This window comes from Microcoleus sp. B7-D4, from assembly GCF_036705125.1.
In the GTDB taxonomy this organism is placed as follows: domain Bacteria; phylum Cyanobacteriota; class Cyanobacteriia; order Cyanobacteriales; family Microcoleaceae; genus Microcoleus.
This window is the reverse complement of record NZ_JAUBTT010000009.1, coordinates 7477-57871: the sequence shown is the minus strand read 5'-3', so window position 1 is coordinate 57871 and position 50395 is coordinate 7477. Positions and strand designations below refer to the sequence as shown.

The following is a 50395-nucleotide window of genomic DNA, read 5'->3' as shown; positions in this document are numbered from 1 at the left end:
TCGATGCCCCCGTGCCTGCCCTCCAATTCGATGCCCCCGTGCCTGCCCTCCAATTCGATGCCCCCGTGCCTGCCCTCCAATTCGATGCCCCCGTGCCTGCCCTCGAGTTCGATCGTGAAGCAACTTCCTACACCCACCTCGCTGGTGAGCAACACCTGCCCGCCGTGGAGTTCGACAATGCGTTTCACCAGGGCAAGCCCCAAGCCTGTCCCCTGATATTGACGATTCAGGGCGCCATCGATTTGGATAAAGGGCTGAAACAGTTTGTTGATATGTTCTGGGGCAATACCAATACCTGTATCGATGACGGCAATTCGCAGAGTCTCTTTGACCAAAAAATGGGGTGGGGAATCGGCAGAATCTGGGTCGGCCCGGCGCTGTTGACGGCTGACTTCTAGGGTGATGCGTCCTCCGCTAGGAGTGAATTTTACCGCGTTGTTGAGCAGGTTGATCAAGACTTGGCGCATCCGCCGTTCATCCATCAATAAGTCGGGCAGATTGAGTGGCACTTTAATCTCTAGTTGGATGCGTTTTTGCAGGGCTTGTTGTTTAATAAATGGCAGACTGGATTGACAGAGATGATTGATTGAAACTGGGGTGCAATCGAGCTCCATTTGACCGGATTCAATTTTGGCGACATCCAAAATGTCGTTGATTAACTCTAGCAAGTGAGAGCTACTGCGCTCAATGGTTTGTAAAGCTTTGATTTGTTGTTGGTTGACGATGCCAAATACTTGCTCTTGTAGCCCCTCGCTCATGCCCAGAATGGCGTTAAGGGGCGTGCGGAGTTCGTGGCTCATGTTGGCAAGAAATTCGTCTTTGAGACGGGTAGCACGGGCCAGTTCTTCGTTAGAGGCTCCCAGTTGTTGGTTGCGCTCGGTGAGTTGCTGCTGGGCTTGTTGCCGTTCGGTGAGTTGTTGCTGCAACTGCTCAAATAGGCTAGCTTGTTGAACCGCGATCGCCAACTGGTTAGCAATTTGTTGCAGGAGTTGTGCTTCCGACTCTTGCCAGACTCGCTTTTCTCGGCAAGCATGGACAACTAAAACCCCCCAGAGCTTGTTGGTTTGCCCGGGGGCAACCCCTCTATGGCTTTCGCTGCTTCGGACTTCTTGCAGGATAGGTGCAACCATTTTGGACTTGACTTGACCAACGCTTGCGTATTCCACCAAGCAATTAGTCCCCATATCGGTGATTATATCGGGGACGATACGGGGATTGCCCTGGCAATAGTGGTTGAGGATTTCTTGAGACCACAGTTGGTCGTCCCAGTAAAGGTTTTTGAGCGCGGGAAACTCGGTCAACACAGATTCTTCAACTATTTGACTTCTGCCATTGTCAAATAGCCGGATTACGATGATTCGATCGCCTTGCAAGATTTCTTTGACTTGCTGTGTCACAGTCGCCAAAATTTCGTTAATATCCAACGATTCGCGAATTTGCTGGGCGATCGCTCCCAAAGTTCGCTGCCGTTGCAGTTGTAAAGCGATCGCCTTTTCTGTTTCCTTGCGGATAGCCAGCTCTGATTGTACCTGTTCGTAGAGGTAAGATTGCTGAATGGCGATCGCTAATTGATTAGCAATTTGTTTAAGTAAATTGATTTCCCACTCTTGCCATTGGCGCGGACGATCGCATTGATGAACAATCAGCAATCCCCAGAGGATTTGATTCTGAATAATTGGAACTACGAGTTTGGCTCTGACCTGGATTTCTGCGAGGAATTCAACCAAGCAGGGTAAGATTGACTCGTTTTCATCTTCCCTATCGTTGAGGGCATAAACTTTTCCTTGGATATAGCGATCGTAGTTCTCTTCGGGGAAAACCTCTTCAGGGAAGAGGATATCCAAGAGCTTAGACGTATTTGGCGAAACAGATTCAGCAATGGCAGCCCCCGTCCCTTCAGGATAAACCCGATAAACCAGGGTTCGGTCTGATTGCAATACCTGATGGATTTCCTCAACAGTGCTATTGAGAATCTCCTCCAGATGCAGAGACGATCGCATCCGTTTAGTAATCGCTCCCAGCAAACGCTCCTGTTTTGCTTGTTGTTGCAATCTCAGTTCGGATTCTTTGCGATGGGTGATATCCTGAAACGTGCCTACCAGACCAATAATATTACCTGAGCAGTCTCGCAGGGGAGCCTTGTGGGTTTCGAGAAATATTGGTTTACCATTGGGTAGGGTTAGCGTTTCTTCGATCCCTAATATAGCTTCACCCGTTTCGATTAACCGCCGATCCATCGCACAATAACCGTTCGCCTCGACTTCTGCGTGGCAAATATCTAAATCTGTTTTACCTATACTTTCAGTCGTAGATGGCAAGCCTAGAGTTTTGGCAAACTGCTGATTGCATCCTAAAAAAACAGACTCTCGATTCTTCCAAAACACCGAAAGCGGGATGGTATCGAGTACCGTTTGCAGAAACTGCTGAGATTCCTGCAAAGCCTTCTGGGCCTGTTTGCGATCGGTGATGTCTACTAATACACAAATAGTTTGATCGTCTGAGTCTGGGAGGAGTGCGGCTCCCATCAGGACAGAAATCCGGCTGCCATCCTTACGGTAGTATTCCTTTTCCCAGGGCTCGCTCGTGCCATCCTGCATCACGCGCTCCATCGCTACAACATCAGCGTGGACATATTCGGGGGGGGTCATGGCATCCCAATGAATTAGCCCCGCATTTAGTTCCTCCCTCGTGTAGCCAACCATCTGTAAGAAGCGATCGTTGGCATCGATAATGTTCCCCTGAAAATCGGCAAATATCATGCCGCTCACACTGGACTCAAACACCCGGCGGAAGCGGATTTCACTGCTTTCCCTGGCGAGTTCAGCTTGTTTGCGATCGCTGATATCCGATAAAATTCCCTGGATGCTAATCAATTCCCCTTCAGCATTTATAACGGGTGTGGGACTGCTTCTCACCCAGACATAATTGCCATCTCGGTGGCGAACTCGGAACTCATAATCACTTGACTTTTTACCACATTTGAGATTCTCCCGATAATATGTAACCAGCAAAGAGCGATCGTCTGGATGCACCAGATGTAGAAACGACTCACCAATCCATGCACGCTCATCCCAGCCAAACATGGTCGTGAATTGCGGTGACACATAAGTGAGTATGCCATCGGGTTCACATGACCAGATCAAATCATTAGCCCCTTCTACCAGCCGCCGGAATTTAGCTTCACTCTCTGCTAATTCGGCTTCGATCTGTTTGCGATCGCTGATATCCCGGCATACACAAATCAATAATCCATCGTCTGTGAGGGTGAGGGATAGCCCTTCGGCAAAGGTAGAGCCATCTTTGCGGGTGGCGATCGCCTCTCCCTCCCAAGCACGATCGCGCATCAGCACCGGAAAGACTTCCCGATCAAACCGTTCTAACTCCTGTTGGGAATACAAAAGTTTCCAGGTTTTGCCCAGCAGTTCTTGGGGATGTTCGTAGCCAAACAGTGTTAGATGGGCTTGATTCACATAGAGGTAGGTCTCTCCTTGGATAATCGCAATGCCGTCGATCGCCGCCTCAATTGCCGCCAGTTGTCTTTTTAGGGTTTCTTGGGTTTGTTTGAGATCGCTAATATCTGCAAAATAGCCAATAATCTCGGTTGGCTTGCCTTGTTCATCTCGCACCAGGCGCAGCTCATCCCGTAGCCAAACGTAGTGACCATCGCGATGCAAAAATCGATATTCATGCTGATGAGTGTTGTGTTCAAAGAGAGCGGATATATGTGCAAAAACCCTAGGGGCATCTTCTGGGTGAATATGGTTAGCCCAGAAGCCAGATTCCGATAAAAATTCTTCTGGTTTGTAGCCCAAAATGGCTTCGATATTTTTGCTCATGAAGGTTGCTCCATAGTCCCCATAGGGCTTACAGCTATAGATCATGGCGGGACTGGAGGCTAGAAGAAATTCGAGGCGTTCTTTCAACAGGCGATTTTCTCGCTCTGTCTGTTGACGCTCAGTAATGTCTTGGATCAGGCCAAGCACATAGAGATGTTTATCATCCATCGATAGGATAGAGGTGGAAATGGAGATAGTACGGCACTGTCCATCTTGGCGCCGGATTTCCCTTTCCAGAGCGATTAAGTTGCCCCTTTGTCGCATCTTTTTCAGGTCGGCAATCGTCTGTTTTTGAGATTCTTGATTATCCAGGTACAAGCTGTGATACCACCCCAGACGGTTAATTTCTTCTAAGGTGTAACCCGTAATCGCTTGCATTTGCTGATTCCAGACTGTGAAGCACAGAAAGGGAAACTCCTCAACTTCATAGAAAACGCACAGCCCTTCTGTCATGTTTTCTACAATTTGTTGACGGAAAGTATTTTCCTGCCGAAGCGTTGCTTCGGCCAACTTGCGATCGGTAATGTCGAAGCGAATGGCTAGATACTGAAAAGGTCGCCCGCCTTCGTCCAAAAAGGGGACAATGGTGCTGGCAACCCAGTACAGGCTACCGTTTTTTGCCTGGTTGCAAATTTCACCGCGCCAAACATGACCGCTAGCAATGGTCTGCCACAGGTCTTGGAAAAACGCAGGGGGATGATAGCCAGAGTTGACTAGGCGATGGGTTTTGCCCATGAGTTCATCGCGGGAGTAGCCAGAGACTACACAGAAGCGATCGTTGACGTAGGATATCACCCCTTCGCGATCGGTGATGACCACGATGGCAGACTGATCCAAGGCCTGTTTAAAGGCTGATAATTCTTGAATTAACTGCTGTCGTTCGAGTTCAGCTTGTTTGCGATCGCTAATATCAAAGTTGAGCCCAATCATGCTCTGGGGATTGCCTTGGGCATCTCGCACGACGACAGCATAGGCTTTAATAAAGTGGAGGCTGCCATCGGGATGCAACACTCGAAACTCGGTATCAAATTCTGCCTCTCCTAAGACGGCTTGCTGGAGCAATGTTTCGGTGGCGGTGCGGTCTTCGGGATGTAGCCGGCTTGCCCAAATGTCGTAAACCACAAGGGAATCAGATTGTTTTGTGACACCGTACAGTTCGTACATCCGCTCATCCCACAAGACGGTGTTGTGTACAAGATCGAAGTCCCAACAGCCGAGCGCCCCTGATTTGAGGGCCAAAGCGAGGCGATCCGATACTTTCTGTAGTTCTGCTTCTGCACGTTTGCGATCGCTAATATCTTTGGCGATACCTAAAAAGCCGATAATTTGCTGATTGACATCCTTGAGGGCGCTGATGGATAGCGACACAGGAAATCGAGAGCCATCTTTGCGGATATAGCTCCACTCTTCTTCGCTGAGAACACCTTGGCGTGCTTTGGCAACAAAAACTTCAAAGCCGGGGGGAATATTTTGCCCTAGTTCGGCAGAGAGTGATGCTGCCCGGTCAATTACCTCATTTGCATCGTGGATGAGTTCGGGCGTACCTTTGCCGACCACTTCTGCTGCACTGTAACCGAGCATCCTTTCGGCTCCAGCATTAAAGGTCTGGATGATGCCTGTTGGGTTAGTGGAGATGATGGAGTAATCAGCACCATCGAGGATGGCGCGTTGCAGGCTGTTGACTTGCCAAAGCTCTTGGGTGCGTTCTTCGACTTTGGCTTCTAGCTGTTGGTTTAGTTGGTACAGTTGTCGCTCGGCCTGTTTGCGATCCGTAACGTCTCGAATCATAAACAAGGCTTCATCTTCGCCGCTCTTGACAATTCTGACCTCTTCATATTGCAGGCGCGGGCCAATGTGCACCTGCTGTTCATAAACTTGCAGTTCTCCTGTGCGTAAGGCTTGCTCTAGGTGGTGTAGATGTCGGGTCGCAATTTCTCCTGAAATAAGATCCACCATCGCCACACCAGGCCTATCGAAATCTGTACCCAGGAAGTCGAGCGGACGATGGGCTGTCACCCTCCCCCGATAAATACCATCGGCACCCATGCGAAACATGAAGTCTGGAACTGCTGCTAATATGGCTCGGCTCTGGGCTTCGCTCTGGATCAGGGCGGTTTCGGCAAGTTTGCGATCGCTAATGTCTGTAATAGCGCCTACATAGCCAACTACTTGCCCGTCTGCATCCAGTTCGGCAACGGACTGCCCATATACCCAAGCCACAGCACCGTCGGGACGTTGAAAGCGATATTCGAGCCCGAAAGGGCGATTTTCTTGGACAGATTTTTGCCATTCGACCGCGATCGAGTCGCGATCTTCGGGGTGCAGCCCTTGTCGCCATCCTTCCCCGATGGCGGCCTTTGGGCTGAGTCCGGTGATCAGACACCAGCGATCGTTAACATAGATGCAGTTGCCCCCAGGATCGGTGCGGAAAATCCCCACTGGTGCGACTTCCACGAGGGTGGCGTAGCGTTCTTCGCTCTCTTGCAGGAAGGCTTCTGTTCGTTTGCGATCGCTAATGTCGGTAATGGTGCCTATAGAGCCGCTCCGATGTCCATTGGCATCGAGTTCGGCGACGCACTGCCCATAAACCCACCTTACTTCACCGTCGGGACGTTGAAAGCGATATTCGAGTTCAAAAGAGTCGTTACCTTGGATGAATTGCTCCCATTGGGCAATGATCCAATCGCGATCGTCGGGGTGCACTCCTCGTTGCCATCCCTGTCCGATAGTGGCTCCTGGTGTGAGTCCGCTGATCTGAAAGTAGCGATCGTTGACATAGGTGCATAGCCCCTCCGCATCGGTGCGAAAAATCCCCACCGGAGCGGCTGCGGCAAGGGCGGCGTAGCGTTCTTCGCTCTCGATCAGGGTGGCTTCGATCCGCTGTCGCTTTACCAGTTCCTTCTGCAATTTTTGGTGGATCGTGGCTTGCCCAATGGCGATCGCCAGATGCACTGATAAGGCTTGTACCAGTTCGACTTCTTCCGGTTGCCAGGCGCGGGCGTGCTGGCTTTCGCTGGCATTGAGCAAGCCCCATAACTCATCGCCACACAGTAGCGGCACCAAAAGTTTGGCTTTTGTCTGGAGGCGGCTCAGCATCTGCCGATGACAGTCTGATATGTTGGCTGTGGAGATATCTGGTACGACGCGAACATATCCCTGACGATAAATCTCAGGATTGTCTTGCTTATAGCAGGTCTCATTGACCCGTTCGCCCAACAGAGACAGGGACGAGTCGGTGGATTCTGCCACGACAATGATTTCCCTATTGGCTTCAAACCGCCAAATATTGACGCGAGCGCAGCCCAGCACTTGCCGCACCTGCTGCACAGTCGTATCCAAAATCGTTTGCAGGCTTAGGGACGAGCGAATTTGGGAGGCCAAGTCTGCGAGTAATTTCTCTCGTTGTACCTTGGTGTTGAGAGCGGCTGTCCGAGTTTCCACCTGTTGCTCGAGCTCAAGGTTGCGATTTGCCAGCAGCGCCACCTTTTCCGCCTCTAGGCGCACCACCTTCTCTTCCCACTTCTGGACCAGCTTGTATAGCTCCAGCGGGTTGAGGGCTTGCAGCAAACTGGTCTGGGTGACAATACCCAGTAACTCCCCTTGTTCCCCTGTCACCGCCAACCGACGGATCGATCGCTGCTCCATGATCTGCTGCACAGTCAAGAGCGACTCTTCTGGCTTGACCTTAAAAATCGGTGTACTCATCACCGCCTCAGCCCGACAGGTTTCCATGTTCAAGCCCAAGGCCTGAAATTGCACAATATCCCGCTCGGTGAGAATCCCCACTGGCATTTGTAGCGGTTCAGTAGAGATTCCGCCTGGGTGTACAATCATCACGGAACTGACGCGATGCTCTGCCATAAGTTGGGCGATCGCCAGTAGGGAACAATCTGGCGCAGCACAAATCACTTCGCGGGTCATCACTTCTGCTACCATACGCAACCGCAGCAGGTCGAGCGGTCGAGATATTTGGCGCAGACTTTCGTGAGTCACTAGGCCCACTAGGCGATCGAACTCGTCCAGGATGGGCAAATGGCGAATGTGGTGCTGCTGGAGCAGATTAATCGCCAAAAATAAATCGGTGAAGGCGGACTCGCGGAGGGTGACGACGCGGTGTGCCATCACCTCCCGGAGCGCCAAATTCTCCAAGGAACGCTGCTGGGCACTCAGCCGCACCACGTCTCGCTCGGTCAGTACGCCGATTAATTGCTCGTTTTCCACTACCAACACGCAGCTCGATCGCGCCTCTAAGTGGAGGTCTTCGAGTTGACCATCCGCCGTTCTAGCGGTGTTGCAGAGCGATCGCACGCCGCTCATTTGGGCGATCGCATCCATCACCGTCGTATCGGGCGAAACCACCAAGGGCTCCCGGATGATGGCAGTCCTGAGTTCTATTGGAGTGAGAGCCGTAGTACGACTGAACATGGGTTTATAGGGTTTTATTGCTGATTATTTTGTTAAACTCTTCGCCTTAAACACGTGAGCTGATAGCGTAGCGTGGGGCGAGCCCTAGTACGGAGAAGAGTTACTTAGCTGCACGACATTCTCTAAATATTATATTTACTTACAGTTCGCTTTTGCCGGAAATGACTTAGGGAAATTCTGTAACTCTCAGGTAACGCTCTTTCATCATTTTCATGAGATGATAAAAACAGGAAGTGCCCTCAACCCTTTACTGGACTAAGTGAAAGCTCGGAGAACGCGCCGTAACGATAAAATTTGTTGACAATTGACGATTACTGTGAATTATACAGAGCATACAGAACACTCTTCCCCGAAGTGAGAATTTATGAGGCGTTTAATTACTTTCCTGTGGGGATTTTCTGATATTAAGCGTAAAAAACTACCAGCAATATCTCGTGTGGTGGGATTAAGCAATGAACAAAAACTCTTGCATTTTGTAAGCGAATTACTTGACAAGTATAAGGATTGAGAGATGCTAGGTTAAACCTTATTCTACAAGAACTACCCGAACGATATCTTTTTATAATTATTGTTGAAAAACTAGCTGATTAAAATAAATGGAATACAAGCGATGAGCTCAAACCCTGTCACAAATCAAATAGAGTTCAAGTAAGTCGGCGTGAAGAAAACGAACTCTGTTAAAAAAACAAGTGAATACAGACAATGTTTCTACTGAAGCAACTCAATAGATGGGCGCTATATTAACAGAAACCCGGTTTTTCAACACCAGTGCCTCCTGGAATCTCCGAAAGTAGAAACGAGAAACCGGGTTTCTTAGGCAAGGTAAGAGCGTCCTAATTTACAAAAATTATTACATTAAATATCAATGCGGTACTCTCAAATCAGCAGCGAGTTAAGTTAGACTGAATTGTCAGTGCGTGAATTATTCACAGGTTAGCATCTATGCAGCTCAAACCTCTAAATCAGCCTTCACAAGAACTCTCTACCTCTTGCGAGCATAAAATCAAAGAGACTCAACCACCAAAGCCCAATTATTTCGCTCACATAGCCCGTTCCTTCCGCAACCTCAGTATTCACGACAAAATCTGCCGTGGGTACGCACTGGCTCTTTGTGTTGCGATTGGGGGAACGGCTGTCGGGATGTTGGTGGGCACTCATTACTATCGAATAACTAATAATCAAGTACACATCGATCGAGAAAGTCAGCTTTTAAATAAGTTGCAGGTGGCTTTACTGCGAACGCAAAATAGCCAAGAATGGCTGATTTACGGGCTAGATAATCCCCAAACATTTGACCGTAAATACCAACAGTTACAAAACAATATTTCCACTTTAAAAGTGTTGTTTTCAGAATTTAAAAAGCCTAACAATCTAGAACAGATTGAAGGAATAGAAAAAATTAGAAAAACTGGGGATTCGCTACTAGCCAATTATATTTCTCCACTAGAAATAGTTAATAATAAAATTAGTAAGTTGCCAAACAACCCCGCTCAACAAAGTATTAAACGTAAGTTGCTGTTGAATTTCGAGCGAGATAAAATTGGGTTGCAACTAGATAGGGCGGTTAATGATATAGCAGCAATTATCGATCGCGCCCAAGTGCAAGAAGATGCAGGGCGGAAGGATGTGCTGCGAGCGCAGGCGCTGCGGGTGCAAATAATTTTGGGTAGCATGGCACTGTCGATCGTCGTTGCAGCAGTGCTGGCGGGCTTCACCAGTCGGGCGATCGCCAAACCCCTCGCCGCTGTAACTAAAATCGCTCAGCAAGTGACTGAAGAATCTAATTTTCAGTTGCAAGTACCAGTTACCAGCACCGATGAAGTAGGAGTATTGGCAGCTTCGCTGAATCAACTGATTCAGAAAGTAAATCAGTTGCTAGAAGAATTGAAATCTGAACAACAAAGCAAGATACTTCAAAATGAGAAAATGGCAACTTTGGGGCGGATGTTAGCCGGCGTTGCTCACGAAGTTAACAACCCAATCAATTTTATCTATGCCAATATCGATCCTGCCAGAAATTATGTTGAAGATATTTTAGATTTGCTCAAAACTTACGAAACCGAAATTTCCAACCCCCCTGCCGCTGTGCTGGCGAAAGGCGAAGAAATAGACATCGATTTTCTCAAAGAAGATTTGATCAAAATATTGGACTCAATGCAAGTAGGCGCTGAAAGAGCCAAAGCTATTATCTTAAGTTTGAAAGATTTTTCTCGCCTCGATGAGGCAGCCCCTCATCCCGTCGATTTGCACGCCTGCATAGACAGCAGTTTGCTGATTCTCAACAGCCGCATCAAACAGGGCATTGAAGTGGTGCGACATTACGGCAATATTCCGACTGTGGAAGGCTATATGGGTTTGCTTTACCAGGTATTTGTGAATCTTCTCAACAATGCACTAGATGCTGTGGAAGAGAAAGCAAAAATTGAGAAATCCAGCTCTGAGAAGGCGAAAAAACGATCGGCTTCGGAGTCACTCCAGGAAGCACCGAGTTTTTCGCCGAGGATTGTGATTGCTACAGAATACTTGGACGACGACTCAGTGATAGTGCGAATTTCTGATAACGGTACGGGAATAGCACCAGAGAGCCAAGAAAAAATGTTTGAAACATTCTTTACTACTAAACCGAGAGGTGTAGGTACGGGTTTGGGATTGGCAATTGGTCGCGAAATTATCGTTAAGAAACACGGGGGGACAATTAACTTTTGGTCGGAGGTGGGAAGGGGGACGGAATTTGCGATCGCCCTGCCGATTAAGCATGAGGATTTAATGCAAAATACGCTCTTACAATCTCCAGTTGCTCGTGAATATAATTCCCAAGGCAACGAGAAAGTGCCAACCCAGCCCAAAAAAAGAGGAACTGTAAAAACTTAAAAATTATATCATTTCCGGTTACACTCCTTATGATGTTGACTGTTGACGCCGTGAACAGTGAACAGTCAACCGTCAACAGTGAACAGTGAACTCGAATTTACTATTCCGATGCTAACGGATTTGATATTATTCGTTTTTATCCCTGTTTCAAAAAAGAATGCAACTGCAAGCAAGCTCCGCAATCGGATGTCAGAATTCATTCCCCATCTAAAATCTAAAATCTAAAATGGTATGAGATTGCTTACTGACCGAAAGCATCCAGGATACAATCCCCCGGATTCATCCGTGGAGAAATAAAAAACCTGTATCCGATGAAACTTGCCCCCCGAATTTATTCGTGGGGTCAATGCTTCAATTCTTTAATCTAAAATCTAAAATCTAAAATCTAAAATCTAAAATCGATTGACTGGCTGTCGCTACCCCACTAAATGAGTGATAATACCAAAATAAAAACTATTTTCCATAATCTTGAAAAACAGGATTTGCTATAATTTAAAGTTGAGCAATCACTGTACGGAGCGAAAATTATGGGACTATTTGACCAAATTTTGAGCGCGATCGACAATCCCAACCAACAAGCAAACCCCAATCAGTTGGGCAACATTCTCGGTGCGGTAGAACAGTTGAGCAGCAACCAGGGCGTCAATACGGGCACCACTCAGCTAGCAATGTCGGTTTTGGGCGGATACGTGCGATCGGCATTGCAAAACGTGCGATCGCAGTCGGGAGACGCACAAGCTCAACAAGTTGTCAACCAATTTAGCGGCACAAATCCCAATCCGCAAGCGGTACAGAGTTTGTTCGGCGCAGGCCAACTGACGCAGATAGTGAACGATATCGCCCACAGAACCGGTTTGAATAACGCCACAGTGCAGGCGATGATACCTGTTTTGGTGCCCCTGGTGCTGAATTTGCTAAAAACCGGCAGCAATGCCCAAAACCCAGCCCAAGGCAGCAATCCCGTTTTGAATACGTTTTTAGATTCAGATGGAGACGGCGACGTAGATATTACTGACGCCATGTCGATGGCAGGCCGCTTTTTGAATCAGCGCAGTTAATTGTTGATGGTTGACAAAACATAACACCCAAATCCCCGACTTCTTGAAGAAATCGGGGATTTAAAGGAATAAGGAAGAAGCAATCAAATCAATGGTTTCAGCAATTAAAAACATCCTAATTACCAAGAAGGTTGCTATATACCAATTTTATAAATTGATTAAATCCGTTCCTTCTCGTCACCTTATGGTATTGTTAGTGTGAGGATACAGTTTGCGGGGATTTTCCAAGGTTGACATACCAGTTCGGTTTTGGCGGCGCATCATTGACTTTTTCTATGTGAGCGCGAACCGAAATATTTTCGTAGTCTCGAATACTACCCGCTCCCATGCCTAACAAGCTTTCATTCCCAAACAAATCCCACAGAAACAGATGTTGCTCGTCTGTAAGTGGAATATCTTCAAGTCGAGCCATATAAAATACTGCCAAAACATCAATCTCCTCCCGTTTGGCACTCCACTGGTACATCAAATCGAATGGGATATTGGCTTCAGTTATGCAACCAATCGCCTTATCTGGGGTCATTTCTCGTTTGTACACTAGGTTTAGGCACAGTGCCAGTATCCAGTGGTCTTTTGGCAGCGAACGTAGTCTGTATTGTTGTTTATTCATCAGTTTTATCCTCTTCACAAGTCCAGTAAATTCCGAGTGTACAATCACTGTGATGTTGTGCTCGGCGTTCGTATTTGTCGCAGCGCTCTTGAGCTTTATAAAACTGTTCTATAAAGGTTTTGCCAGGGACATAAAACGGTCTGTCTGGATTGGCTGCAAGTAATTTTTCGTAATCTTCCCAACTTAAATCTGGATCTTCTGGATCTCTGATCATTTATTTTTCATGTGAGTTACCAAAAACTAAATCATATCGTATTTTGTAGGAAACAACCACCTTTACGGTAAGCACAACCTAAAAACATAATACGCATATCCCCGACTTCTTTAAGAAGTCGGGGATATCACAAGAATTATCAACCCAAACCCAAATCAGTAACAGCACCGATACTGCTAGAAGAAACCAACTTAGCATATTTAGCCAAAACGCCCCTAGTATAGCGAGGTTTAGGAGGCTGCCAAAGAGCCCGCCGCTGCTCCAATTCTGCATCAGAAACATTGAGCTGCAACAAGCGATTTTGAGCATCAATCGTAATCGAATCGCCCTCTTTTACCAAAGCAATTGTCCCGCCAACTTGTGCTTCTGGTGCAACGTGACCGACAACCATGCCGTAAGTTCCGCCAGAGAAGCGGCCGTCAGTAATTAACCCGACAGAATCGCCTAAACCAGCGCCAATAATTGCCGAAGTTGGTGCTAACATTTCGCGCATTCCCGGCCCGCCTTTGGGCCCTTCGTAGCGGATGATAATCACATCTCCGGCTTGAATTTTGCCCGCTAGAATTGCATCCAAACAATCTTCTTCAGATTCAAATACGCGCGCTGGGCCGGTAATTTGTGGTTTTTTAACGCCGGTAATTTTAGCAACGGCTCCTTCTGTTGCCAGATTTCCCCTGAGAATTGCTAAATGTCCTTGGGCGTAAAGCGGGTTGTTCCAAGGGCGGATGACATCTTGGTCGGTGCGGGGTTCGGCTGGAATATCTGCTAACACTTCGGCAACAGTTTGACCGGTAATTGTCAGCGCGTCTCCGTGCAGCAAACCCTGTTCTAGCAGCATTTTCATTACTTGAGGAATGCCGCCGGCTTTGTGCAAATCGGTTGCTACGTATTTGCCGCTGGGTTTGAGGTCGCACAGCACTGGTACTTTTGCTCGAATAGTTTCAAAATCGTCGAGGGACAACTCAACGCCGATCGCATTGGAAATGGCTAATAAATGCAGCACAGCGTTGGTTGAACCGCCCACTGCCATGATGACCGCGATCGCATTTTCAAAGGCCGCTCGTGTCAAAATTTGGCTCGGTAACAACTGTTTGCGGACAGCTTCCACCAGCACTTTTGCTGATTCGGCAGCGCTGTCAGCTTTTTCGGCATCCTCAGCAGCCATTGTCGAAGAATAAGGCAAACTCATGCCCATCACTTCAAAAGCGCTAGACATCGTATTTGCTGTGAACATTCCGCCACAGGAACCCGCACCCGGACAAGCTTTTTGTTCGACTGCATTGAGTTCTGTTTCGTCAATTTTGCCCGCGCTGAATTGGCCGACGGCTTCAAAAGCGCTGACAACGGTTAAATCCTGTCCGTTGTGGTGTCCGGGTTTGATCGTGCCGCCGTAAACAAAAATAGCAGGAATGTTCATGCGGGCGATCGCAATCATCGCCCCCGGCATATTTTTATCGCAACCGCCGACAGCCAGCACCCCGTCCATACTTTGGCCGTTGCAAACTGTTTCTATCGAATCCGCAATCACATCTCTCGACACCAGAGAATATTTCATCCCTTGAGTTCCCATCGAGATCCCGTCGCTGATAGTAATCGTACCGAACATCTGCGGCATGGCGCCGGCTTCCCTTGCACCCGCAATAGCCCGCAAAGCGAGCTCGTTCAATCCCATATTGCAGGGCGTAATCGTGCTGTACCCGTTGGCAATCCCCACAATCGGCTTAGTGAAATCGCCGTCACCAAAACCGACTGCCCGCAGCATTGCTCGGTTGGGCGCGCGCTGCACGCCTCCAGTCACAGCTTGGCTTCTCAAATTTTCAGGCATTTTAAAATTTCCTTTGTCAGTTGTCTGTTGTCTGTTTTTCTTTGCTGCTGGCTGTTGACTGCCCAGTGCCGAGAGTTTTACGCTATTTTAATTTTCTCAGAAGCGTTGATATTTTTGACACTCCCCACGGCCGGGGCCGGGGGATTCTTCAAGACGAAGTTGAAAGGGACAGGCAAAAGTCCCCCTAGACGCTCAAAACAACTACCAGCACCAGCGGTGTTGCAATTGCGCTTACTTTCAAATTTTTTTCGCTTTCTGAGTCCACCACAAAAGCCAGATAGGTACGCTCCTCACTCTGCCATTATTTGCCCTTTAAGTATTCCGCATCAAAGGCGGATATCTCCGTTGCCGGGATTCCTCCGTACTAGAATGATTCCTCACGTAGATGGTTGTTCTTACTTGCTACTCAAATTATATCAAACACTGAAGGCGGTTGAAACCGCTACCGACTTATCCCCACGGCCCGGGCCGGGGGCTTGCGTCTCGTTCTTCGGTCAGGCCCTTTAAGAGGGAGTGGCACAGCAGTGCCCGGAAAGCAATGCAAAGATTCTACAGATACTACAGCGTGCAGAGTGAATACCGTGGTTATCTGGGATGATGTGGTAAAACCCATCACTCTAACGTTTAAAAAAAATTGCGAGGCGAATGACATGGAGGCCGATCGAATTCTGAGGCAATATGCGGCCGGAGAAAGAAATTTTCGAGAAATTAACCTCGCCGGGGCCGACTTAAAAGGGGTAAACCTCAGCGAGGCTAACTTTACCAGATCGAATTTCCAAGACGCAAACCTCAAAGGCGCTAACCTGACGGGAGCGAACTTGCGCGAGGTGAAATTGGCAGGGGTGGACTTGACGGAAGCCAACCTCAGCGAAGCAAATCTCATCGGTACCGATTTGAGCGGCGCCAATCTCAGCGGGGCTAACCTGATGGGAGCCAACCTGCGCGGCTCAATGGCGAGAGAAGTCAACATGACCAAGGCTAATTTGACGGAAGCTAACTTGACCGAAGCCAACTTTACCCAAGCGAATTTGTTTGCGGCCAACTTAACCGACGCTAGCATGATTCGTATTAATTTGATGAAGGCAAATTTGAGTTGGTCAACTCTCAAGGCGGTAAACCTGACAAATGCCATCCTCAGCGAGTCGCTTTTAGAAAGAGCTAATCTGACTCAGGCAATTCTCAGCGGGGCGATGGTGAGCGGGGCCAACTTGGCTGGTGCAGACTTGCGCCAAGTAACGATGGTTGGAGCTAATCTCACCGACGCTAATCTGAGCAATGCTAATTTGAGAGTTGCTAATGTGAGTTGGTCAACGCTGGCAAGAGCTAATTTGAGCGGTGCTAATTTGTACCGGGCAAAGCTGTGCTGGTCTAATTTCAGCGGGGCTGTTTTGGTGGAAGCGGTTTTGATTGATGCTAATCTCAATCGAACTAACTTCCGCGATGCAGATTTGAGGCGGGCAATTATGCCAGACGGCACGACTAATGATTCTTAAAATTTGATTGGTGATTGGTGATTGTTGACTGTTCACTGTTGACTGTTCACTGTTGACTGTTCACTGTTCACTAATGACTACTGACTACTGACTACTGACTACTGACTACTGACTACTGACTAATGACTACTGACTACTGACTACTGACTACTGACTAATGAGTATCACTGAATTATTGATGTTGGGTGCGGCGGGAATTTTTGCGGGAATTCTAGCTGGATTTTTGGGTATCGGCGGCGGTACGGTGCTCGTGCCTTTATTGGTGGCTCTCAATTACGCTCCGGTGCAAGCGGTTGCTACTAGCGGTTTGTCGATCGTCATTACAGCTATTTCTGGCAGCATCCAGAATTGGCGCATGGGCTACCTCAGCTTGAGCCAAGTCGCCGGCATCGGATTTCCTGCCGTCATTACAGCACAAATCGGTGTTTATTGGGCGACGATATTTCCGCCTTACTTGGTGCTAGTTACTTTTGGGCTGTTGCTGTGGCTGAATATTTATTTGATTGAAGTTCGCAAGCGCCTGACAGCTAAGAAGAAAGCGGAACTAGAACAAGGGGAACTGGGAGGACAAGCGGGACAAGGAGAAAATGCTCAATTACCAATTACCAATCACGAATTACCCAATAATTCAAATATTATATTCCATCCAACTTTTGCTAAAATTGCTACTGGCAGTGCGGCGGGTTTATTAGCGGGTTTGTTCGGCGTAGGTGGCGGCGTGATTATGGTTCCCCTGCAAATTTTGCTGTTAGGAGAAAGCATTAAAACCGCAATTCAAACCAGCTTGGGCGTCATCGTCATCACGGCAATTTCTGCGACGGCGGGACACGCGGCGCGCGGGAATGTTTTGTGGGTTGTGGGGTTAATTCTTGGCGGCGGCGGTTTGTTGGGCGCGCAGGTGAGTACGCGGTTTTTGCCGAGATTGCCCGATCGTATTGTTAGTTTAGCTTTTCGATCGCTCTTGGCAGTGTTATCGATTTATGTTTTCTGGCAAGCTTGGCAAAAATTTATTAACGGGTAATTGGTAATTGAGGCAGAGCCTCCGGGTATGTATTCCCAGGCAGAGCCTGGGAACAAGGTTAAGGCTACAATGACAGTTGACAGTTGAAGTTGACAGTTGACAGTTGACTACTAACTAATGACTACTGACTACTGACTACTGACTACTGACTACTGACTACTGACTCAGTTTCTTCACGGCACGAGTCAGACGCTGCAAATAAGGCTTGACAATTTCTTGATTTTGTCTCTGCAACTCGGACACTTGCTGCTGCAAATTCTGAATCTCGGTTTGCAGCATCCCTGTGTCTATTGTGGGTCGATCGAGCAAGTCCTGCAATTGCTTGAGAGAACCTTGGATTTGATCCAAGTCTACTTCGTTCGATCGCTCCTGTAACTGAGCCGTAATAGTTTTAACTTCAGTTAACTGTTCGCCCATCAATAAAAATCGGACGTTGACATTTTCCCAATCATGCTCTCTGAGGGCGCTATTTTCCAAAATGCGGAGTTTTTGCTGCAAATCTGACAGTTGCGTGTGGAAATCCTGAGAATCTGCAGGCAGCGCCTGGGCTTGGCGTTCGAGGGAGGCTACGGCAGCTTGTACCTCGGCGATGACGCCGGATTCCAAGCCCAGGAGTTTTTGCTGCAAGTCGGAGACGGCGGTGTAGAGTTCCGCAGGTTCTCCAGGTAGTATCTGAACTTGCTGCGAGCGAGGTTCTACGGAGGCCTGTACCTCCGCGATCGCAGAATTTGCCTTTTGTTGCATTTGTTGCTCGAAACGCTGGCGATTGGCGAGATTTATGGAGAGTGCTGCGGTTAAGGGGGCGGCAGCGTAGACAATTTGGCCCGACAATCCTGCAGCAATTGTGCCAATAGCTGAACCAGCAACAGAGGCGTATTCTACCAATTCTAGCCAGTCCGGCTGGTTCGGGGTACTTCTGGAAGCTGGGAATGATGCTTTTTCAATCTTCTGCATAGCCTTTTAATCGTAGTCGGATAGATGGCGATACCGACATGATAAAAGCGATCGGCAAATAAATCAGGGCTAGTGGTCAAAATTTCCTGATTGTGGTATTTTTATTGACCGAAAGCATCCAGGATACAAGCCCCCGACTTGATCCGTGGGGTCAATGCTTCAATTCTAAAATCTAAAATCTAAAATCGATTGACCGAAAGCATCGAGGATACCCGCCACGTGATTCATCCGTCCAGAAATAAAAAACCTGTATCCGATAAAGGAGCCCCCGAATTTCTCTCGCGCAAGTCAATGCTTCAATTCTTTAATCTAAAATCTAAAATCTAAAATCTAAAATCGATTGACCTTCTGCGTTTAAAACGGTCAGTCTCAGGTAAAATTCAGGATTAAGTCGATCGCTCAACAGTTAACCAATAAGCGTTCACCGCCGTCTGTCAGGAGTATACAGAAAATGGGTCTTAAGATTATTGAAAGCTACGATAGCAGTTTTGTCCTCGAACCCGATGCTAAAACTGCACTGTTCGGTTTATTAACCGGTGAAAGCTTTGTCAAACAAGTAGCGCTACAATTGCAATGCTCCCGCATTGAGTTTGCCGAGTTACTTTTCCAGCCAGTCCCTTACAGCAGCGAGACGCCCAAGGGAATGCCTGCGGAATTTGAAAAGTATCATCAATCGACCGATTTTGCGATCGTCAACGTCCCGCCTAATTTCATGTTCCAAGCCAAAATATTTAAACCCAGTCGCCTCTGTGCCGTTTATCGAGTTTTCAAGAGTTAGGTAAAGGCTGGTTAATCTGTGGTTTAATCTAAAATCTAAAATCTAAAATCTAAAATCTAAAATCGGATGACAGAAGACATTCAATCTCTCGCCAGCTTAGAATTCATTCCCTACATAGACTCCGAGGGGAAATTGCCCGATTTTGTACAGGGAAAAATCGGCGTTTACGCGATTTTTGACAGCGATAAAGTGCTGCAATTTGTCGGCTATTCTCGCGACATTTACCTCAGCCTTAAACAGCATTTGGTACGCCAAACCCAATATTGCTACTGGCTGAAAGTCCAAACTATTGACAAGCCCAGCCGCACTATCCTAGAAAGCATTAGAGAAAGTTGGATTGCCGAAAACGGTTCCCAACCCCAGGGTAACGGTGCCGATGCGGCCAAGTGGAACGATCCCATCGACACCAAAACAGTGATGACTGCCCAAGAAACGGCAAATTATGAAGGTATCTTCGCCGATGAAATTGCCAAAGATAAATTGTTGAAAAATGTCGCGCGGCGCGTGGAAAATGAAATTTTCGCGCTGCTGAAAGCTCGCGGCGTAACTGAAGAAATCCGGTTTAATCCCAAGCTGAAAACGAGCGGATTGTTGGATTTAAAGTAAATACGCTCTCTGGTCAATTCCCCACAATCAGCCCCGGTTTGTAATGAGGACTTCTATCAAATCCCGTAGCATGGTAATTAATATTACCCACAGCTTTCGAGACGGCGCCGCGCCCATTAGTCTCAACTTAAGATTTTAGTCCGCCAGTCCTCCCGCTCACCCGGCAGTCCGCCAGGGAATGAATTCCCTGTCTAATAGCAAAAGTCCTCTAAAAGAGGACTAATAAATTATTCAGTCCTCTTTTAGAGGACTTTCGCTTTGAGGCAGGGGTTTCAACCCCTGACGGACTGACGGATTATCGGTTTTACCTTAAACAGATGCTTGCGTACAATCTATCTGATATATCCTCTGGGTCTGTTAAATTTTAACATTTTAAAAGTTATTAAAATTTAACAGATATCGGAATCTGCACAATTAACTTGGTTCCTCGGCCCGGAGCTGAAATACAACTGATTTGACCTCGATGTTTTTCCACTACAATATCGTGACTGATTGCCAACCCTAATCCAATACCACGGCCTACAGGCTTCGTTGTAAAAAATGGGTCAAATATCTGGTGGCGCACTTCCTCACTCATCCCACAACCGTTATCGGCAATGTGAATAACAACGGATTTATAATTGTGAATGGCTAATTTTGAATCTTGATTGTGCAGGGCCGCTTCTGACTCACAACTTAGTGAAGTGCTGATGAGAATTTTTCGGGGAGACGGTTGAGTTTCCAGGGCATCAATAGCATTACTTAGCAGGTTCATGAACACCTGATTTAACTCACTGGCGTAACAGGTGACTCTTGGCAGTTGGCTGTAGTCTTTAATGACCTCTATCTCACCAGCTTTGTTTGTTCCCTTCAGCCGGTGCTGCAAAATAACTAAAGTATTGTCAATGCCTTCATGGATATCCACTGGCTTGTACTTTTGTTCGCCAAGGCGGGTGAATTTCCGCAAAGACATCACAATTTCGCTAATCCGAGAAGCACCCTCTGTCATCGAATTCAGCAGTTTTGGATAATCCTCTGCGATGAATTCGGGTTGAATCTCGTCCAATTCGCCGATAATTTCTGCAACGGGGTGGGGGTAGTAATGTCGGTACAATTCGACGAGGCGAAGCAAATCTCGTGTATAGTCCGCCGCGAGAGCAATATTACCGTAGATAAAGCTGACGGGATTGTTGATTTCGTGAGCAATTCCAGCAGCTAGCTGACCTAAAGAAGCCATTTTTTCCTTCTGTATTAACTGAGCTTGAGTTTTCTTTAGTTCAGTTACGGTTTGTTCGAGTTGGTTGGCGTAGGATTGTGTTTGCTGGAACAACTGCCGCTGCACGAGTTGGTTTGAGACGCGGGCGAGAACTTCTTGTTCGTGAAACGGTTTTGTGATATAATCTATACCACCAACTTCAAAGGCTTTGACTTTATCTAATACTTCATTCAAAGCACTGATAAAAATAATTGGAATGTCCTTGGTTTTGGGAGAATTTTTCAAGGCTTGGCAGACTTGGTAGCCGTCCATACCGGGCATCATGATGTCGAGCAAAATTAAGTCAGGAGGAGTTAACTCGATCGACCGTAGCGCTAGTTGGCCGTCGGGTGCGGTGCGTGTTTTGTACCCTTGCTGCGAGAGTATTTGAGCTAAAAGTTGCAAATTAGTCGGAATATCATCAACAATTAAAATATTCCCTTTTAAGACGGGAGTTGGTTCGTAATTCATATCTAGTTTGGTTAAATAACCTTTATAGGTTTGTAGTATCCCAGGTTTATGAAGTAGGGACACCGCACCGTGCCCATAGGTGTTAACTTAAGCTTTTTGTCCGCCAGTCCTTCCGCCTACCCGGCAGTCCTTAGCGGGAATGAATTCCACGGGGCTTATAGCGAAAGTCCTCTCAAAGACGACTAATGAGTTTAAAAATTCTTCTTCTAAGTCCTCATAGCGAAGACTTTCGCTTTGAGGCAGGAGTTTCAATCCCTGTGGGACTATTGGTTTTACCTTAAATGGACACCAATGGGCACGGTGCGGTGTCCCTACGGGGGGATAGATATATAAGATATATCTGGGGTGTACTTCATAAACCTGCTATCTGCTGTAATATCATTTCTCTTTCGTTTCGGGATGGATGAAAGCTAGTATTTGATTGAACTGAAACTCGTTAGCCAATGCGGCTAGGGCGCTAGCTAAAGCGTCATTGCGATCGCGAATTTGCTCAATTTGGATCAGAATTAACTCTAAATCGCACTCAATTGTGGCTTTCTCTAAAGCTGCCAGCCAATCTGCGGGTAAAGCTGCCAGAGTCTCTGGAGTCGGAGGCTCGATTTGAGTTGACTCGGGAACACTCTCCGGTTCATCGTAAATGTAACGCACTCCCAGATGTTTGTGGAGGGTGGCAAAAATTTCTGTATCTCGAAAGGGTTTGTGAATAAAGTCATCGCAATCATCTGAGACAGTAACGGTTTGCGCTTCCTCGGCGTTACCGGCACTCACGGCAATAATTGCCGTAGCTTGACCTTTAAGGGTGGCTTTAATGCGTTTGGTAGCTTCATGTCCATCCATCACGGGCATCCACATATCCATAAAAATTAAGTGTGGCTCAAAACTCGACCACATTTCAATAGCTTCCATGCCATTGGTGGCTTCTTCGAGTTCAAAGTTAAAGCCAGCGAGGAGTTTGATCAGCAGTTGGCGGTTGTCGGCTCGATCGTCCACAATCAAAATACGATAGCGTGGCTGATTGCGTTCGAGGGCTATCACCCGACGCGGTGGCTGTACGGGTTGAGTCGCCGGGGCATCAACGGCGCTGACGGGGATATCAAACGCGAAGGTGGTGCCGCGTCCAACTTCACTGCGTACAGTAATCACGCCGCCCATCAGCTTGACAAACTGTTGGCTGATAGCCAGCCCCAAGCCTGTTCCTTGCTGAGATTTTGTTCCTGTTTTGGTTTGCACAAAGGCTTGAAAAAGCTTATCTAACTCATCAGCAGCTATGCCGGCACCCGTGTCTTCTATTTCAAAATGTAATTGGTAATTACTGATTGGTAAATCCTGATTTCCACGGTCTATAAATGCACTTACTCTTAACCAAATTACTCCTTGTTTAGTAAACTTAATGGCGTTAGAAAGCAGATTAATTAAAACTTGGCGCAACTTCATTTGATCTGTTTGCACGTACTCAGGAGTTTCGCTAGAGCAGTCAAATATTAACTGCAATTGTCGCTCCTTTGCCTGGAGCTGAAACATCTCTGCTAGATCGTTCAACAGGCTGCTTAATTGAAATTTTGTTGGGTTGATTGTAATGCGTCCCGCCTCTATTTTGGCTAAATCTAATATTTGATTGATCAGAGCTAGCAAGTGTTCTCCGCTGCGGTTGATGATACGGATATTTTCCTGTTGTTCGCGAGTGAGGTTGGTAGAGCGCTGCATCAATTGGGAGAATCCCAGAATTGCGTTTAGCGGGGTGCGAAGTTCGTGGCTCATATTTGCCAGGAAAGTGCTTTTGGCAAGGTTGGCGGCTTCTGCAGCCCAGGCAGCTTGTTGAAGCTGTACTGCTTGCTGTTGAGTGGCTTCGAGCAATTGAGCTTGTTGTAAGGCGACTCCTAGTTGAGTGCTAATTTGCAGCCCAATATTGATTTCTGCTTCGCGCCAACTGCGGGGTGCAGAATTTTGATAGCTGGCGAGCAAACCCCAAAGTTTACTGCCGCAAAATATGGGAAAAATAACGTAGGCTCTAGCTTGAAATTGCTCTAACAGTTCTAGGTAACAAGGACTCAACCCAGCGGTGTATATGTCTTCAATTATGCGGTAAGGAACGCCTCTAGCATACATACCACCTTGATTTCTTTGTAGATAGGTATCCAGCACTGGTTCACCGGAGGCTTGCATAGTTTTCACGGTACAGCGAGAGTCTTCGACGAGATTGTTTGGCACATTAAAATCGTCGGGTTGTTGCATCAGAGATATCCAGCCCGCAGCCATTGACTCGGCAACAAATTCCCCACTCCAATCAGGATTAAAGCGATAGATACCGACTCGATCGCATTTTAGGGTTTGTCGCAGTTCAAATGTTGTGGTTTTGAATATTGTGTCAATATCTAAGGATTGACGGATGCGATCGATCGATCGGGCGATGGCTTGTTCTCCCTGGGCGCTTTCTCGCAAAGCTGACTCGGCTTGTTTGCGATCGCTAATATCCAAAACAGTGCCCAACAAACGGAGCAACTGCCCTTTTTCATCATAAACCGGTTTCCCTCGAACTTCAATGTAACCGATCGAGCCATCTCTTCGGATTAGCCGCAGATCAATTTCAAAGCTTTGCCCCGACATAGCTCGATCGCGCACCATTGTCAGATAGCGCGATCGATCTTCTGGATGAAAGCGCTCGATTAATTGTTCGTTTGGCAGCGGTTTTTGAGTCGGATCGAGCTCATAAATGCGATAGACTTCTTCACTCCAAGTGGTTGTGGCTGTGGCGATATCGTATTCCCAACTGCCAATACGGGCAATTTTTTGGGCTTCCAGCAATCGGGATTCCGCCAACTGGCGATCGCTAATGTCGCGCGCTACCCAAACCGCAGAGATATCCGACAGTGGCGAAATTTTAGCAGCAAACCAAACTTCTTGGTTATTAATCGGCAGACTGTAATCAAAACTAATAGTTTGTTGGGTTTCCAATGCCTGTCGAACTTGAGCAAAATAAATCTCCTCCCTTGGCTCATGAAAAAATTGTTCGATGATGGAGTCGATCTGATTCGTCTGATAGTTGTATTGAAAAATTCCCTTGGTGGGTATAATTTGGATAGTTTCTTCTTGAATATCAAAAATCAATACAATATCTGTAATTGACTCAAATATTTTCACAACTTGCTCAGTAGAAGTGGAAAGTTTTTGTTCGAGCAATTTGCGCTCGGCAATTTCAGATTGTAATAGTTCGTTGGCACGAGCTAAGGCGCAGGTACGTTCGACCACTTCGGCTTCTAAAGTGCGATTGTAGTCAGTTAAGATTTTTTCAGCTTGTTTGCGCTGTACGATGTTAGAAAAAGCAGTGATGGCATAAATAATGTTTCTGCCTTCGTCGAAAATTGGTGTGGCGCGCACCTCAAAAGGAATAAATTTCCCATCTCGATAAAGTTCTACATCTTCAAGGAATACCGTTTCCCCGCGCAGTGCTCGGAATGCGGGCAGTTCTTCAGTGGGATAAAGCTGGTTTTGGCGGTAGATTTGATAAACTTCTACTGCTTCTTCTAAAGTCGAATCGGGAATAGTTTCTACGCCCAGCCAATGCTTGGCAGTTTCGTTGAAGTACACGACTTTACCGGAGGCCTCGTGGATAGATACTCCCGCAGGTATGGCTTCGAGAAATTGCTTGAGTTGGCTCTCTCTTTGCGCTAAAGCTTCATTTAAAGATTTTTGGTCTGCAAAAGCCTGTTGCAGTTGCGCTGCCATAAAATTGAAGGAATTGGCGAGTTCTCCCACTTCATCGAAGCGTCTAATTTCTAAAGGTTGATCCCATTTTCCTGTGGCAACATTTTTGGCAGCGGTATTCAAACGCATAATTGGCTTTGTTACCCAACGGGAAGTCAAAAATCCGATCGCGATCGCCAGCGGCAGTGTACCCGTCAATAACCAGAATGTATTGCGCGTATTTGCTTGAATGCGAGCCATGAAATCAGACTCTGGCACCACCACCACAATCAACCAATCAAAGCCACGGAAATCTCGATAGGGAGTGACGCGGACAAACTGCCTATCGCCCTTGTTCGCCAAGGTAAATCGCTGCGTTGTTTGCAGCGTGCGGAAGTTGCCAAATCGGTTGGCGAGTTGTCGAGCAATATCTCGCGTTGGGGCATCCTTGCTGTTAGTGGCTAGCAATGGCGTCGGTTGCTTTTTTGTTGGCGTCACCAAGGGTTTTTCTAGTGTGGATGTGGCAATCAGATTGCCCGATCGATCCATAATAAAAGTTTGTCCTGAAGCCGAGAATTGCAGCCTAGCCAGAAAGGTATTGATTGCCGAGGGCCCATTATTATCGGTGAGGCGATCGCGGGTACGTTCTCCTACTTGTTCGATTAACTGATGCGCTACATCCTCGACTGATTCCTGACCACTTTTGAAAGAAAGATAGCCCACTAGCCCAACTACACTTACCGTTTGCAAAACAAACGGCACAATCAGAACCGTTCGCAGTGGCAGCTTGCTGAAAAATTTGGCGGTTAGGCGGTTGAAGGGATACATGGGCATGGGTGTGAACCAATTGTGCTGGCGATCGTATTTTAACTGCTATAGTCTGCCTTTACCCCCGGCAATTGGCGCGCCCTACAGGCTCTGAAATGTTCCTCCGGGTTCAATATAGCCAACTATCAGCGAAGATTGGGCCCTGCTGTCAAAATTTGCTTCTGTCAGTTCTGTTTCTAGCTGTTTGGCATTTGATTCATTTTTACTTACAAAAACTGTGATAACTTTTCTAATTTCTTTGTGTCTCTCGGCAATCATGTCGTTAATTAAAAGCTCTATAAATGGCTTATTGGTTGGCAGAGAACTGCCCATATTTTGAATTTTAACTTCTGTTTGATTTCCCTCTGAATCTGTCAAAGCCCAGCTAGAGTAGCTTTCGGGAAGTTTATTAATAGTTTGATTCGGGTGCTGGAAGTGCAACCATTTAACAACTGCTGCCTCTGTTACGGCTACAGATTCATGCAGCCGATCGACAAAAGCATAGAAAGCCTCATTATCTTCTCGGTGAGCAAGTACGTAAGCTCGCAATTCCTTTCTGCTCATAGTTTGAAAATTAGGTCGGTTCATCAGAGGATCTCCATTGCCCGTTAGGATAAATCTCTATTTCGATAGTTTCACCAGCCAAAATGTAGACGTTATTTGTGCGTTCATCGAGCCGCACTATGTAGATAGGCTGATACATATTTGTTAACTCGTAGCAAACTACAAAGCATTTGAGTAACTGCGCTGCTGTAGGAATAATCTTTGCTCCTTCACTCTCACACTCTTTGTTGTTTAGTATACAGCAGTCAGAGTTTGCAGTATCTCGCGGATCGCCCTAATGCAAATTTGTTAACTTGGCTAAAACGGTGGCGAAGAGAGCGGGTTCGATCGGCTGTGTTAAGTGTTCGTTGTAACTCACATCTTGCACCATTCTCAATTACTTGTCTAGGAACAGGCAAGATGCCTGTTCCACAAGAAAACTCATTCTTTGTGGAACGGGCATCTTGCCCGTTCTTGACAATGGTGCAAGATGTGAGTTGTAACTGACATCTTGCACCATTCTCAATTACTTGTTTAGGAACAGGCAAGATGCCTGTTCCACAAGAAAATCTACTCTTTGTGGAACGGGCATCTTGCCTGTTCTTGAGAATGGTGCAAGATGTGAGTTGTAACCAGCGGCGATCGCCCGATCGCGGTCTTCTTCGCTAGCATAAGCTGTCAGCGCCACGGCCGGCAAGCGCTTGATTTTGTCGGATGCGGACGATCGCACTTTGCGGATCGGCGAGTAGCCGTCCTCAACGGGCATAGCGATATCACGGACTAAAATATCCGGCGGCGACTCATCTCAAGTGCCCCTTCTTACTCCGAGGCTGTTTGAGTGGCAGTGTCACCGTAAATGTCGCACCCTGGTCTTTACCGGGGCTTTCCGCCGTCACAGTGCCCCCGTGGAGTTGCACCAAGTGCTCGACGATCGCCAATCCCAGTCCCAAACCGCTGTCAGCCCTAGTTTTCGAGGCGTCTGCTTGTCGGAAGCGATCGAACACAAAGGGCAGAAACTCAGCAGGAATGCCCTTTCCGGTATCGCTGACAGTAATTTGCACGTAATTGGGTGATGAGGAATCGCTAACAGCTACCGCAGACAAGCGCACTTGCACATTTCCCCCCGAAGGCGTAAACTTGACGGCGTTAGTCAGCAAATTCCACACTACCTGCTGCAACCTCTGAGCATCGCCCCACATCAAGCTGACTGAGGGGTCAAGTTCTAACGAAACGGTGACAGACTTGGCCTCGGCTGCCAAACGAACTGAATTATGAGCCGCCTCGATCGTCTTTACCATGTAGAACCAGCCGGGTTTCAGGATCAGCTTGCCTTGAATAATCCGGGAAACGTCAAGCAAATCTTCCACTAGCTGGCTTTGCACCTTCGACTGACGCTCAATGGCTTCCAAACCCGAAGCTAATTTATCTTCGTTGTAGGGGTGGGCGCGCAGGACCTGTGCCCACCCATGAATCACATTTAAAGGCGTTCGCAATTCGTGGGAAAGAGAGTCTAGAAACTCGTCTTTCCGGCGACTGATAGCTTCTGCTTCCGCCCGCGCGGCTTGTTCGCGATCAAGCAACTGAGCGCGTTGGGCCTCGACTTGCTTGCGATCGCTGATGTCGGCGATGATCGACATACAGTTGATATTGCCGTTGCTGTCGCGGACTGGAGTTGCCCACAAACTGATGTCGATCGAGCTGCCGTCTTTCCTTTGGCGCTGGGTTTCCATGCCGGCGATCGCCTTTCCTTCGCGAATTCTTTTCAAATTAGCCATGAATTCCTCCCGCTTGTCTGCGGGAACGCAGGGCACAAATTGACCTACCGCTTCTGATTCATGCCAGCCAAAAATCCTCTCGGCTGCTGGGTTCCACATTTTCACAGTGCCGTCGTCGCAGTCCAAAACGGTAATTGCTAGGGGACAAGCCTCAATCAAAGCTTCTAAAGTTTGATGGATGTGCGATCGCGCTGCTTCTGCTTCTTTGCGATCGCTGATATCGACGTTCACCCCGATCATTCGCAAAGGCAAACCCCGATCGTCGGGAAATACCTTAGCCCTGCAAGCAATCCAGCCCACGCTTTTGTCGGGGCGGCAGATGCGGAACTCTATGTTTAATTCCTCCCCGGAAGCCCCCGCAGCTTGCACCTGCTGTTCGGTAACAGCGCGATCGTCTGGATGCACCATTTGGGCCCAACTTTCATAGCTGTCGATACCGTCGGCCGGCAGCCCGTACAAAGCCTCTAATTCCGGTGTAGACGCGATCTCGTTGGTTTGGACGTTCCATTCAAAAGTTCCGATTTTGCCTGCTTGCTGAGCGATTTGCAGCCGTTCTTGATTGTGTTTGAGTTCTGCTTCCACCCGCGATATCTCGGTCAAGTCGATGTAGAATGCGACGATCGTCTCTGGTTCGCGATCGTCCGGGCACAGAGTGGTTCCGCCCATCAGAATCGGCACGCGGCTGCCATCTTTGCGGATGTACTCTTTCTTGAAAGGAGTTGCGACTCCCTTAGTCCGCAGTTCTTGGGCCGCTAAGGCGTCCAGGTGCAGGTATTCGGGGGGGGTCATTCTGTCCCACCGCATCTGACCGGAGAGCCAGTCTGAGCGGTTGTAGCCGACCATGTTGAGCAGGGATTGGTTGGCGTAGGCGATGCGGCCGCTAAAATCGCCGATCGCGACTCCGAAAATATTTGACTCCAACAGCCGCCGGAATATGGCTTCGCTTTGCTGTATTACTCGTTTTGCTTGGTTGCGATCGGTGATTTCGGCTACCACAGTGCTGACTCCCAGCAGCGTTCCTGATTCATCGATCACGGGGTAAAAGCTGATTTGCCAATCCCGCAAAACTCCTGGCAGTTGCTTGGTTTCGGCCTTAACTTCCAAGTCGAGCACGGGGGTTTGCGTCGCCAGCACTTGGCGGTAAATCCGCTCTACCATATCGGCCATTTCGGGAATTACTTCTCTAGCGGTGCGCCCGATGTGATCTGCGATCGATCGGCCGTTGATCGCAGCGAGGCATTCGTTGAGGCGGATGTAGCGCAAATTGGTATCGACAAAGCACAGCCCGACTGGTGTGGTGTTGTAAACTAAGTCGAGTTCTGCTAGTTGGCGGCGAATGCGTATTTCGTTTTCTCGAAGTTGGTTTTGGGCTTGTTTGCGATCGGTGATATCGAGTACGAAGAATGCTCCTTTGTCTTGGCATCCTTGGAAGTTTCCGCCGCCGACTAAAACGGGGAAGCGCGTGCCGTCTTTGCGGAGATATTCTTTTTCAAAAGGCGCGCAACTTCCTGATGCTTCGACTTGCGCGAGGGCGACGCGATCGAGTTCTAGATATTCCGGCGCGGTGAGTTCGAGCCAGCGGATATTTCCCGAAACTAAGTCTTCCCTCGTATATCCGATCATTTCCAGCAAGGCGTCGTTAGCGTCAGTAACTTCGCCGTTGGCCTCCCAGAAACCGATGCCGATCATGTTAGATTCTACCACACTGCGGAAGCGCATTTCGCTTTCCCGCAAAGCTAATTCTGTTTGTTTTGCTGCGGTAATATCTGTGATAATTAGGCCGGCTCCGATTATTTCTCCCCTTTCATTTTTCACTGGGTAGTAGTTGGCTAGCCAGTAACCGAAATATCCCGGTTTCCCATCAGGTTCGCCGCTCATTTCTAAGTTTAAAACAGGCTGGCCCGTTTCTAAAACTTGCTGAATTATCGGCGCAAATTTGGCTGCATGTTCTGGCAACAATTGGCGGAAGTCTTGGCCGAGATGCTGTTCTATCGGCAAACCGTTGAGTTCTGCTAATACTTGATTGATACGGATGAAGCGCATTTCGCGATCCATAAAGCAAATCGCTAGGGGAGATGCTTCTAATAGCGAGTCAATTAAGGCGAAGGATTGCGATGTTTGAGATAGTGCTTGTTGCGCTTCAGTGTAAAGTCTGGCGTTGTCGAGGGCGATCGCCACGCGATATGCTAAATCTTCTAGCATTGCCATGTCTTCTGCACTGTACCGGCGGCCCAACTTTGAGGTAAAGCAAGTGATGGAACCCATTACCCGCCCGCGAGCCTTCAGCGGTACGCAAGCGTGAGAGCCGATATTGAGCGATTCCCTACGGGATAGCTTCGCTTCACGCAATTTTTCCTTTTCTGCTGGATTGTCGGCTCCGGCTGCTAAAATTTCCTCATCCACTTCGGCAATTAATTCGGATTTTCCGGTGCGGATTACCAGCGGATAGCCGTTAACAGCATTGTCGGCGATCGAACTTCGGATGCTGAAGTTATTAAGAGTATCAACCATAGAGGGTTCTGCGTGAGCCACAGCGACTAGACGCACTTTTGACCCCGTTTCGGTCAAATGAATGCAGCACCCGTCGGCGATCGAATTTACTGCTAATTCTGCTACCTTTTGCAGCACGGTTTCCCCGTCAAACGCATCAGCCAGCATTTTGCTGACTTCAGCTAAAAATGCCGAGCGCTGCTGTTCTCTTTCCGCTTTTTCCCTTGCTGTTTGCTCGATTGTTAACTGCAATCTTTGAGTTTCGGCAAGTTTTATTTCTGTGATATCGCGGGCGACAATTAAGGCTGATTCTGGTACGCCATTTTTGTCAAATTCTGGAACTACGCGGGATTGATAACTTCGGATGCCGTTGATTGATAAAGCCTGAAATTCGATAATTTCTTCTTGACCTGTTTCTAACACTTTGTGCAGGGTTTCATCCCACATCTGGCACTGTTCCGGCGGTATTCCTATTTCTTGACTGGTTTTACCGAGGAAGAATGAAATTGGTTTTCCTTGGCTTCTTTCAACTGCTTGATTGACATAAATATAACGCAGATTTTTGTCAGTGCGGATAATGATATCTGGCGTATTTTCTAGCAGCGTTCTCAGTTGCTGTTCGCTGTTTGCCAAAGCTGCTTGCGCTTGTTGTCTTTCCGTGACATCTCTCACCGTGCCCACATATCCGATGAGTTCGCCGGAGTCGGAAAACATCGGCGATGAACAAACGTTAATCCAGCGCACAATCCCTTCTGGTGTTTGCAGGCGATACTCGATCGCATATTCCCCACCTTGCCGAGTATAATCCAGCCATCGGCTCAATACGCGATCGCAGTCTTCCGGGTGAATGCACTTCTCCCAACCGTCTCCTAAAAGTTCTGTCAAACTCAAGCCGCAAATAGCCTGACAGCGTGGGTTTGCATAGGTGTAGCGCCCCTCAAAATCTGCCATAAAAATGCCAACCGGCGAACAGGAACTTAAACAGCGAAATCGTTCTTCTTGAGCTTGCAGCGCTTCTTTAGCTACTGTCAGTTCTGCTGTCCGCTGTTTGACGCGGCTTTCTAGTTTGGTGTAGGATAAAGCCAGGGCTATTTCTGCTTCTTGGCGATCGGTAATATCAATGCCTGTTCCTATCACATATTCTACCAAACCATCGCTATTGGTCGTCACAGTATTCGACCAAGAAATTAAGCGCTTAGAGCCGTTTTTAGTGCGCCAATAGTTTTGATATTCGCTGTTAAAATGTTCGACTTTTAGCTGGGTAAAAATTGTTTTAACTGGATCTATTTCTTCGGGAATTAAGAACAAATCCCAAACATATTTATTAATTACTTCTGCTGTCGAGTAGCCTGTAGTTTTTTCGCAAGCTTGGTTAAAGCGGACAATCCGTCCTTGGCTGTCGAGAACTACAATCAAGCAAGCTGTCGTGTCAATTACTTGGTAAATAATATTACGTTCTATTTCTAATTCTTGTTCGGCGGACTTTAAGCCAGCATACCAAGCGATAATCATTGCAGCAGCCAAAAGTAAGATTGCAGAACCTGCCTGGAAGGAAAACAGTAACAGAGTTGTCAGCAGTAAAGCCGTGCCGGCACTAAATGTAGCAATACTGTAAGATTTAATGGGTAAGGGCAAGACCTCAAACTGGCTCATTTTTGTTGACCTGTAGCGATGGCGCGATCGCACTATTGCTTATGTCGATGAAACAACCTTGTTAAAACTTAGTTAAAACTAAGTATTTATTTTTTCTATACAAAACCACATTTGTCTGCTCTGTGCCATCTTCCCAGAGGCAGATTGGGAGGGGGATTTCTGCTGAATCAACTGCTATCATAGAGCCAGGGACAAATTAGATTATCTAATTTCTGGGAGAAATAAGCGAGTGAATCACAAGCTGGCCAAAATTATCGGATTATTTTTCGCAGCCGCCACCCTCTTTGGATTCGTCGGTTACGCGCTTCAAAATCCCGACTTCGCCAGCAGCTCAGCGATATCGATCGGCTTCCCCAATCTTACCACCGCGGCCGCCGGGGCGATCGACAACAAACGATCCCAAATCTATCTTAACGGAACTTGGCAATTTGTCCCCGCAGTTGGCAACCCCCAAAACCCCCCCGTCTCTCCAAATTGGGGTTCCATCTGGGTGCCGGGAGACTGGCAAAAAGAAAACCACCAATCCGTACCCGGAATCATCACTCGCGGCAGCGGCAAAGATTGGGAAAACTTCAACAGTAAACAACTATCAAAAGCTTGGTATCAGAGAAATATAGACATTCCCGGCGACTGGACAAACCGCCGAATTTTTCTCGACTTAGCCAGAGTCAGCACCGATGCAGTCATCTTTGTCAACGGCATTAACTGCGGTCAAGTCCCCTGGCCCTACGGCACTATTGAAATTACCAAAGCAGCCAAACCCGGTCAAAACACCCTATCTATTTTAGTGATAGCAGTATCCGATGAAAAGGAAAAAGCCGTCATCATGGGCCCCACAGAAATCTACACAGAAAAATCAAAATTGGAATCGCGGGGAATCATCGGCGAGGTAAGGCTTCTGATCCTTCCCCCAGGCCCGTTAATTAGGGACGTATTCGTCCAAACTTCCACCCGAAAGAAGCAAGTTAAATTAGATGTAGAACTCAAAGACGTTGCCCAAAGCGGTCAAGTAGAAATAATCGCGCAAATGCTCGACGAAAAAGGCAAAGTAGAACAAAAATTTACAGGCACTGCCAAGGTTCAAGCTAAACCCATTCAAACCGTACAAGTTCAGTGGAATTGGTCAAATCCCCGTCTTTGGGATGTCGGGCAACCAAACCTTTACACCCTGAAATTAGAAGTAAAAGGCAGCGGCATTGACACGCAATACGACCAACCTTTTGGCTTCCGCGAATTTTGGATAGAAGGGCGCAAATTTTTCTTAAACGGAACCGAATTGCGGCTGCGACCAAACTTGCACTCCGAGTCTTGGCAAACCGGGACAGTTGAAGTTGCTGACAGGCTAATTGATGGCTACGTAAAAGCAGGTTTTAACATAACAGAAATGTGGCCTTGGAATCACGACGAACGGGGTAAGTGGCACTTCCGAGAGTTATTTTCGGAAAGAGCAGACCTCAAAGGTTTTCCAATTATGGCTCCCGCCTTAGACATTCGTCCTATCGCTTGGAACGGCAAGTGGAAGAACCCCCTGTGGAAAAATCGCTGGAAAGACCGAATGGTGACTGAAATGCGCCGCTACCGCAATCATCCATCAGTATTAATGTGGGCGACAAGTCCTAATTTTTTCGGCAACGGTGACGACCAAAATCCCCGTCGCATCGGCCAAACTAAAGTAGAAGGAACTCTCAGTCCGCCGGACAATGAGCGTTTGCGGGTCAACACTCCCCTAGGAAATGACGCTATAGCGACGATTAAATCCGCTGACCCCACCAGACCTGTAATGGTACACCAAGGCGCACAGTTCGGCGATGTTTATGCGCTGAATTCTTATTTAAATATGATTCCCTTGCAAGAACGGGAAGAGTGGATTTCTGAGTGGAGCAAAACCGGGGAAAAGCCCTACATGGCAGTCGAGTTTGGCACTCCTCTGCACGCAACGATGATGCGGGGCCGCAAAGGTTTTGGTCAGGCAATTCTCAGCGAACCTTGGATGACTGAGTTTGCGGCAATTTATTTTGGCAAGCAGGCTTACGAGTTGGAAACTGCCGCTTATAAAACTACAATTCGCCAGCAATTTGTCAAGGGTCAGGAATATCAAAGCTGGCATTTTAAAAACGAGTTAGATTTTGCACCCGCTTTTCAAAAGTTGCAGCAGTTATTCAGTACAAATACTTGGCGGAGTTGGCGGACTTTTGGAATGTCTGGGGGGATGATTCCTTGGAATGACGGACATGGTTGGGAAGTTTCCGAGGCGGGCAGAAAAAAGGTGGATATTGGGGCATTCCAACCTGGTCGCCGGGGAGTTTATTTGAAGCAAGTCTCAAATAATCTTTTGAATTATTACCAGCCAGAAGCTTATACGGTTCATCCTGGGGGCGAGGCAATTATGAATAATAATAGCTCGACTTTGGCTTGGATTGCTGGTGCTAGCCCGGTTTTTACTGCGAAAGATCACAATTTATTTGTGGGCGGAAAACTGGCCAAGCAAGTAGTGTTAATTAACGATACGCGGACGGCGCAAGAATTTTCGTTTAATTGGCGGGTTTTGGTGGGGGGTAAAGAAGTAAAAAAAGGCGAGAGAAAAGGCAGGATTGAGGCGGCAGGAACGCTGTTTTTCCCAATAGACGTAAAATTGCCAAATACCATTTCTAGCAAGGCTGACGGCGAAATTCGCTTGACTGCGCGAGTGGGCGAGCGATCGCATTCTGATACATTTGCTTTCCGCGTTTTTCCCAAACAATCCAACATCAAAGATTCGGTGACAATTTTCGATCCAGCGGGCAAAACATCGGCAATGTTAAAACAATTAGGTTATCAGCTTGTACCGTGGAATGGTTCGCAAGTCTCCTCGCTATTAATTATCGGTAGGGAAGCATTTTCTAGCGGGGAAAATTTGCCGGGAAGTGTAGAAAGTTTTGTGCAAAACGGCGGCAAAGCCATTGTGTTTCCTCAGCGCCGGGAATGGCTGGAGAATACGGGTTTCCGGGTTGCCGGCCATGTCAGCCGCCGCGCTTATCCAGTTGACAGCAGCCATCCCGCAATTAGCGGTTTAGACAGTGAAGATTTGCGGGATTGGGTGGGGGAAAGCACGCTGCTTGAAGCTTATCCAGATACAATTAAAACTGGCCCTAATTTGACTCAGGCAAATAAACATTGGTACGGCTGGCGCTGGGGAAATCGCGGCGGTGTCAGTAGCGCTTCTATTGAGAAGCCGCACCGCAGCGGTTGGCGCCCCATTTTGGAATCTGAGTTTGATTTAGCTTATTCGCCGCTGATGGAATTGGATTACGGAAAAGGGCGGCTGATTTTAAACGAGTTGGATTTGGAAGACCATTATTCTGTCGATGCTGGGGCGGCGCAGTTAGTGCAACAAATTGTGAGTTACGGCATGAATTCTCCGGTACTTGGAAAGCCGGAACAAGTGGTTTTAATTGGGGGAGATGAAGATGCCCAAAAGTTGGACAGTTTGGGGGTAATTTATCAGCGCGCTAGTTCGCTTTCTAATGATGTTGGTTTGGTGATTGTGGGGAGAGAAGCGAATCTGAAAGATGCAGATTTGCGCGGTTATTTGAATGCGGGCGGGAAGGCGTTTTTCTTGCCGCGTCAAGTGCCTGCTGCGGGTTTGGGCGTGGGTTTGCAGCAAGCGCAGGATTTTGGGGGTTCGCTGGCGGTTCCGAGTTGGGATGAGGTGAAGGGGGTTAGTGCCTCAGATTTGCGATCGCGCTCTTTTTATGATACTTGGTTGATTAAGTCTGGGGGAGAAGTCGGTGCTGACGGTTTGTTAAGTCGGGTCAAAGTTGGTAAGGGTGTGGCGATTTTTTCTCAGATTGAACCGGACAGTTTGAATGCTGATACTAAGACTTATTTGCGTTTTACTCGCTGGCGGCAAACCAGGGCAAATGCTCAGATTTTGGCTAATTTAGGGGCTAGTTTTAAGGCGGATGGATCTGTGTTTAGCGGTTCGAGTCGGGAGTTTTATCACTGGGATTACAGAACGGATTTTGAGAAGGGGGATGATCCTTATCGGTATTATAGATGGTAGGATTTTTTAACCGCAGAGGGCACAGAGTACGCAGAGGAAGAGAAGAGAGAGATGAATAATTTAGTCCGGGACGCATTTCGATCGAAGAAACCGGGTTTTTTACTAAATCTGTGGTTTGCAACGAAGTATTTTCGTAAAAAAACCCGGTTTCTGGAGTCCGGTGTGTAAGTCCTAATACTGTTAAATATCAAAGGTCAAAGTGACGGCGGAAGCGCGGGTCTAGTTTGTCGGTTTTCTTTTGGTTGCAGGCGCTGCAGAGGGTTTGCAAGTTGCTGATGTCGTTGCTGCCGCCGCGCGCTAGGGGGATGATATGATCGATCGTCAGTTGGGTTTCTAGTTTGGTTTGGCCGCAGCTTTGGCACTGGTATTTATTGCGAGTAAATACATATTTTCTGACTTCTGGGGGAATGGGGATTCTAGGGGTTTTAGTCATCTTGTTTTGCTAACTCTCTTTAGGCATTTTTTGACGCAAATCTTCCAGAGGAGAAACAACTTTAGTATCTGCTGATTTTCCAGTTTCGGCAATTTCTCCAACTTCAAGCTCTTCAGGCTGAAACTCTAAAGTAATTCTCACTTTTCCTCTTTGCCAACTCTTCGCACCAGGCTTAAGTATTTTACAATCTATTCCTTCTCTAAACCAAGTTTCTTTTAATTCTGTCCATCCCGCTTGAGCTTTTATTAGAGTCATCATCGCTGCAATAAACTCACTTATTGTAAAGGTGCGGTTGGTGACTAAAATGTGATCCGAATATACAGACACCACATCGTCACGTTTCAGTGAATCAAAGTTATCATTCATTTTTATTTCCGGTTTTGGCTATTGTAATTATAAGGGTTTTTGGTGAAACTTGTACAAGTATTATTTAGTTTGAATAGATACCGGGCGAGGAAAATCGCGTCTACACAAACCAAGCAAAAATACCGGGCGAATGTAATTCGCCCGGTATTTCAATTACCCCCATTCCGATTCCAATTGTTCACCATCCACCGACACGCTATCATTTTGTCCAATTACAGGCAACAAATGCTCGTGCAACTTCATCGCCTGCAAACAACTATTAATCCCAGAAACCGCCCGATCGTACTCTTGAATCTTCTGCTCATTCTCAGCTTGCCGCCGCAGATTCCCAGCAATCTTTTCCTCCGCTTCCTGTGCCAAAGTTTGCTCCAAATAATCGCGGGCTTGACTGTATTTCTGTAAAATATCATCAGCTTGCTTTTGGGCCAGCGGCAACAAATGCTCTTTCAGGGTTTGGTTGACAGTTTGGCGGAAAGTTTGCCGAATAGTTCTAGATACTTTTGGCTCAAAATCTAGCCGCAATAATTGCCTAATTGCCGGTTGGGCGTCCACCATGTTTTCGCAGTCGAAACCTTGAGAAGTTTGCTGCAAAGTTTCCCGGAATTGATAAATTGAAAATGTGCCTTCGTCGTAAAAACGGGGACTTTCTCGCACGTAGCGATCGCACTCAACGCCCGCCGCATTTACCAAAGCATCAGAAACCCGCTTTGATAACTCCTCTAACTGCTGTTCAATTCCCCCGTCGTTCCCTAACAACCGATAGAGTAATCGATAGTATTCCGACTTGCGAACGCTATCTTTCAAATACTGAAAATAATTATCAACCAGTGACTTAGTAGCCTCTACTAAAATATCTTCCAACTGATTCGCTAAATAATAAAGCGCTTCAACTAAAACAGCAATTAAAGGTGCTGTGGCATTGCGGGGATGATTCCGCAAAGTGCGTCCGTAAGCCGCCTCAACAGAAAATCCGTCTAACAATTCATCCAAGCGCCGGATCATCCGAGATTGCAGTTGCCGAAAGTCTATATCGAAAATATCGCATCTGTTCATAATCATTTCATTGACTTCTTCGGCGATATGTTCCCGAAAATCCTGTCCGACTTGCTGCAACTCTTGATTTAGTCGCAAAAGTTCCTGTGCTTTCATTGCTTCAATTTCGCGGGGCTGGCTGTCCAAATTCCGCTGAATTGTTTGGTAATGTTTCCGCAGTTGAATGCACAAATCTTCTAAATCGTCAGCTAAATTTTTGAACAGTTGCGGGCGTTTTTCTTCTGTGAGGTAACGGGTGATGGCTGTGCGAAAATCTTCGATGCCGCTATCTTGAATTAATTGAGCAATTAATGGTTGTCCTTGTTCTGCAAGAATCCGCACGTAGTTTTCATTGGGTGTTTCGTAGCTGTTCACTGAAATGCGAAATTTGCTCGGAGACAGTTTGCCGGAATTCGCACAGTAGCGATTAAATTCACTAACAAATTGCGGAGTTTCTTCACTATTACTAAAAAAATCTGAATCTAATTTATCATCTCCCGAAACTCGCCCTTGACTGCTGGCAAAGATTGTATTTAAACCAAAGCGATCGCGCCCTGTTGTCCCTCGAATCAAACTCCCGTAAAATCCCAACAATCCGCTAGTTTTGTAAACTCTGGCAGTATCGCGAAAGTCGGAATTAATCAGATTTTCTAAGCGCTGTCGCAGTTGCGTGTTGTACCAAGTTTCGTCAATGCGGTTAAAAATGTAAAACAGTCGATCGCGAATTCCGGGATTTCCCCGTGTCTTTTCCATCAACTCGGTTTCCTCCGTCGTCATTTCCCCAGACGAAGCCGCTTTCAAAACGCACACAACCGCCGAAGTATCCGGGCTTTCAATCTTATCATAAGTCAATTCTGCATCCCGTTGCACTGGTGCATCAATTCCCGGCGTATCGATAATAATATTGCCATCTTGCAGCAGCGGATGATAACAGTAATATTCAACTCGCTTGAGTACAGCGCTGTTACTACCGCGACGGGCATAACTAGCAGCTTCCTTGAGATTGGAAAAATTAAACTGTTCCATCGAGTAGGTAGCGTTTTCGAGAGTTTGGATGCGATCGCGATTTGCCTCAAAACCTTCTAACAGCAGCATCAAAGCCTTAGCTTTTTTGGCAACCTCGGATTTATTTTCGCCGCCTTCCGTTTCAATAATTATGTTACATCCCTGAGACAACAGCGACACTACATCTGTTTGATTAATATTAAGTTCAGTAGCTAAACCTAACTGATGGCAAAGCACAGAAGCTTGCTGGCTAATCTCAAACTCGCTCAAAAAAGTGAGAACAACCCGCTCTTTTTCCGGCTCAGCAAAGGCGATATAACATTCAGTACCTGTCGCGTGCCCTTCTGCACTGTAGAGCAATTCCCGCTCCAGCAAAGCATTAATTAGCATGGATTTTCCCGCACTGAAAGCGCCAGCAAACACAATTTCAAACTCAGGAGAAATTGCCTTTTTCAGAGAAGCTTGTACCGCCGTGATATCTTGTTGTCGCAAAGAGGATTCCTGACGCAGCAGTTGCAGTAAAGAGTCAACTTGCTCTTGCAGATTGTTGCATTGAGGGGGCATTTGAGTCATCGCGGCAGACTGCTCCTGATTGTGGGAAAATTACCTTAGTCTTAATTCTCTGCTAGTTCAGGAATAATCACAACAGTAATTTTACTTATGCGATCCGGGATTGCTGAAAGTGCGATCCTCTTCGAGGGCTCCGCTAACGGCTATTCTGCGGGTAAATCTTGTGTTTGCAGCCAAGCTGTTAAATCTGATATGTCGTTAAAATTTAACAAGGCTTCTCCTAAGTTTTCCAATTGGTCGATCGACAATTCCCCAATTAGACTTTGAACTTCGGGAGTGACAGCACCTACACGGCGTTCCAACAGACGAACAATCAGTGCTATTTGTCCTTCCTTAATTCCTTCTTGTCTGCCTTTTTCTGTTGCTATGCTGACGGCTTTAGTGATTTCTCCCCGACGGTCTTGGATGTAAATTTCCTGTTTTTGCAACTCGCTTAATTCGTCATAGCTCAAATTAGCTTTAGTCGCTATTGCAAATGCTTGACTAATCTCTGGCACCTCTTCCATTGTTGCAGGTACTGCGTTTAAGTCCCTAGCAGTTTTGAGAAAATAAATCCACTTATCGGTTAATGTTTCTAACTCGTTCAAACTTTTTTGGAACTTGGGTAACTCAACAAAAACCAATTCACAATCGAAAATAGGATAATCGCTCAAGAACTCTCTTTCTTTCAGGACAAACCGCGAAATTACTTTCCTAAAATCCTCAAACATCTCAAAATCAGTGATGGTCAAGGCAATCACTGGATTCAACATTACATATTGTTCTGCTGTTTCTAATTGCGTTGAATAAGCTTTGGCTGCATTGTACAAAATCCGCTTTTCAAAAGCCTCTACGTTCAAAACCTGCATCTCGATAATTACATTTGTGCCGTCATTTAACTGAGCTCTAATATCGACGTAAGTATCCTTAAGACCTCGAATTAGCGGTAGTGAATGAGGATCGAGGATTTGCAAACTTTCGATGGTGGGCTGACTGTCATACAGCAAGGCATTCAAAAAACTCTTGAGAATGTCTTTGCTATTTTCAGAACCGAATATTTTTTTGAAAGCAAAATCAGTTTTAGGATTGATGAATGTGAACATATTGGTAAGGGTAAATTTGTAATAGTTAAGTCTTCAGGTGCGGGAGGCGCACCCTACTAGATTATAGCAACCAAACTTCTGGTGTGCATTGCACGCTACAGAATTAAACCGACAAATTTTGACGCGGTTTAAAAAATTCTATCTGCCGCAATTTTTCGTACAATTCCCGTTCCTCCTCGCTAATTTCCTTGGGGATTAACACCTGAATTTCTACCAATTGATCGCCCCGATCGCCATTTCCTGTTGGATAGCCTTTGTTAGCCAGTCGCAACCGCTTTCCAGACGTTACTCCCGGTGGCAATTTCATCTTTACCAAGCCGTCTAGCGTCGGTACTTCCACCTCTCCCCCCAACACCGCTTCGCTGGGAGTCAGTGGCAATTCGCAGCAAATATCCGACATTTCCAATCGAAAAAATGGATGGGGAGAAACCGTGATTTTCAAATATAAATCCCCGCCGCCCATACCTTGATTTCGCAAGCGAATCCGCTGGCCTGATACCATAGCAGGAGGCAGAGTCACCTCGATCGCTCGCCCATCTTCCAAACGAATTCGCTCAGTACCACCCGAATAAGCCCTTTCCAAAGGCAGAGTTAGCCTGGCCTCAATGTCTCTTCTCGTTTCGCGATCGACTGTTTCCCGTCGCATTTCGCGATCGACTGCTTCCCGTCGCATTTCGCGATCGTCCACATCCCGTCGCATTTCGCGATCGACTGCTTCCCGTCGCATTTCGCGATCGTCTGTTTCTCGTCGCATTTCGCGATCGTCAAAATCCCTTCTAGGTGGGCGAGAATTAGCCACATAACTCGTTTTCTTAGAAGCCGTACTCCACGGTTCCGAGGAGGCTACTCCCTGTGTATCATTCGCTGTCGCCATCCTCACTTCTCGGCGCCTTCCGAGCACTTGATCGAGAAATTTATTAAAATCCGAGTAATCACTAAAATCGACATCTTCGGTCGGTTTTTTGCGAGTATTTTTAGTGTTTCCCCAAGTTTTGAAATTGGGAAGTCGCACCCCTTGCTTTCCTTGAAATCCCTTTTGTTTCCAGAATTTACTAAACTGATCGTATTGAGCGCGCTTCTCGATATCGGAAAGAATATCATAAGCTTCATTAATATCCTTAAACTTATCTTCAGCAGATTGATCCCCTGGATTTACGTCAGGGTGCAACTGTCTGGCTAGCCGTCGATAGGCTTTTTTTATCTCATCAGCCGTGGCATCTTTGGGCACTCCCAAAATTAGATAGTAATTGCGAAAATTCTGCATATTTAGTCATTAGTCATTAGTTATTAGTCATTAGTCATTAGTCATTAATTATTAGTCATTAGTCATTAGTCATGCTGCTTCCCTGCTTCAAACTAGGGACTAATGACTAGGGACTAATGACTAACCACTAATTAGAGCCAATCGTCGTCATCATCCCAATCGTCGCTTTGATTTTGATAAGGGCGAGTGGGGCGATTAGCACTGCTTCTACGATCGCCCATTCGATCGCCCATTCGATCGCCCATTCGATCGCCCATACGATCGCCCATTCGATCGCCCATTCGATCGCCGGTGCGATCGTAGGGACGATCGGGAATTGGATCGACAGTCGATCGCCTGTACGGTTTAGCATTTTGATAATAGCTGTTGTCATCGCTGCGCCGCTTGGTACCGTCGCCCGTAAAAGTCCGCTTCACAGACTCAAAGAAATCATCATCATCGTCATCATCAGCAAAAGCTGAAACTTCCCGGCTCAAATCGTAAAGAGCATCTTGCAAATCCGAACCAACTTGGTCAACTCCCCGCTCATCATTGCGTTCCAAACTGTCTCGCAATTCCCGAATTAAAGTTTCAATTCGCTGGCGGCTTCTTTGAGCAAACTGCATTCCGCGATCGAGCGCAACTTCTCGCAACTGCCGCTCAGCTTGATAAGCTAAAGCTTCAGCGCGATTGCGTTTTTCTACCCTTTCCCGCTGCAACTTATCAGCTTGAGCAAACTGTTCCGCATCGCGAATCATTTGATTCACTTCCTGCTGACTCAGCGTCGAAGCACCTTGCACAGTAATGCTTTGTTCCCTGCCGGTAGTTTTGTCCAAAGCTGTCACCAACAGCATCCCGTTAGCATCAATATCAAAAGCTACTTGCACCTGCGGAATCCCTCGCGGTGCCGGCGGAATTCCAGTTAGTTTAAACCGTCCCAAAGACTTATTATCTCTGCCTAATTCCCGTTCCCCTTGGATGACGTGAATTTCTACCACAGTTTGGTTGTTTTCAGCAGTGGAAAAAATGTCCGATCGCCTGACGGGAATAGTAGTATTGCGAGGAATCAGTTTTTTCATCACCCCGCCGATAGTTTCCAAACCCAGCGACAGCGGCGTCACATCCAACAGCAGCACATCGCGGACATCCCCACCCAAAATACCCGCTTGAATTGCCGCACCCACCGCCACAACTTCATCGGGATTCACATTTTGATTCGGTTCTTTATCAATCAAGTTGCGAACAACTTCCTGCACCAAAGGAATGCGAGTCGAACCGCCGACTAGCACAACTTCATCAATGCGAGAAGGACTCAAACTTGCATCAGCCAAAGCTTGTTTGACCGGCCGCCGCAACCGCTGCACCAAATCTGTGCACAGCCCCTCAAATTGACCGCGAGTTAGTCGCGTTTCCAGATGCAAAGGCCCGTCTTCATTCGCATCGATAAACGGCAAATTAATCTCGGTGACACCGACTCCCGACAGCTCAATCTTGGCTTTTTCTGCCGCTTCGATCAAGCGCTGCAAAGCTTGGCGGTTGCGTCGCAAATCAATTCCTTCTTTTTCTAAGAATTGTTCTGCCAACCAATCCACAATTTTGGAGTCAAAATCATTGCCGCCCAATTGAGTGTCGCCGCTAGTTGCTTTGACTTCAAATACTCCGTCTCCCACGTCTAAAATCGACACATCAAAAGTACCGCCGCCCAAATCAAACACTAAAATAGTTTGACTTTCTCGCCTCTCCAAACCGTAAGCTAAAGAAGCCGCCGTCGGCTCATTTAAAATCCGTTTGACATCAAGTCCGGCAATTCGTCCAGCATCCCGCGTCGCCTGTCGCTGGGAGTCGTTGAAATAAGCGGGAACAGTAATTACAGCCCCCGTCACCTCTTGTCCCAGATAGCGGCTGGCTTCATCGGCCAGTTTCCGCAAAACCATCGCCGAAATTTCCTCTGGGGCAAAATCTTTTTTCAGGCGGGGACACTTGATTTTGATGTTCCCGTTTTCGTCGCGGCGAGTTGTGTAAGGGACGCGCTTTGATTCTGGAGTCAGTTCGGTATATTTGCGTCCGATGTACCGCTTGACGGCGTAAAAGGTGTTTTGCGGGTTGAGAACAGTCTGGCGTCTGGCCATCTGTCCCACAAGGCGTTCTCCTTCCTTTGTGAAAGCGACTACCGAGGGAGTTGTCCGCATCCCTTCTGCATTGGCAATCACAACCGGTTTGCCGCCTTCCATGACGGCTACTACTGAGTTTGTTGTTCCGAGGTCAATGCCAACTACTTTACCCATGCGTCAGTTGTCTCCTGTGGCGTTGTGTGTAACTTTTTCAATATAAGCGTTAAGTATGATTGCATTTATTGTACCGCGTCGAGAAGCGGGGGCTGCAGGGGGATTGCCTCACCTGCGGTTCAGGTTGCTGGGGTTGGCTGGGTACGATCGACCTTTTTTCGATACGGTTTGGCGCAGCAACCGAGGAGTAAATTGATTAGAACTCATATCTTGCACCATTCTCAAGAACAGGCAAGATGCCTGTTCCACAAAAATTCAATGTTCTTGTGGAACAGGCATCTTGCCTGTTCATAAAAGCCTAATTGAGAATGGTGCAAGATATCAGTTAGAATGGATAGCAAAAGTTATCCTATCATTAACATAGAGGTAGCCTGAGTGACCGGATTAGAAGTATTGTAGTCAGTTGAGTTTCTCAATCTAAAAGGCAAAGCAGTTAAAGATAAGTGGGATGAAGATTGAGGTTATTACAAGTAGGAATTACGCACGGGTGGTCAGAAACCGGGTTTTTTTACGAAAATCTTTCGCACTCACCCACAGATTCGGTAAAAAACCCGGTTTCTTGGGCATAGATGCGTAAGTCCTGACAAGATTAATTTTCACTACAAACTTAAGGAGGCAAGAGTTATGCAAAGCATTAAAGTACGATCGCACGTCGGATCAGACGGGATGTTGCATTTGCAAGTCCCGGTTGGGATAAAAGATACAGATTTAGAAGTTATTGTAGTTTTCCAGCGCATAACACCAGCAACTGAGGCTAAAAAACCGGAAGATTTAGGCTGGTCTCCCGGTTTTTTTGAAACGGTAATCGGAAGTTGGGAGGGAGAACCGCTTGTCCGTCCCGATCAGTTGGAATATGAAATGCGGGAAGAATTGCTGTGATTTATCTGTTAGACACCAATACTTGCATCCGTTTGTTAAATCCAGACCGCAACTCATCGGTATCTCGCCGACTAGCAATGATTCGGTCAGGTGATGTAGCAATATGCTCTGTAGTTAAAGCAGAACTTTACTGGGGTGCTTTTAAAAGTTCTCGTCAAGATAGCAATCTAGCTCGACTAGAACGTTTTTTCAATGAGTTTGTAAGTTTGCCTTTTGATGACCAGTCTGCCCTAATTTACGGTCAAATTCGCACTCAATTAGCTGCATCTGGGACACCTATCGGCCCTAATGACCTTTTGATTGCCTCTATTGCTCTCGCCAACAACCTAATTCTTGTAACTCACAATACCCGCGAGTTCAGCCGTGTTGAGGGTTTGCGTCTGGAAGATTGGGAGATAGAGGTCTGAGTTATACCAATTTCATAAAGTTATGCTACATAGAAAGTTTTACTCCCCCCCTTAATAAGGGGGGGTTGGGGGGGGTAGATATGTAGCGCTATTTTATGAATTTGGTATTAGATGTATCGAGTTCGCCTACAATCACAATCTCGCTCCAACAATGCCTGCAATCAAAAAAATAAAACTATGAAATTCACCCTAGATGTAGAAAACAATCCCGCAGGCTGGCCGGATCACACTCAATTACCAGAATCCGACGGCACTTTTGTGAAAAACTTTCAAGAACATCCCCAAAGCATTCTGTTAACCGATTCAATTACTCCCGTCTTCCAAAGCATTCATCTAGATGGTAACTATTGCATCGGTCAAGACTGCGGCATTTATTGGCGATTAACTGACCCGTTAGAAAAGGGTGCAGAAGCGCCAGACTGGTTTTATGTGCCCAATGTTCCGCCAACTATTGACGGTCAATTGCGCCGTTCTTATGTGATGTGGCAAGAATTTGTAGCACCGTTAATTGTGTTAGAGTTTGTATCGGGCAATGGTGCAGAAGAACGGGACAGAACGCCTTTGTTGCGATCGGGTCAACAGGAAACTAAGCCGGGGAAATTCTGGATTTATGAAAATGTCATCCATCCGGCCTTTTACGGAATTTATGAAGTAACTAAGGCTAGCGTTGAAGTCTATCACATGATCGAAGATAGGTATCAATTAGTTGCTGCAAACGATCGCGGTCATTATCCCATTGCACCGTTAGGGGTGGAATTGGGAATTTGGCAAGGAAGGTATCAAAATGTTGAGTTACCTTGGTTGCGCTGGTGGGATAGTCAAGGGAATCTGTTGTTATCTGGCTCTGAAAGAGCAGAACAAGAACGGCAAAGAGCAGATCGCGCCGAAGACCAATTAGAGCAATTGCGCGCTCAATTGCGATCGGCTGGAATTGAACCGCAATTGTAAGCAGGTTTGTAGTGATGACTTTAGTCCTTCCATGTGATTTTTTAAGGACTAAAGTCCTTACTACAAACTTTTTTATGTACAACTAATATAACAGAGGAAACCAAGTGCCGCGCATTTTTGACAACATCGAACAATCACTGCTACCAGCATTGCGAGACACCATTAAACTCTCCTATCGGGCAGATTTTTGCGTGGGCTATTTCAATCTTCGGGGATGGCGGAGAATTGGCGATTTAATCGAAGCTTATGTGGGAAATCCAGGAGCCTGCTGCCGCCTTTTGGTGGGAATGCAAAGTTTGCCATCAGATGAATTGAATGCTAGTTTTAGCCTGATTTCCCATCACGGGGGGATTGACAATAATGCCATTATTCGGCTCAAAAAACGGATGGCTGAGGAATTTCGCCACCAGTTGACGATCGGCGCTCCCAACGATCGCGACGAGCAGGGCTTACGCAGGTTAAGCTATCAGATTAAAAGCGGAAAAGTTATTGTTAAATTATTCTTAGCTTACCCACTGCACGCTAAACTTTATCTCGTTCATCGTCAAGACCCAAACAGCCCAATTGTAGGTTTTTTGGGCAGCAGCAATCTGACTTTATCGGGACTGTCAAAACAAGGGGAATTGAATATTGATATTTTAGATTTTGATGCTTGTAATAAGTTGCAAAAATGGTTTGACGATCGCTGGGAAGAATACGGCTGTGTTGATATTTCTAAAGAACTCGCAGAAATTATCGATCGCAGTTGGGCTAGAGCAGAACTAATTCCACCTTATCACATCTATCTCAACATTGTCTATCATTTGTCCCGCGAGGCGATCGCAGGTATTGCTGAGTTTCAGATTCCCCGCGCTTTTAAGGGTTTATTTAAATTTCAAGAAGAAGCCGTTAAGTTAGCCGCCCGTCACATTACCAGACGGGGAGGCGTAATTATTGGCGACGTTGTAGGGTTGGGTAAAACTTTAGTCGGAACTGCGATCGCCAAAATTTTACAAGAAGACTGTTTCTTGGAAACCCTGATTATTTGTCCCAAAAACTTGGTCAAAATGTGGGAGGAGTATAATTGTAAGTATCTCCTGGGTGCCAAAGTCTTATCCATCAGTCTGGTACAGCAAGAATTGCCAGAATTGCGCCGCTATCGAGTTGTGTTAATTGATGAAAGTCACAACCTCAGAAACCGAGAAGGCAAGCGATATCGAGCAATTCAAGAATATATTGCCATCAACGAAAGTAAATGTATTTTGCTTTCAGCAACTCCCTACAACAAAACCTATTTAGATTTATCTTCTCAGTTGCGGCTGTTTATTCCTGAAGACCAAAATTTAGGACTGCGGCCCGAAGCTTTGCTGAACCAATTGGGCGGAGGCAGTCAAGGAGAGTTAGAATTTATTAAGCGGCATCAATGTTCCGTGCGCTCTTTGGCTGCTTTTGAAAAAAGCGAACATCCTGATGATTGGCGAGATTTGATGAAGCACTACATGGTGAGGCGCACTCGCTCGTTTATTAAAGAAAATTATGCGGAAACTGACGCAGAGAAGAAGCGCAAATATCTAGAATTTGCCGATCGCACGCGATCCTATTTTCCCGATCGCCTTCCCAAAACCATTAAGTTTTCCTCGGAAACTTCCGCAACTAACTCCCAGCTTGACTTTGAGGAAATTGTCGAAGTCATCAATGCACTAAATCTGCCGCGTTACGGGCTGGGAAATTACATCGCCAAAAAACCCAAACAACAGCCGACTGAAGCAGAACAGCGACAGTTAAATGCCCTATTTCGTGGGGGTCGGCGGTTAATGGGATTTTCGCGGACAAACCTGTTTAAACGCCTAGAAAGCAGCGGCAGTGCCTTTATTCAGTCGATCGAGCGCCACATCCTGCGGAATTTTATCTATTTATATGCGATCGACCAAAACTTCGATATTCCGATCGGCACCCAGGATGCAGACTTGTTGGATACCCGCAACAGCGATGAGGATGCTGATTCAGTTGTAGTCAGTAGTTTTGAAAGCGAAGACATCGAAGATGATGCGGGCGAAACTTTAGATATTGAAGCAGAATTGCTGTCAAGCGAAAAAAGTTTTAAACAGCGGGCAGAAGTTGTTTATCGAGAATATCAAACGCGCTATCGACGCAGGTTTAAATGGCTCAAATCTGACTTTTTTGATACCAAGAAGTTAAAACGGGATTTGCTAGAAGATGCCCAATGTCTGATAGAAGTATTGCAAACTTGCGGTAAATGGCATTCTCAACCAGATGAAAAGTTAGCTGCTTTGGTGAAATTGCTCACAGAAACTCACCCCCATGAGAAAGTATTAATTTTTACTCAGTTTGCCGATACAGTCCGCTATATAACTGATAATTTAACTCAGCTAAATATTGCGGGCGCTGCATCGGTGACAGGTAAATCAAAAGACCCCACCGAACTCACATTTCGGTTTAGTCCGACTAGCAACGGTAAGCGTGACAAAATCTCCCCAGAACGAGAATTGCGAATCTTAATTGCCACCGACATTCTGAGTGAAGGTCACAACTTACAAGACAGTGCGATTATCGTTAATTATGACTTACCTTGGGCAATTATTCGGTTAATTCAGCGGGCGGGAAGAGTGGATAGAATCGGTCAAAAAGCCGATCGCATTTTGTGCTATTCGTTTTTGCCAGACGAAGGAGTCGATCGCATTATCAACCTGCGCGAAAGACTGCGCCGACGCTTGCAAGAAAATGCCGAAGTCGTCGGAACTGATGAGACATTTTTTGAGGATGACTCACCTCAAGTAATTCTCGATATTTACAATGAAAAATCAGGAATTTTAGATGGCGAAGAAGATGCCGAAGTTGACTTAACATCGGAAGCTTTTCAAATTTGGAAAAATGCCACGGACAACAACCCAATTTTGAAAAAAACCATTGAGTCAATGCCAAATGTAGTTTATTCAACTCGCAATCATACTCCCGCACCCTTGCAACCAGAAGGAGTTTTATTGTACATGAAAACCGCCGAGGGAAATGATTCGTTGATTTGGGTCGATCGCGATGGCAATAGCGTTAGTCAATCGCAACTCGGAATCCTCAGAATTGCAGCCTGCGACGAAGCGACACCAGCAATTCCCAGAGACAAACAGCATCACGAATTAGTCACAAAAGGTGCAGAGTTGATAGCAGAAGAAGAGTTAACTGCGGGCGGACAATTGGGCAGGCCTTCCGGGGCCCGGTTCCGAACATACGAACGTTTGAAGAGTTACTTTAAGGAAATGAATGGTACAATATTTGCATCCGATGAATTGTCAAAAGCCATCGATGAAATTTACCGCTATCCCCTGCGCCAGTCGGCAATTGACACGTTAAATCGGCAGTTAAAAAGCGGTATTGGCGATCGACAATTAGCAGAATTAGTCGTGGGTTTGCGGATGGATGACCGTTTGTGTATAGTCAATGAAGACGAAGACAAACGGGAACCAATGATTATTTGTTCTTTAGGCTTGTTTCAGGAGAAAGCTGTCAGTCCGCCATTCCTCTCACCATCCAGCTAGTCCGCCAGGGAATGAATTCCCTGTCTAATAGCGAAAGTCGTCTAAAGACGACTCATGAATTGAAAATTTTTCTTCTCAGTCCTCTTAAGAGGACTTTCGCTTTGAGACAGGGGTTTCAACCCCTGTCGGACTGTCGGACTGTCGAACTGTTTGTCTAATAGCGAAAGTCGTCTAAAGACGACTCATGAATTGAAAATTTTTCTTCTCAGTCCTCTTAAGAGGACTTTC

General features: G+C 46.8%; 29 protein-coding genes. 12 read left to right on the top strand and 17 right to left on the bottom strand.

What is annotated here, in order from left to right; translation table 11 throughout:
* Positions 1-8261 (bottom strand): PAS domain S-box protein (locus QUB12_RS05450; protein WP_333300171.1); only part of this gene is annotated, 8261 nt, incomplete at its 3' end.
* Between the two features lie 942 nt (positions 8262-9203).
* On the opposite strand from QUB12_RS05450, the gene QUB12_RS05445 reads away from it, so the two are divergent.
* Together QUB12_RS05445 and QUB12_RS05440 are read left to right on the top strand one after the other, a co-directional pair.
* Positions 9204-11132, top strand: a complete 1929-nt coding sequence (locus tag QUB12_RS05445; protein ID WP_333138271.1) for an ATP-binding protein — start codon at positions 9204-9206, stop codon at positions 11130-11132.
* A gap of 527 nt (positions 11133-11659) precedes the next feature.
* Positions 11660-12190, top strand: a complete 531-nt coding sequence (locus tag QUB12_RS05440) for a hypothetical protein (protein ID WP_333138273.1) — start codon at positions 11660-11662, stop codon at positions 12188-12190.
* A gap of 193 nt (positions 12191-12383) precedes the next feature.
* On the opposite strand, the gene QUB12_RS05435 is transcribed toward QUB12_RS05440, so the two are convergent.
* The 3 genes from QUB12_RS05435 to ilvD all read right to left on the bottom strand — a co-directional run bounded on the left by QUB12_RS05435 (position 12384) and on the right by ilvD (position 14839).
* Positions 12384-12800 (bottom strand): hypothetical protein, encoded by a 417-nt coding sequence (locus QUB12_RS05435; protein ID WP_333138275.1) that lies wholly within the window; start codon positions 12798-12800, stop codon positions 12384-12386.
* Positions 12793-13014: a hypothetical protein gene (locus QUB12_RS05430; protein ID WP_106332686.1), complete on the bottom strand. Its 222-nt coding sequence runs from the start codon at positions 13012-13014 to the stop codon at positions 12793-12795. The genes QUB12_RS05435 and QUB12_RS05430 overlap by 8 nt, the downstream gene beginning before the upstream one ends.
* Before the next feature lie 139 nt (positions 13015-13153).
* A complete protein-coding gene (gene ilvD / locus QUB12_RS05425) occupies positions 13154-14839 on the bottom strand; it encodes a dihydroxy-acid dehydratase (RefSeq protein ID WP_333305826.1) in 1686 nt (561 codons plus the stop codon).
* 650 nt (positions 14840-15489) lie between these two features.
* Between ilvD and QUB12_RS05420 the strand changes: the two genes are divergently transcribed.
* Complete coding sequence (locus QUB12_RS05420) at positions 15490-16332, top strand: pentapeptide repeat-containing protein (protein WP_333305907.1); 843 nt, start codon at positions 15490-15492, stop codon at positions 16330-16332.
* Positions 16333-16489: 157 nt separating this feature from the next.
* Positions 16490-17353 carry a sulfite exporter TauE/SafE family protein gene (locus QUB12_RS05415; protein ID WP_333305823.1) on the top strand — a complete coding sequence of 288 codons (864 nt, stop codon included), beginning with the start codon at positions 16490-16492 and terminating at the stop codon, positions 17351-17353.
* 156 nt (positions 17354-17509) lie between these two features.
* Here the strand turns inward: QUB12_RS05415 and QUB12_RS05410 are convergent, their stop codons facing one another.
* A complete protein-coding gene (locus QUB12_RS05410) occupies positions 17510-18307 on the bottom strand; it encodes a hypothetical protein (protein ID WP_333138281.1) in 798 nt (265 codons plus the stop codon).
* A gap of 451 nt (positions 18308-18758) precedes the next feature.
* Here QUB12_RS05410 and QUB12_RS05405 point away from each other — a divergent pair, with 451 nt between their 5' ends.
* Both QUB12_RS05405 and QUB12_RS05400 read left to right on the top strand, forming a co-directional pair.
* Complete coding sequence (locus QUB12_RS05405) at positions 18759-19085, top strand: hypothetical protein (RefSeq protein ID WP_333305821.1); 327 nt, start codon at positions 18759-18761, stop codon at positions 19083-19085.
* A 66-nt stretch (positions 19086-19151) separates the two neighbouring features.
* Positions 19152-19691, top strand: a complete 540-nt coding sequence (locus tag QUB12_RS05400) for a GIY-YIG nuclease family protein (protein ID WP_333305819.1) — start codon at positions 19152-19154, stop codon at positions 19689-19691.
* A gap of 382 nt (positions 19692-20073) precedes the next feature.
* On the opposite strand, the gene QUB12_RS05395 is transcribed toward QUB12_RS05400, so the two are convergent.
* The 6 genes from QUB12_RS05395 to QUB12_RS05375 form a co-directional block, all read right to left on the bottom strand.
* Positions 20074-21396: a response regulator gene (locus tag QUB12_RS05395; RefSeq protein WP_333138287.1), complete on the bottom strand. Its 1323-nt coding sequence runs from the start codon at positions 21394-21396 to the stop codon at positions 20074-20076.
* Between the two features lie 378 nt (positions 21397-21774).
* Positions 21775-25911 (bottom strand): ATP-binding protein, encoded by a 4137-nt coding sequence (locus QUB12_RS05390; RefSeq protein ID WP_333305817.1) that lies wholly within the window; start codon positions 25909-25911, stop codon positions 21775-21777.
* Between the two features lie 75 nt (positions 25912-25986).
* On the bottom strand, positions 25987-26472 hold the full coding sequence (locus tag QUB12_RS05385) for a DUF6887 family protein (protein WP_333305815.1): 486 nt from the start codon (positions 26470-26472) through the stop codon (positions 25987-25989).
* Complete coding sequence (locus QUB12_RS37490) at positions 26459-26644, bottom strand: DUF6888 family protein (protein WP_445252001.1); 186 nt, start codon at positions 26642-26644, stop codon at positions 26459-26461. Before QUB12_RS37490 ends, QUB12_RS05385 begins: the two co-directional genes overlap by 14 nt.
* 309 nt (positions 26645-26953) lie before the next feature.
* Positions 26954-27193: a hypothetical protein gene (locus QUB12_RS05380; protein WP_333305813.1), complete on the bottom strand. Its 240-nt coding sequence runs from the start codon at positions 27191-27193 to the stop codon at positions 26954-26956.
* Positions 27194-27227: 34 nt separating this feature from the next.
* The gene (locus tag QUB12_RS05375) at positions 27228-32345 is read right to left on the bottom strand and encodes a PAS domain S-box protein (protein ID WP_333305811.1); all 5118 of its coding nucleotides are present in this window, start codon (positions 32343-32345) and stop codon (positions 27228-27230) included.
* Positions 32346-32574: 229 nt separating this feature from the next.
* Between QUB12_RS05375 and QUB12_RS05370 the strand changes: the two genes are divergently transcribed.
* Positions 32575-36387, top strand: a complete 3813-nt coding sequence (locus QUB12_RS05370; protein ID WP_333305809.1) for a glycoside hydrolase family 2 TIM barrel-domain containing protein — start codon at positions 32575-32577, stop codon at positions 36385-36387.
* A gap of 187 nt (positions 36388-36574) precedes the next feature.
* Here the strand turns inward: QUB12_RS05370 and QUB12_RS05365 are convergent, their stop codons facing one another.
* From QUB12_RS05365 to dnaK, 6 genes are all read right to left on the bottom strand, one after another.
* Positions 36575-36820, bottom strand: coding sequence for an HNH endonuclease (locus tag QUB12_RS05365; protein WP_333138299.1), 246 nt, complete (start codon positions 36818-36820; stop codon positions 36575-36577).
* Positions 36821-36829: 9 nt separating this feature from the next.
* Entirely contained in the window at positions 36830-37186 is a 357-nt protein-coding gene (locus QUB12_RS05360; RefSeq protein ID WP_333138301.1) for a KGK domain-containing protein, read from the bottom strand.
* Positions 37187-37339: 153 nt separating this feature from the next.
* Positions 37340-39796 (bottom strand): dynamin-like GTPase family protein, encoded by a 2457-nt coding sequence (locus QUB12_RS05355; protein ID WP_333138303.1) that lies wholly within the window; start codon positions 39794-39796, stop codon positions 37340-37342.
* A gap of 140 nt (positions 39797-39936) precedes the next feature.
* Positions 39937-40875 (bottom strand): Rpn family recombination-promoting nuclease/putative transposase, encoded by a 939-nt coding sequence (locus tag QUB12_RS05350; RefSeq protein WP_333138305.1) that lies wholly within the window; start codon positions 40873-40875, stop codon positions 39937-39939.
* Positions 40876-40978: 103 nt separating this feature from the next.
* A complete protein-coding gene (locus tag QUB12_RS05345) occupies positions 40979-42139 on the bottom strand; it encodes a J domain-containing protein (protein ID WP_333138307.1) in 1161 nt (386 codons plus the stop codon).
* Positions 42140-42270: 131 nt separating this feature from the next.
* Positions 42271-44403 (bottom strand): molecular chaperone DnaK, encoded by a 2133-nt coding sequence (dnaK, locus tag QUB12_RS05340; protein WP_333305807.1) that lies wholly within the window; start codon positions 44401-44403, stop codon positions 42271-42273.
* A gap of 55 nt (positions 44404-44458) precedes the next feature.
* On the opposite strand from dnaK, the gene QUB12_RS05335 reads away from it, so the two are divergent.
* The 5 genes from QUB12_RS05335 (at position 44459) to QUB12_RS05315 (ending at position 50167) form a co-directional block, all read left to right on the top strand.
* The gene (locus QUB12_RS05335; protein ID WP_333305805.1) at positions 44459-44599 is read left to right on the top strand and encodes a hypothetical protein; all 141 of its coding nucleotides are present in this window, start codon (positions 44459-44461) and stop codon (positions 44597-44599) included.
* Positions 44600-45027: 428 nt separating this feature from the next.
* The gene (locus tag QUB12_RS05330) at positions 45028-45282 is read left to right on the top strand and encodes a hypothetical protein (protein ID WP_333305803.1); all 255 of its coding nucleotides are present in this window, start codon (positions 45028-45030) and stop codon (positions 45280-45282) included.
* Positions 45279-45689, top strand: a complete 411-nt coding sequence (vapC, locus tag QUB12_RS05325; protein WP_333056661.1) for a type II toxin-antitoxin system tRNA(fMet)-specific endonuclease VapC — start codon at positions 45279-45281, stop codon at positions 45687-45689. The genes QUB12_RS05330 and vapC overlap by 4 nt, the downstream gene beginning before the upstream one ends.
* 177 nt (positions 45690-45866) lie before the next feature.
* Positions 45867-46637 (top strand): Uma2 family endonuclease, encoded by a 771-nt coding sequence (locus QUB12_RS05320; RefSeq protein WP_333305801.1) that lies wholly within the window; start codon positions 45867-45869, stop codon positions 46635-46637.
* 104 nt (positions 46638-46741) lie between these two features.
* A complete protein-coding gene (locus QUB12_RS05315) occupies positions 46742-50167 on the top strand; it encodes a helicase-related protein (protein ID WP_333305799.1) in 3426 nt (1141 codons plus the stop codon).
* Positions 50168-50395 lie beyond the last annotated feature (228 nt).

Coding starts and splice junctions, on each gene's coding strand:
- QUB12_RS05365 (WP_333138299.1), bottom strand. CDS start 36,820: ATGACTAAAACCCCTAGAATCCCCATTCCCCCAGAAGTCAGAAAATAT.
- QUB12_RS05380 (WP_333305813.1), bottom strand. CDS start 27,193: ATGCCCGTTGAGGACGGCTACTCGCCGATCCGCAAAGTGCGATCGTCC.
- QUB12_RS05435 (WP_333138275.1), bottom strand. CDS start 12,800: ATGAATAAACAACAATACAGACTACGTTCGCTGCCAAAAGACCACTGG.
- QUB12_RS05445 (WP_333138271.1), top strand. CDS start 9,204: ATGCAGCTCAAACCTCTAAATCAGCCTTCACAAGAACTCTCTACCTCT.
- QUB12_RS05390 (WP_333305817.1), bottom strand. CDS start 25,911: ATGCCCATGTATCCCTTCAACCGCCTAACCGCCAAATTTTTCAGCAAG.
- QUB12_RS05345 (WP_333138307.1), bottom strand. CDS start 42,139: ATGCAGAATTTTCGCAATTACTATCTAATTTTGGGAGTGCCCAAAGAT.
- QUB12_RS05385 (WP_333305815.1), bottom strand. CDS start 26,472: ATGAACCGACCTAATTTTCAAACTATGAGCAGAAAGGAATTGCGAGCT.
- QUB12_RS05440 (WP_333138273.1), top strand. CDS start 11,660: ATGGGACTATTTGACCAAATTTTGAGCGCGATCGACAATCCCAACCAA.
- QUB12_RS05375 (WP_333305811.1), bottom strand. CDS start 32,345: ATGAGCCAGTTTGAGGTCTTGCCCTTACCCATTAAATCTTACAGTATT.
- ilvD (WP_333305826.1), bottom strand. CDS start 14,839: ATGCCTGAAAATTTGAGAAGCCAAGCTGTGACTGGAGGCGTGCAGCGC.
- QUB12_RS05330 (WP_333305803.1), top strand. CDS start 45,028: ATGCAAAGCATTAAAGTACGATCGCACGTCGGATCAGACGGGATGTTG.
- QUB12_RS05420 (WP_333305907.1), top strand. CDS start 15,490: ATGGAGGCCGATCGAATTCTGAGGCAATATGCGGCCGGAGAAAGAAAT.
- QUB12_RS05405 (WP_333305821.1), top strand. CDS start 18,759: ATGGGTCTTAAGATTATTGAAAGCTACGATAGCAGTTTTGTCCTCGAA.
- QUB12_RS05320 (WP_333305801.1), top strand. CDS start 45,867: ATGAAATTCACCCTAGATGTAGAAAACAATCCCGCAGGCTGGCCGGAT.
- QUB12_RS05335 (WP_333305805.1), top strand. CDS start 44,459: ATGATTGCATTTATTGTACCGCGTCGAGAAGCGGGGGCTGCAGGGGGA.
- QUB12_RS05430 (WP_106332686.1), bottom strand. CDS start 13,014: ATGATCAGAGATCCAGAAGATCCAGATTTAAGTTGGGAAGATTACGAA.
- QUB12_RS05415 (WP_333305823.1), top strand. CDS start 16,490: ATGAGTATCACTGAATTATTGATGTTGGGTGCGGCGGGAATTTTTGCG.
- dnaK (WP_333305807.1), bottom strand. CDS start 44,403: ATGGGTAAAGTAGTTGGCATTGACCTCGGAACAACAAACTCAGTAGTA.
- QUB12_RS05400 (WP_333305819.1), top strand. CDS start 19,152: ATGACAGAAGACATTCAATCTCTCGCCAGCTTAGAATTCATTCCCTAC.
- QUB12_RS05410 (WP_333138281.1), bottom strand. CDS start 18,307: ATGCAGAAGATTGAAAAAGCATCATTCCCAGCTTCCAGAAGTACCCCG.
- QUB12_RS05350 (WP_333138305.1), bottom strand. CDS start 40,875: ATGTTCACATTCATCAATCCTAAAACTGATTTTGCTTTCAAAAAAATA.
- QUB12_RS05360 (WP_333138301.1), bottom strand. CDS start 37,186: ATGAATGATAACTTTGATTCACTGAAACGTGACGATGTGGTGTCTGTA.
- QUB12_RS05395 (WP_333138287.1), bottom strand. CDS start 21,396: ATGAATTACGAACCAACTCCCGTCTTAAAAGGGAATATTTTAATTGTT.
- QUB12_RS05355 (WP_333138303.1), bottom strand. CDS start 39,796: ATGACTCAAATGCCCCCTCAATGCAACAATCTGCAAGAGCAAGTTGAC.